The sequence below is a fragment of the Paractinoplanes tereljensis genome, from assembly GCF_016862435.1.
Classification (GTDB): Bacteria; Actinomycetota; Actinomycetes; order Mycobacteriales; family Micromonosporaceae; genus Actinoplanes; species Actinoplanes tereljensis.
This window is the reverse complement of sequence record NZ_BOMY01000031.1, coordinates 56,420-112,258: the sequence shown is the minus strand read 5'-3', so window position 1 is coordinate 112,258 and position 55,839 is coordinate 56,420. Positions and strand designations below refer to the sequence as shown.

Genomic DNA, 55,839 nt, shown 5'->3' with positions numbered 1-55,839 from the left:
GGTCAAAATCAGCGGGACGAGGTACGCGGCGGTGGCCGGCGCGATGTAGGCGAGCAGGATCCAGCGCGGGAAGTGAAGTGCCGCCCAGGCGTACAGCAACACCAGGAACGGCCCGGTGCCGGCCGCGATCCCACCGAACGACCAGGTCGACAGCCCGAGCACGGCAAACCCGAGCAGCCCGAGCACGGCCGGCGAGTTCCGCCGGGCCCGTTCCCACGGCACCACCAGCGCGAGCAGCGCCAGCGCGAAGTCGCAGAACGCCACCACCAGCAGCCGCTCGGCGTTACCCGGGTCGTTGGCGATGCCGGCAAACCCGAGCAGCCCGGCCAGTAAGAAGAGCGCACCGGCCTGCCGGGCCGCCGCCCGCGGCCCGGTTCCGAAAAGCCTGAAGAGCCGGTTGCGTCCTACCTTTTCACTATATAGATCGCACTTAAGCTGGTCAGCGTGCTGCCATGGAACCAAGAACTCGCCGGGAAGCTTCACCAGGAAACGATCGAGTCGGCGCTGCTACGCGGCAATCCGCTCGGCGACCCGCACGTGCGGCCGCTGTGGGTCTACACCCCGCCCGGCTACGACTCGTCGGACGAGCGGTATCCCGCCATCTACGTGATCCAGGGTTACGCCGGGCACGTCGGTATGTGGGCGAACCGGTCGGCGTTCAAGCAGCCGTTCATCGAGACCGCCGACGCGGTGTTCGCCGGCGGGGACGCACCCGGGTGCATCCTGGTCTACGTCGACGCGTGGACTGCCTACGGGGGCTCGCAGTTCGTGGACTCTGCGGGAACCGGGCGCTACCACTCGTACCTCTGCGAGGAAGTTGTTCCCTGGGTCGACGGGCGCTTCCGGACGATCGCCGCGCCCGGATCGCGCGCGATCAGCGGGAAGTCGTCCGGCGGCTTCGGCGCGATGGTCACCCCGATGCTGCGGCCGGACCTGTTCGGCGCGCTCGCCACGCACGCCGGCGACGCTCTGTACGAGTACTGCTACCTCAACGAGTTCGCCAAGACCGCGCGGGCGCTGCGCGACTACGACCACGACATCCTGAAGTGGTGGGCGGACTTCGGTGGCCGCACCCCGTTCACGAAGGAGTACGACCAGCTCCTCGTACTCGTCCTGGGTTGTGCCGCAGCCTTCTCCGCCGACCCGGACGGCACGCCGCGGTTGCCCTTCGACCCGCGCAGCGGGGAGATCATCCCGGCGCTGTGGGAACGCTGGCTGGCCTGGGACCCGATCCGGATGATCGACCGGTACGCCGACGCGTTGCGCTCGCAGCGGGCCATCTGGATCGACGCCGGCACCCGCGACGAGTGGTTCCTGGACCTGGGGGCCGAGGCGTTCCGGGCGGGCCTGTCCCGGATCGGCGTCGAGGACCACCGGGTGCACTTCGAGCTGTTCCCGGCCGCGCACGGTGGCATCGACTACCGATACCCGCAGGCGGTGACCTGGTTGGCCCACCGCCTGGAACGCTGAGCTTCCATTGTCCGCCACCGCCGGGCGAGATGTGGCAAAAGCGCGGTTCGCCGGATGCGTCGCGGCCTTTCGTGGTGGCCTGGTCAAGTCCCATGTCATGAATAGGAAGGACGCGACATGCGCACTACGACAAAGCTGTCGATGCTGCTCGGCGCCGGAATCATGACCGCGGTAATCGGCGCGGCCCCAGCGCAGGCAAGTCCGGCGCCGCCGCCCGGGCACGACGGCGACGTGGTCGCCTACTTCGACAACCGGTCCGACTGCCTGTGGGTGGCCCGGGTCGGCCAGCGCCGCTGGGAAGACCCGGAGTGCAACCTGGTCCGCTTCGGCCCGTACCGGGGCCAGTGGGCCCTGACCTCCGGCGACGACAACGACGACTGGCAGGACCAGGGCCAGGGCCAGAACTGGCCACACCCGCACTGACCAGCCTGATCAAAGCAAGTGCTGATGGAGGCCCTCGGGCCTCCATCAGCCGTTTATCCGGCCAGGCAGGCGTCCGGGAGCAGGAACCAGCGGAGCTTTTCGAAGCTTGCGGGCAGGCCGGGAGCCGTGCCGTCGACCGGGTCGGGGCGGGACTCCATCAGGTGGCGGGCCTCGGCCAGGTGGGTGGGCAGGACGTCCTCGCCGAGCGGGTCCGGGGCCGGGGTGGGGTCGGCGTCCAGGCGCAGGTCGGTCAGGTGGACGCGCGGGCCGGGGTGGGCGGTGTGGGTCCAGCGGGCGGTGTGCGGGTCGAAACGGTAGTCCGGCAGCATGCGTTCGCCGTGTTCGGCGATCAGGGCCACCGCCTCGGCCAGGTAGTCGGCCACCGCATCGGAGATGAAGTAGCCCAGGTTCAGCCGGGACCAACCCGGCTTGATGCCCTCCCAGCCCCTCGCGATCTCGTCGCGGAACTCGCGGGAGTGGGCGTCGTCGATGCCCAGCAGCCGGTGGCCGTACGGGCCGGCGCACGAGCAACCGCCGCGCATCTGGATGCCGAACAGGTCGTTGAGCAGCGCCACCACGAAGTTGTGGTGCAGGTAGCGGGAGCCGGCCCGGATCTGGAACGAGACGATCGGCAGCCGGTCGGCGGTCAGGTCGCCGAGGATCTCGATCCGCGGGCACGACGCCCAGCGGGTCAGCAGGCGCTGCCACAGCGCGTGTTCGCGGGCGCCGATCAGGTCGGTGCCCACCTCGTCCTTGACCTGGAAGACCAGCCCGGCCCGGATGGACTCGACGATGGCCGGGGTGCCGCCCTCCTCCCGGGCCACCGGGTCGTCCAGGTACTTGTGCCCGACCGGGTCGACGAACGCGACAGTGCCGCCGCCGGGCACCACCGGCACCCGGTTGGCCATCAGCTTCCGGCGCAGCACCAGCACGCCGGGGGTCTGCGGGCCGCCGGCGAACTTGTGCGGGGACAGGAACACCGCGTCCTTGTCGGCCATCGTGATCGGGATGTACGGGCCGGCCGCCGCGTAGTCCCACACCGCCAGCGCGCCGTGCGAGCGCAGCAGCGCGGACACCGCGGTCACGTCGGTGAGGATGCCGGTGACGTTGGAGGCGGCCGAGAAACTGCCGATCCGCAACGGCCGGGAGGCGTACTCCCGGAGTCGTTCTTCAAGCTCAAAAAGGTCGACATGTCCGGTTGAATCGGCGCCGATCGGCACCACCTCGGCGATCGACTCGCGCCACGGCAGCTCGTTGGAGTGGTGCTCGTAGGGGCCGATGAAGACCACCGGGCGATCCGCCACCGGGATGTGCGCCGACAGGTCGTACCGGTCGTCGAGGGTCTCCGGGATGCGCAGGCCGAGCAGGGCGACCAGTTTGTTGACCGCGGCGGTCGCGCCGGAGCCGCAGAACAGCACGACGTCGTCGCGGCCGGCCCCGACGCTGCGGTGCACCAGGGCCCGGGCCTCCTCACGCAGCAGGCCGGTCTGCGCGCCGGTCGCCGACGCCTCGGTGTGCGTGTTGGCGTAGCCGGGCAGCACCCGGGTGCGGATGAAGTCCTCGATGAAGTCCAGAGCCTGACCGGAGGCCGTGTAGTCGGCGTGGGTGATCCGCCGGGGACCGTACGGGCCGTCGAGGACCGCGCCGGCGCCGATCAGGCCCCGGCGGATCCGTTCCAGAATGGGGGTGTCCATGGTCCCGACTCTGACCTAGTCGGGCCCGGAAAACCAGTGGTCAGTAGCGGTAGCGACGCCGGGCCGGGCGGCGCCGGCCACCGATCATCCGCCAGGTCAGGAACCCGCCGGCGGCCACCACGGCGGCCAGCACGGCCAAGATCACGTTTCGGTTGCCGCCCAGCGGCGAGGTTTCGGCGACCGAGTTGAGCGCGGCGGACGTGGCCGGGGCACTTGTCGCGGCGGCCGGGGCCGGAGCGGTCGGCAACGCCTGGTAATCGACGATGCCACTGCTCTCCAGCAGCGTCAGGTGCGTCATGACGAACTGGTTGGCCTGCTGGGCAAGCTTGCGTACGGTGTCATTGCGGGTTGAAGTCCGGATTGTGGCGATCGCCGGGAAGATCTTGCCGTGCGCCGCGCGGAGCCGGTCGATGTAGATCTGGTCGAACTCCTCGCCCTGCGCGTCGCGCATCTCGGCGAGCCAGCCCTGCTGGTCCTTGTTCGGCTGGCTGGGGATCTTGATCTTCAGCTTGGCCGCCGCCGCCCGGTCGAGCTTGTCCAGCACGACGTGCTGACCGGCGATGGTCTTGCCGATGTTCTTGATCTGCGCGTTGTTGGACTGCTTCTGGGCCATCTCACCGGCCGGGATCTCCCACAGGCCGGCCAGCCGCACCTTGATCACGAAGTCGATGTCGGCGTCGGAGACGTCGCCCTCGTTGGTGTCCTGCAGCAGCTCACCCGGGGGCACCGGAACGCCCGGCTCGGCCGCCATGGCATGTCCCGAGTCGATCAGCACCAGCGCCAATGCCGCGATCGCCGGACCCCACACACGACGCCACCCGAACATCAGTGCCTCCTCGGCGATCGACATACGCGCTGTTGGGAGTCAGTACGCACCCGGCGCACAGATGGATCACAGCAATCGTGAAAAAAGCAAGAGGTCTAAAGTCCCGTTCCATCCAGGAGAAGGGCAGGCGCAGGCCAGATGCAGGCCGGCGCGGGGTAAAAATGTCGGCGTGACCTCACCGGACCGGCACACCCGAATCATGAAGGCGGCCGCGGCCACCTTCGCCCGGCTCGGCTATCGGCGCACCTCGATGGATTCGATCGCCCGGGCCGCCGAGATGTCCCGGCCCGCGCTGTACCAGTACTTCGCCAACAAGGAAGCGATCTTCCGGGAGATGACCCGGTGGCTGCTGGATCGCAACGTGGCGGCGGCCGAGACCGCCGCCACCGAAGCCGCCCGGCCGATCGACGCCCTGCTCGACGCGGTCCTGGCCCTGCACACCCCCGGCCCGCACGGCGCCGAGCACTTCTTCGAGCTGATCGACGAGGTCCAGCAGCGCGCCGGCGACCTGTGGGCCCAGCACGAGAAGCGCTTCCTGGACGCGATCCAGGCCGCCACCGGGCACGACGAGAAAACCGCCATTGTCCTGTTTTACGGAGCAAAAGGCATAAGCCTCGCACCGTACGGGCTGGAAGAGCGCCGGGCCCACCTGCGCCATCTCGCCAACCTGACACTTTCCACTTAAGTTGTCAGGATGGATGCCCGAGCCCGGTTCGCGGAGTTGCGTAAGCAGGACGGCCGGATCCCCACCGGCGACCTCGACGAGATCTGGGCCGCGCTCGAGCCGGTCCGCGCCGAGGACATCCTCGGCGAGTGGCGCGGCAGCGAGTTCGACACCGGCCACCCGCTCAACGGCCAGCTGGAGAAGGCCGGCTGGCACGGCAAGACGTTCCTGAGCGTGTCCGACGCGAAACCGCTGATCTGCCGCGGCCCGGACGGCGAGCTGTACTCCAACACCGAGCTCGGCAAGGGCGAGGCCAGCCTCTGGAACGTCGAGTTCCGCGGCGAGGTCACCGCGACCATGGTCTACGACGGCCAGCCGGTGTTCGACCACTTCAAGCGGGTCGACGACGACACCCTGATGGGCATCATGAACGTCAAGCGGAACGCCGGCCAGTTCTACTACTTCATCCTCGAACGGTGACTCGAGCGGTGAAGCGGATCCGCGCCGCGGTCACCGAGACCACCGGCGGCCCGTTCGTCGTCCAGGACCTCGACCTCGAAGCCCCGCGGCCGCACGAGGTCCTGGTGAAGATCACCGCGGCCGGCCTCTGCCACACCGACCTCACCATGCAGGCGGTCTGGCCGCGCACCCCGATGGTCTTCGGCCACGAGGGCGCCGGCGTCATCGAGGCGGTCGGCGCCGAGGTGACCGGCCTGTCCCCCGGCGACCACGTCTGCCTGACCTTCCACAGCTGCGGCACCTGCGAACAGTGCACGACCGGCCGCCCCGCCTACTGCCGGTCCGCGCGGGCCCTCAACACGTCCGGCGGCCGCGCCGACGGCAGCACCCCGCTGTCCCGGAACGGCTCGCCGGTGCACGGCGGTTTCTTCGGCCAGTCCAGCTTCGCCACCTACGCGCTCGCCCACCAGCGCAACACGATCAGGGTGCCGGCCGACCTGCCGGCCACCGTCGCCGCCCCGCTCGGCTGCAGCGTGCAGACCGGCGCCGGCACGGTCCTCAACCGGCTAGGCCCCGAGCCGGGCGAGTCACTACTGGTCATCGGCTGCGGCGGGGTCGGCCTCAGCGCCGTGCTGGCCGGCGTCGCGGCCGGCTGCGAGGTCACCGCGGTCGACCCGATCGCCGCCCGGACCGCCCTCGCCCTGGAGCTGGGCGCGAAGGCCACCGAGCTGACCGGCCGGTTCCACCATATCGTCGACACCACCAGCCGGCCCGAGATGCTGACCCGGGCCCTCGCCGCGCTGCGCCCGCTGGGCAACCTGGCCATCGTCGGCATCGGCCACGAGGTCACGTTCGACATCATGAAGGTGATGAACTCCGGCGCCCGCATCCACGGCGTCCTCGAGGGTGACTCCGACCCGCACACCTTCATCCCGCAGCTGATCGACCTCCACCAGCGCGGCGTCCTGCCGATCGACCGGCTGATCAGCACGTTCGCCTTCGCGGACATCGCCGGCGCGGTGGCCGGCATGCGGGCCGGCACCGCCATCAAGCCGGTTCTGACCTTCGACTGACCGGCAACCGGGCTGCTCCCCCGCCGGGCCCGGTCCGCACCCGGCGGAAACCAGGCTCTCCGGGGTGACTACGCGACCCGAGCATCCGTTCCGAGCCCGAGCCCGACGTCTCACCGCCGCTGCGATCCTCGCGACCGCCGGCCTGACCCTGCCGTTCGCCGGCCCGGCCGACGCGGCCGTACCGGTCGCCGCCAACTCCTGGTCGACGCTGATGTACCGCAGTCTCACCGTGGACGCGCAGATCGCGCAGCTGCGCACGACCCTCGCCGCCCAGCAGACCACCTTCAACACCCGGGTCGGCGAGGTGACCGAGGCCAAGATCGCCAACGGTGCCGCGCAGGCCCGGCTGGCCGCCGCGACCAGCGCCGAGACGACCGCCACCGCCCAGCTCACCACGGCCGTGGCGGCGGCGACCGCGGCGAAGCAGAACCTGGCCAAGGCCAGCAAGGCCAAGCCCCGCAACGCCGCCGCCGTCACCTCGGCGACCGGTGCGGTCACCGCCGCGGTCAAGACCGTGAACCTGCGCAAGGCGGCGGTCGAGCGGGCTTCCGGCGTACTCAAGCAGGCCCGGACCGGCGCGCAGAGCGCGACCACCGCGTTGAACGCGGCACTGGCCGCCTGGAAGACGGTGTCCGGCGCGATCACGGTGACCCAGCAGCGAATCACCGCCGTCCCGGCGGCCGCCGACCTGGCCGGACAGGCCGCCAAGCTCAGCAAGGACGTCGTCAACCAGGTCCGGCCCGCGTTCACCACGGCCGACACCGCCCAGGTGTACGGGGTGACGGTGCACAAGAGCGTCGCGTACGCGTTCAAGCGGATGGTCGACGACGCGAAGGCGGACGGGATCGCCATCTCCGGCGGCGGTTTCCGCACCAAGCAGCGGCAGATCGAGCTGCGCACGATCAACGGCTGCCCCGACGTGTGGACCGCGCCGGCTTCCTCGTGCCGGGTGCCGACCGCCATTCCGGGCCGGTCACTGCACGAGATCGGCATGGCCATCGACATCACGTCCGACGGCAAGACCCTGACCCCCAAAAGTACGGCCTTCGCCTGGCTGAAGGTACACGCCGCCCAGTACGGATTCGTGAACCTGCCTGCCGAGGCGTGGCATTGGTCGATCACCGGCGGGTGACATAAATAGTCGGGCATCCACACCCGACGTTCATACTTGCTGAAGGTCAAGGATCATTATCGCCGGGCGCGCCACCTCGATGGACGCGCCCGGCGATCTTTTTCGTAATTGACCATGAAACATCAATTGCAAGATCTTGGACACCGAAAACGGCCATTCATCTCCTCATTCATTCACGAGACTCCCGTTGACGCTTAACGAGCGCTCGGCAAGACTTGCGTCATTACAGCTGTATTGCCGACGGCTGATGACACTGATTAGTGGCCCAGCGCGCGGGACATGATATCGGCGTCCGAATTGATCGTCGTTGTTTCGCCCTCCTCCGAGCTCCACCCAAAACCGGGAGTGAATCCAATGATCCGTAAAACTGCTGCCGCGCTGGCTGTCGCCGCCGGTTTCGCCGCTGTCATCGGTATCGCCGGCCCGGCCTTCGCCGGTACCCCCGGCAACGGCACCCTGGACAACGACGAGATCGGCCTGTGGCGTGACTCGGGCTTCGTCGGCAACGTCCTCTACGACGCCCCGGCCGGCAGCCAGACCACCCCGTGGAACTACACCGGAACGTTCCGCAACGACGCCAGCACGCCGATCAACAACAACGTCAGCAGCATCGCGAACTACACCAGCCACTACGGCGTGGCGTGGACCGGCGCCGGCGCCACCGGTGCGTCGCTGATCCTCGCGCCCTACAACACGGCGCCCGGCGGGACCTCCTGGGCCTACTCGTCCCTGGGCACCTACAACGACGACTTCAGCTCGCACTACATCGTCTGATCACCGCGAACGTGACCCAGTAAGCGCAGCCCGGCCCGGCATCGCGGGGCCGGGCTGCACCGGCCAAGGAGTCACCTCAATGATCAATGCGAAACGTGTTCTCGCCGGCTTCGGTCTCGCCCTGGTCATCGCCGGCACCGGCGCCTGCACCGCCGGCCGAGCCGCGGCGCCACCGGCGGAACCGGAGCTCGGCCCCATTCCGGTCGTGCGCTCCGGCGCCGATATCCGGCTGCCGCTCGACGCCTATGTGCTGACCATGAAACAGGCCCGCACGTACACCGCGGCGGTGAACATCCTCGGCCGCGACTGCATGAAGCAGTTCGGTCTCACCTGGCCCGCGAGTGCGCCCGCCCCGAGCACCGAAATTTCACCGAACGCGCGCCGATACTCGGTCATCGATCCGGTGGAAGCAAAGACTTTCGGATACCACAACCCCGCCGCGCTGAGCGGTGCGGCCGAATCGACGGAAAAGGTCACCGCGGAAGCAATGAACGTATGGTCCGGTGGCGGCGAGCAGACATTCGACGGGAAACCTGTTCCGCCCGGCGGGTGCTCCGGGGAAGCGGCCCGGCAGCTCAACAAAGGCGTGCCCGACGTCGACCCCGGCATCGGACCGAAACTTCAGTTCGCATCGTTCAACCGGCTCAAGACCGACAGCCGGGTGAAGCGGGCATACGCCGAGTGGAGCAGCTGCATGCGGACCAAGGGATTCGATTATCCCGACCCGTACACCGCCGTGAACGACCGGCGCTGGGCGACCGCGAAGCCCACCCCGACCGAGATCGACACGGCCGGCGCGGACGTGGCCTGCAAAACTCAGACCAATACGGCCGGAGTGATGCTGGCGGTGGAGACCGCCTACCAGAAAAGGGACATCGAGGCGCGCTCCCCCGAGATGGCGTCAATCAAGTCCTACCTGGACATTCAGACCGCGAACGGGGCACAGATCCTCGCCGCTCGTTGACAATTGTTGAGCGTCTTGCCAAATCTTTAAAGCCGATCATTTCCTGTTGATCTCCCCGCAGTCGCCCGGCCGACATTGTCATTGACCGGCACTGATTCCTATGTAGACTGGCTCCCGCAGCTGCGATTTGGCTGATGATCCATGGTGGCGCCGCGCCGAACCCAGCGTACGGGGAAGTAGGCAACGCAGCACCAATGATCATCGGCAACTGAGGTGCCTCTGCACGGTTCGGCAATTCGAAACCGAGCACCACAGAAAACGGGGAGCAAGAAGAATGATCCGAAAGACAGGCGTCGCGCTGGCCATTACGGCAGGCGTTCTCGGCGTCGCCGCCATCTCCGCCCCGGCCTTCGCGGCCTCGGGCAACGGTGTCATCGAGACGGGCGAATTCGTTCTCTGGAAGAACTCCAGCTACGGTGCCCAGCTTCGGGACGAGTACAGCGCCGTCAGCAATTACAACGACGGTCGCTACTTCGTCAACTCGACGACGAAGCTCAACGACAACGCCAGCAGTATCGCCAACTACGACAACAGCCTCGGGGTGCGGACCTACACCGACTCGGGCTACTCCGGGTCGTACATCTCGGTCCTGGCCTACGGCCAAGCCTCCGGCAGCATCAGCTGGGCCTACTCCAGCCTGGGCGGCTTCAACGACGAGTTGAGCTCGCACAAGTTCGTGTGATCCGGCCGCTGATGTGACAACAGCAGCCCGTCCGGCATCGCGAGCCGGGCGGGCTGCTCCGGGGCAGGGAGTCGTAGTGACGATCAGAAAATTACTCGCGTACGGCGGTGCCGCGCTGACCATTTCGCTGGCTGCCGCGTGCACCTCCGGCGAGGCCGCGGCGCAATCATCCGAACCGGCAATCGGCGCTGTTCCGACGGTCGATTCGGGTGCCGACATAGTTCTTCCGCTCGACGCTTATCTACAAACCGCGGAACAACAACGCACCATCACGGCGGCGGTGAACATCATCGGCCGGGACTGCATGAAGAAGTTCGGACTGACCTGGCCGGCCAGCCGGCCGGGCTCCGCCGCCGACCAGGATCCCAACGCCCGCCGCTATTGGGTCATCGATCTGGAAAAGGCGAAGGCCGAGGGCTATCACGCGCTCGACATCGAAAAGCAGAACAAAGACCTCAAGGCCCGGCAGGCCGATGCCGAGAAACCGACCGACGACGCGATGAACGTCTGGGCCGGCCGAGGTGAACAGACGTTCAACGGTCAGACCGTTCCGGCCGGTGGCTGCGCCGGGGAGGCCATCCGGCAGCTCACCAAAGGCGCGCCCAAGGCCGACCCCGACATCGCCCAGCAACTGCAACTCGACACGTTCGCCCGCACCAAGGCGGACAGCCGGGTGGTGCGTGTCTTCGGCGAGTGGAGCACCTGCATGAAGGCGCAGGGGATCGATTACCCCGATCCCTCGGTCGCGATCAACGATCAGCGCTGGCAGACCGGCACGATCAGCAAGCGCGAGATCACGGTGGCGACCGCCGACGTCACCTGCAAGACCGAGACCAAGCTGGCCGGCACCATGCTGGCCGTCGAGACGGCGTACCAGCAACGGGCGCTCGAGGAGCACGCCACCGAGCTGGCCGCGATCAAGTCCCTGCTGGAGGCGGAGATCGTCAACGCCGGCCAGGTGGCCGCCGGGAGTGGCCGATGAACGATCCGTCAGGGGGCGAGTCGCCGCTGTCCCGGCGGCGAACCGCCCTGCTGTGGATCGCCTGCGGCACGGCCGTGCTCTCGCTGGCCGGCCTGGTGCTGTCCACCATGATCAAGTCACCGGCCCAGCTGGCCGCCGAGACCAGCGCACCCGAACGCACCGACCTCACCGCCACCGTCGAGGAGCGGGTGCTGCGCGAGACGGTGGTGCTGCGCGGCACGGTCGTGCAGGCGCAGGCCCTGGAGTCCACCCCGACGTCGGTCTTCGAGGCGGACAAGCTGGTGGTCACCGGCGCGCGGGCGAAACCCGGCGACTGGGTCAAGGAGGGCCAGGTGGTGGGCGAGGTGTCCGGCCGGCCGGTGATCCTGCTGCGCGGCGCCTTCCCGGCCTACCGCGACATCCGCCCCGGCTCCACCGGCAAGGACGTCACCCAACTGCAGAAGGCACTGCGCAGCCTGGGCTACACCGTCGACGACGAGTCCACGATGGGCGGGTCCACCAAGGCGGCGCTGCGCAAGCTCTACAACTCGCTGGGTTACCCGGTGCCGGACACCGGCGCGGCCGACAACGAGGCGGTCGCCCAGGCGCGGGCCCGGGTCAAGGACGCCAAGCGGATCCTGGCCCAGGCCCGGGGGGCCACCCCGCCCGCGCCGGCCGCGATCACGGCCGCCGCCGAGGGCGTCGACCAGGCCGAGGACGCCCTCGAGGAACTGGTCGCCAAGACCGGCACGATGCTGCCGCTCGGCGAGGTGATCTTCGTAGCGAGCTTCCCGGCGCGGGTGTCCCAGATCAACCGGACCGTCGGCCGCGAGGTGCAGGCCCCCTACCTCCGGCTGGCCGTCGGCAAGGTCATCGTCTCCGGCGAGGTGACCGGCGCCGACCCGCGCGGCATCGAGGCCGGCCAGCCGGCCGAGCTGACGATCGGCACCGAGAGCTTCCCCAGCAAGGTCACCGCGGTCGCCGAGAAGGCCCCCGCCCAGGCCACCGAGGAGGGCACGTCCGGCGACCTGGGCACCCCCGGTTTCACCGTCACGGTCACCCCCGACAAGGCCCTGCAGACCGAGCTGATCGGCGAGGACGCCCGGATGACGGTGGTGGTCCGGAACTCCCAGGACCCGGTGCTTGTGGTGCCGGTGGCGGCGGTCTCGGCCGGCGCCGACTCGGCGACCCACGTCACCGTCGTCGGCGCCGATGGACAACAGCGCATCGTCGCGGTCACGGTCGACGATTCCGGCGACGGGTACGTCGCGGTCAGCTCCGACGAGCTCCACGCCGGCGACGCCGTCCTGGTCGGCGTCCCATGACCGCGGTGATCGAACTGGACGCGGTGAGCCGCGTCTACCCCGGTCCTCCGCCGGTCGCCGCACTGCACCCGGCCGACCTGACCGTCGAGCCCGGGCAGTACGTGGCGGTGGTCGGCCCGTCCGGTTCCGGCAAGAGCACGTTCCTCAACCTGATCGGCCTGCTCGACGTCCCCAGCACCGGCCACTACCGCCTGGACGGCATCGACGTGGGCGACCTGACCGAGAACCACCGCGCCGCGCTGCGCGGCCGCCGGATCGGCTTCGTCTTCCAGGCGTTCCACCTGCTGCCGCACCGCACCGCGCTGGAGAACGTCATGCTGGGCATGCTCTACCAGGGCGTACCCCGGCCGGAACGGCAGCAGCGGGCGCTGAACGCGCTGACCGAGGTGCGCCTGGATCACCGCCTGCAGGCGCTCCCGTCGCAGATGTCCGGCGGCGAGCGCCAGCGGGTGGCGATCGCCCGAGCGCTGGTGAACGAGCCGAGCCTGCTGCTGTGCGACGAGCCGACCGGCAACCTGGACACGGCCACCGCCGAGACGGTGCTGGAGCTGTTCCACGGCCTGCACGCCCGGGGCATGACGCTGCTGATGGTGACCCACAACGACGACGTGGCCGGCCGGGCCGACCGCGTGGTGACCATCCGCGACGGCCTCCTCGAGGAACAGCGATGAAGTCCCCGGTGGCCCCGTCCAAGCTGACCCTGCGCGACCTCGCGTCGGAGGCCCTGGCCGGCGTGCTGCAGCGCCCCGGGCGGGCCGCGCTGACGGCGCTGGGCACGGTGGTCGGGGTGGCCACCTTCGTGATCGTGCTGGGCCTGACCGCCACGGTGGGCGGCCAGATCAGCAGCCGTTTCACCGTGCTGGGCGCGACCGAGGTGCAGGTCGAGGACACCTCGGCGGACCCCGGCCTGGACGGCCCGGCCTTCCCCGAGGACGCCGCCGGCCGGGTCCGCGCGATCCACGGAGTGGTGCAGGCCGGCGTCTACTGGTCGGCCGGCGAACGCACGGTCAACAGCCGCCCGCTGGCCGACACCGCCGGCACCGACGCGTACCCGGTGGTGGCGGCCAGCCCCGGCGCGGTGACCGCCATGCACCCCGCGGTGGCCACCGGCCGACTCTTCGACGACTTCCACAACCGCTCGGCCGAGCCGGTCGCACTGCTGGGCGAGGCGATGGCGAAACGTCTGGGCATCACCCGCCTGGACAGCCATCCCGCGGTCTTCGTGGCCGGCGTTCCGCTGACCGTGATCGGCATCCTGGGCGACGCGCAACGGCACGGCGACCTGCTGCTGTCGGTGGTGGTCCCGGAGCGCACGGTGGAACGCCTGTGGGGCCCGCCCGCCCAGGGCGAGCCCAGCAAAATGATCGTGGAGACCCAGATCGGCGCCGCCCAGGTGGTGGCGTCGCAGGTAGCGGTGGCGCTGCGCCCGGACGCCCCCGACCGTCTCAAGGTGACCGCCCCGCCCGACCCCAGGTCGCTGCGCGACAGCGTGGCCACCGACCTGAACTCGCTGTTCCTGGCGCTGGCCCTGACCTGCCTGGGGGTCGGCATGGTGGGCATCGCCAACACCACGTTCGTGGCGGTCCTGGAGCGCACCGGCGAGATCGGCCTGCGCCGCTCGTTCGGCGCGCGGGGCAGCCACATAGCCGCCCAGTTCCTGCTGGAGAGCGCCATCCTGGGCACGATGGGCGGCCTGATCGGCACCTGCGTCGGCACCCTGTCGGTGGTAGCGATAGCCGCGACCAGGCACTGGACGGCCGTCGTAGAGCCGTGGACGGTGCTGCCCGCTCCGCTGCTGGGCACCGTCACCGGCATCCTCGCCGGCCTGTACCCCGCGATGCGCGCGGCCCGAATCCAGCCAGTCCAGGCACTACAACGCTAGGAGAGCTTCGTTGACCGCAAAGCGCATCGCCGTCGCCCTGACCATGATCGCCGTAGCCGCCACGCTGGCCGGCTGTCCGGCCGGCAGCGACGACAAGGTGACCCCCACCCCGACGGTGAAGCCGGTCCCCGCCGACGACTCCCACCAGCCCCCGCCCCTGGGCAGCAGCTAGGACAGGCCCTAGGCCGGGACACGGCCCGGCACCCTGGCCAACAGTTCCCGGAGTGCCCGCACCGCGTTCCCGGCCGACTCGGCCGGCAGCCCGCCCCGCGGCTGCACCGACAGCACGAGCGGCCGGGCGGCCGGCAGGTCGTCCCGCGCGACAAGCCCGTCGAACTCCTGCTCGAGCCCGGCCATCAGGGCCACGCCCAGCCCGGCCCGCACGGCCGCCTGCACCCCGGCCAGGTGGGCGGCCTCGCAGCCGACCTCGGCCGGCAGTCCGTGCTCGGCCAGCGTCTCCAGGGCGCGGCTGCGCAGCGCACACGGCGCGTCGAAGGCGACAAGCGGCACCGGCCCGGCCGGCGGCCGCCACTGCGGCGCGGAATACCAGGTCAGCGGCAGCGAACCCACCGCGTTGCCGCCCGAGTCGGTGCCGATCAGCAGCGCCAGATCGATCCGGCCCTCGGCGAGCGCGGCCCGCAGCTGAGCGCCCCGGTCGATCCGGAACCGGACCCGGCGGCCCGGAAACGCCCCGGCCAGGGCCGGCAGCAGCAGCGCGGCCGCGTGCTCGGTGGCGCCGATGGTGAGAGCCGGCTCCTCCGAGACGTCGAACACCCGCAGGGTCTCGTCGTGCGCGGCCAGGATGCGCCGGGCCTGGCCGAGTAGCGTCTCCCCGGCCGCGGTGAAGCGCGACCCGCGCCCGTCCCGCTCGACCAGGGCGCGGCCGAGGGTGGACTCCAGGCGGCGGACATGCTGGCTCACCGCCCCCTGGGTGAGGTGCAGAGACGTAGCCGCACGCTGGAAGCCGCCGCAGTCCGCCACCGCGACGAAGCTGCGCAGCGGCCCGATGTCCAGAAACCGACTCATGCCTATCAGACTACTAGGAATTGATGAGGCAGCGTAATGGCTGGTATCACGTTCTCTCCTTGGACACGATGCCCGCGCGACGCCGAGACTCAGGAACATGGCAGCTCGCAAACAACTCGTGCTCGGCGCCGTGTTCTACGGCGTGGGCGGACCCGGACAGCACCACACGTGGCTCAGCCCGGAGATCCCCGGTGACGCGAGCGTCGACATCCGCTGGTACATCGCGCGGGCCCAGCAGGCCGAGGCGGCGAAGTTCGACCACATCTTCATCGTCGACAGCCAGTTCATCACCCCGGACTCGCCGAACCACTACCTGAACCGACTCGAGCCGCTCACCCTGCTGTCGGCGGTCGCCGTGCACACCACGAACATCGGGCTGGTCGGCACGCTGACGACGTCGTACAACGACCCGTTCAACCTGGCCCGGCGGCTCGCCTCGCTCGACCTGATCAGCGGCGGCCGGGCCGGCTGGAACGTGGTGGCGACCGGCGACGGCGGCACGGCCGGCAACTACGGCCGCAAGGAGCACTACGACTACGCCGCCCGGTACGGCCGTGCCCTCGAGTCGGTCAAGGTGGTGCAGGGCCTCTGGGACTCGTACGAGGACGACGCCTTCCCCCGGGACAAGGAGCGGGGCGTCTTCTTCGACAAGAGCAAGCAGCACCCGCTCCACCACGTCGGCGAGCACTTCCAGGTGGTGGGGCCGCTGAACATCGAGCGCTCGCCGCAGGGCCAGCCGGTCATCTTCCAGGCCGGCGACTCGGACGAGGGCCGCGACCTGGGCGCCTCGATCGCGGAGGCGATCTTCACGCACGCCGCGACGGTCGAGCAAGCGGTCGCGTTCCGCACCGACCTGCGCGCGCGGGCCGCCGCCAAGGGCCGCGACCCCGACCACGTGCTGATCGTGCCGGGCTTCAACCCGATCATCGCGGACACCGACGAGGAGGCCCGCGCGATCGAGGCCGAGCGGGTCGGCGGCAAGGACTTCGACCGGGCGCTGAAGGAGCTGGGCCGCCCGTTCGGCTGGCACGACTTCACCCAGTACGACCTGGACGCGCCCTTCCCCGAGTTGGGTGACGCCGGTGCCCGCAGCTTCAAGACCCAGGCCGAGGGGATCAAGAAGCTGGCCCGGGAGCACAACCTCACGCTGCGCCAGGTCGTGCAGCGCAGCATCGATTCGCAGCGCTCGCCGTTCGTCGGGTCGCCGCTGACCGTGGCCAACGAGATCCAGCGGTGGTTCGAGGCGGGCGCGTTCGACGGGCTCAACATCGGGGTGGCGGTGCCGAGCGAATTCGCCCGGTTCACCGACCAGGTGCTGCCGATCCTGCGCGAGCGGGGCATCGCCCGCACCGAGTACGCCTCGACCACGCTGCGCGGCAACTACGGCCTGCCGGTCCCGGCGAATGTGAACGCGCGATGAGACTCGGCTTCCTGACCCACGTGCAGGGCGAGAACGCGTACCGCAATGCCCAGGAGCTGTTCGTGACGGCCGACGAGCTCGGCTTCGACGTCGGCTGGGTGGCCCAGCACCACGAACCGCTGCAGGGCGGCGGCCTGTCGTCACCCTGGACGTTCCTGGCCTACGCGGCCGCCAGAACACGAAGAATCCGGCTGTCCACGGCCATCACCATCGTGCCGCTGGAACACCCGATCCGACTGGCCGAGGATGTGTCCGTCGTCGACACGCTGAGCGGCGGCCGGGTCGAGATCGGCGTCGGCAGCGGCTCCGGCCCGGCCGAGTACAAGGTGTTCGGCAAGGACTTCGAGCAGAAGCGGGAACTGACCACGTCCGGTCTGCACATCTTGCGCGCCGCCCTCAATGGCGAAGAGGTAGGCCAGGGCTTCAAGATCCAGCCACCGCCGGTAAGCGATTTCACCGACCGCATCTGGCAGGGGATCTTCAGCGAGGCCGGCGCCCGCTACACCGCGCAGGAGGGCTCGAACCTTCTCCTCAACCGGGCCACCTACGGCTACGAGGAGGACACCGACGTCATCCAGCGGGTGTGGGCGGACGCCTTCCTGGAGACGTGGGCTCATGAACGTACGCCCCGGATTGGTTTGTCCCGGTTTGTCTTTCCGGCGAAGGACCGTAAGGAAGCCCTCCGGCAGATCGAGGACGGCCTGAACAACGCCACGGCCGGCTTCGTGCAACGCGGAACCTTCCCGGCCGGGCAGAGCACCGAGGAGTACCTGCGCCGGTTCCACGCCTTCTACGGGCACCCCGACGAGATCATCGAGGCGCTGCAGAAGGAGAAGGTGCTGCCGGTGGCCACCGACCTGATTACCCAGTTCAATCCGGGTATTCCGGATTTCGACGCGGCCGTCAACGCACTCCGGTTGATCGCCACCGAGATCGCGCCGGCCCTCGGCTGGAAAGCGCAATAATCCGGAAACAGATCAGGCGTCTACTCCAGGTCATCGAGGTCGATCGAGGCCGGAGGCAGAGTCATGACAGCAACGGTGGAAACAACAGAGGCTGAGGTACGGGAAGGCAGTTACGGAGCCCGTGTCACCGCGGTGGAACCCGGTGGCGCGGGCTTCATCCCGGTCGAGGAACGGCACGGCCGGCCACTGAATCTGTTCTGGACGTGGATGTCGCCGAACCTCGAGTTCGCGACCATCTTCGTGGGCGTCATCTCGGTGCTGTACTTCCAGCAGACGTTCGGCCAGGCGGTGGCCGCGATCGTGCTGGGCACCGCCCTCGGCTCGGCCACCCACGGCATCCTGTCGGCGCGGGGCCCGTCGATGGGCGTACCGCAGATGGTGTTGTCCCGGATTGGTTTCGGCTATCGCGGCAACATCCTGCCGGCCGGCCTCAACGCGATCGTGGCCGGCATCGGCTGGTTCGCGGTCAACAGCGTCAGCGGCGCCCTCGCCCTGGCCACCCTCACCGACCTGCCGAACGTGCTCTGCCTGGTGATCGTGGTGGTCCTGCAGGTGGCGGTCGCGTTCTTCGGGCACAACCTGGTGCAGGCATTCGAGCGCTACGCGTTCCCGATCCTCGCGGTGATCTTCCTGATCACCTCGATCATCACGCTGAGCAAGGCCTCGCCGTCGGCGGTCGCGGGCGGCACCGGCGGCCTGGGCGGCTTCCTGCTCACGGTCGGCGCCTCCTTCGGGTACGCGGCGGGCTGGAACCCTTACGCCACTGACTACACCCGCTATCTCTCCCCGTCGACCAGCAAGGTGTCGACCGGAGTCTTCGCCGGCCTCGGCGTCTTCGTGTCCTGCACGTTCCTAGAGATCGTCGGCGCGGCGTCGGCGACCATCGCGGCGCCCGGCATCGAGAACCCGACCGAGGCGTTCACCAGCCACCTGCCGTCGGTGGTGGCCAACCTGACGCTGCTGGCCATCGCGCTCGGCGCGATCAGCGCGAACGCCATCAACATCTACTCCGGCTCGATGTCGTTCCTGGCACTCGGCTTCACCGTGCCGCTGGGCCTGCGCCGGGCCATCGTCTCCGGCGTCTTCGGGGTGGCCGGCTTCCTGCTGGCCTGGTCCGGCCTGAGCGACGCCGGGCACAAGTACGAGAACTTCCTGCTGGTCATCGCGTACTGGATCGGTCCCTGGCTGGCGGTCTACCTGACCGACTGGTTCCTGCGCCGGGGCAAGCGGGTGGACGGCTTCCTCTACGACAAGGCGCACAACCCGTGGGGCGGCGCGGTCGCGATGGCGATCGGCATGGTCGTGTCGATCTGGCTCTTCTCCAACCAGAGCGAGTACGTCGGCCCGGTCCCGTCGCACTGGCCGTCGTTCGGTGACTTCACCTTCGAGGTCGGCTTCGTGGTGTCGGCGGTTCTCTACGCGATCTTCTTCCGCTTCCAGAAGCAGGCCGTCACCGAAAGTCAATTGACTGTGTGACGCCGTCCCAGGTGACGGTGGTGCTGGCCGGCTCGGTCTCCGCGACGACCCGGCCGGCCCGCATCACCAGGTACCGAGGGCGCTGCAACCGCAGGGCCTCGGCCTCGCTCGTCGCATCGAAAACCACAAGATCAGCTTCAGAACCAAGGTCCAACCCATAGTTATGTACGCCGAGAGCGGCCGCAGGCGCCACCGTGATCATGTCGATCAGGGTGCGCAGCTCGTCGGCGCCGCTCATGTGCCCGAGGTGCGCCAGCACGAACGCGGCCTGCAGCGGGTCGCCGAACCCGAGCGGGTACCACGGGTCCATCACCGAGTCGTGCCCGATCGCCACGTTGACCCCGGCTGCCAGCAGCTCCTTGACCCGGGTGTGGCCGCGCCGGATCGGCCCGGTGTCGAACCGGCCCTGCAGCACCGCGTTGTCCAGCGGGTTGGTCACCATGTGCAGGCCGGCCCGCGCGATGTTGTTGATCAGCCGGTAGGCGTACGCGGCGTTGTAGGAGTGCATCGCCGTGGTGTGGCTGGCGGTGACCCGGCCGCTCATCCCGCGCCGGATCGTCTCGGCCACCATCGTCTCGAGGAACCGGGAGTGCTCGTCATCGGTCTCGTCGCAGTGGATGTCGACCCGCAGGCCTTTCTCCTCGGCCAGGGCCATCGCGAACTTCACCGACTCGACCCCGTCCTCGCGGGTGAGCTCGTAATGCGGGATCGCCCCGATCACGTCGGCCCCGACCGCGACCGCCTCGCGCATCAGCTCCCGTCCGCCGTCGAAGGAGAGGATCCCCTGCTGCGGGAACGCGACAAGCTGCAGATCGACCAGGCCGCGGGCCTCCTCGCGCACCTCGACCAGCGCACGCAACGCCTTGAGCGAGGGGTCGCAGACGTCGACGTGGCTGCGCACGTGCTGCACCCCGCAGGCCAGCTGCCAGCGCAGCACCTTGCGGACCCGCTCCTTGACGTCCTCGACGGTCAGATCCTGGACCCGCTCGGCCCAGATCGCGATCCCCTCGAACAGCGACCCGGACACGTTCGGCCGCGGCTGCCCCTCGGTGAGCACCGCGTCGAGGTGGATGTGCGGCTCGACCAGCGGCGGCGTGACCAGCCGCCCGCCGAGATCACGGGTCTCCGCGGCCGGCCCGGCCGGCACGATGCGACCGCCGGAGATGCCGATGTCGCCACGGGAGGTGTTGGTGAGCAACAGGTCGATCATGACCTCATTCTGCGCGCCGCACGTTACGACCTGAGGCGATGCTGAGAGAGGGTGGTTTTGGGTCCACGGCCGGAACGCGAGAGGATCGACGCTGTGGGGGAAAGCGGGGGGCTGCGGATAACGCTGCTCGGCACGTTCGAGGTGCGCCGGGGCGAGACCGTCGTGCCCGTGGTCGGCGCCCGGCTGCGCGGCCTGCTCACCCGCCTCGCCCTGGCCGGCGGCCGCCCGGTCGACCCGGGCACGCTTGTCGACGCGCTGTGGCCGGAGGACCGCCCGGCCGAGCCGGCCAACGCCCTGCAGTCCCTGGTCTCCCGCCTGCGCCGGATTCTGGGCGGGCACATCGAGGGCGGCTACCGCCTCGCCGTGACCGACGACGACGTCGATGCCCTGCGCTTCGAACGGCTGGCCGCAGCCGGCCGCGACCGCCTGCGCACCGGCGACCCCCGGGCCGCCGCCGAGCTGCTCGGCGAGGCCCACGCGCTCTGGGCCTCGCCGGCCGCCGTTGCCGCGGTGGCGCCGGCCGTCGCGGTCCGGCTGACCCGTGCCGCGGCCGAGACCACCGCCGACCTCGCCGCCGCCGAGCTGGCGCTGGGCCTGGCCACCGCGGCCGAGGCCCGGCTGACCGGGCTGCTGGCGGAGCACCCGCTGAACGAGCGGGTGGCCGCCCTGCTGATCGACGCGCTCACCGCCCAGGGCCGGCAGGCCGAGGCGCTGGCCTGCTACGAACAGGCCCGGGAGGCGATCGCCGACGCTCTCGGCACCGACCCGGGCGCGGCCCTCCGCGAACGCCACCAGCAGCTGCTCCACCAACCCGAAGTTCCGGAAATGTCCCGATCAGGACCGGAACCGGACCTGGGGGCGCCGGCGCCGAGCAACCTGCCCGCGTCGCTGACCAGCTTTATCGGGCGGGATGACGACCTGGCCCGGATCGACACGCTGCTCGCCGGTGGGCGGCTGGTCACCGTGCTCGGGCCGGGCGGGGCCGGGAAGACCCGGATCGCGCTCGAGGCCGGCCGCCGGCACCGGCACGAGTACCGGGACGGCACCTGGCTGGTCGACCTGGCCTCGGTCACCGAGCCGGCCAAGGTCGGGGCCGCGTTGCTGGCCGCTACCGGACTACGCGCGGTCGCCTTCTTCGAGGGCAAGGGGCCGGTGCCGGCCGACGAGCTCGAGGCCCTCACCGAACAGCTCGGCGGCCGCGAGGTCCTGCTCGTGGTCGACAACTGCGAGCACCTGATCGACGCGGTCGCGCAGCTGATCGCGGCGCTGCTGCCGCACTGCCCGGGCCTGCGGGTGCTGGCCACCAGCCGGGAGCCGCTCGCGGTGGACGGCGAGGCGCTGGTCCCGCTCGGCCCGCTCACCCTCCCCGACCCGGCCGACGACGTCGTGACCGCCCGCCGGACGGCGTCGGTGCGGCTGTTCACCGACCGGGCCGCGGCCGTGCGCCCGGGCTTCGACGTGAACGAGACCAGCCTGGCCGACATCGTCCGGGTGGTCCGCGGCCTGGACGGCATGCCCCTGGCGCTGGAGCTGGCCGCGGCCCGGCTGCGCACGATGTCGCTGGCCGAGCTGGCGGCCGGGTTGTCCGACCGGTTCCGGCTGCTCACCACCGGCAGCCGCACCGCGCTCCCCCGGCACCGGACCCTGCGCGCGGTCATCGCCTGGAGCTGGGACCTGCTCGGCGACGACGAGCGCACCCTGGCCGACCGGGTCGCGGTGCTGCCCGGCGGCGTCACCGAGGCCTCGGCCCGCGCGGTCTGCCCGGAGATCTCGGGCATCGCCGACCTGCTGGCCGCCCTCGTCGACAAGTCGCTGCTGCAACTCGCGCCCGAGCCCGGCCGGTACCGGATGCTGGAGACGCTCCGCGAGTACGGCATCGAGCGGCTGGCCGGACAGAGCGCCCTGGAACCCGCCCGCGAGCACGCCGCCCGCTACCTGGCCGAGGTCGTGGCCCGGCACGACCCGGAGCTGCGCGGCCCCGGGCAGCTGGTCTCGCTACGGGCCATCCACGCCGAGTACGACAACATCCTCGCCGCCCTGCGCCACCTGTGCGACTCCGGCGACAGCGCGAGCGCGGTCACCCTCACGCTCAACCTGTCCTGGTACTGGCAGATGCTCGGCCGGCACGCCGACGCGAGCTACTGGCTCGGCGAGGCCCTGGCGGTGCCGGCCGAGCCCGGCCTGGACCGCGACTGCGCCCAGGCGATCCTGCTGCTCAGCGAGATCAACGACCGGTCCGCGATGCTCACCGAGGCCGCCGGGGACAGCAAGTCCGAGCTGCGGGCGCTCGCCGACCGGCTGCTCACCTACCCGGAGGTGCCCGGCCTGGCCGGCGCGCTGGTCGCGGTGACGCTGTTCTTCGTGGAGGAGACCGAGCAGGCGCTCACCATCATGCGGCGGTTCGCCGACGGGCCGGACGTGTGGCTGGCCGGCCTGGCTCGGATGTTCCAGGCCCAGTTCGCCGAGAACGCGGGCGACCTGGAGACCGTGCGGACCGAGATTCCGCTCGCGCTGGACTGTTTCCGGCGGGCCGGCGACCGCTGGGGTCAGGCCACCGCGCTGCCGATGCGCGCGCTGCTGCGGCAGTACGACGGCGACCTCGACGGCGCCCAGGCCGACCTGCGCGAGGCGCGCACGCTGGCCCGCGAGTTCGGTTCGCTCAGCCTCAGCGACGAGGTCTTCATCGACCTGCGCTGGATCGATCTGAGCACCCGCAGCGGCGACGCCGACGCGGCCATCGCGATGATCGACGACGTCCGGGAGCGGGTGCAGCGGCTGGGCTCGGCCGAGCTGGTGATCCTGATCGACGCCCTGGCGGCCGGTCTCTGGGTGCGACTCGGCGACCTGGATCAGGCCCGCGAACTGGTCGAGCGCGCCGAGGCGGGGATGGGCACCGAGCTCACCTTCGCCGTCGACCACGGCCTCGCCCTGGTCGGCGCGGTGCGGGCGTCCCTCGCCATCGAGACCGGCGACGGCCCGGCGGCCGAGGCGGCGCTGGCCCGGGCGTACGCGGCCGGGCTGGAGACCAAGGACATGCCGATCCTGGCGGTGGTCGCGGTGACCGCGGCCGCCCTGGCCTACTTCTACGAGCGGTACCACGAGGCGGCCGTCATCCTCGGCGCCGCGGCCCGGCTGCGCGGCACTCACGACCGCACCGATCCGGAGACTCGGCGGCTGAGCCGGCGACTCGTCGGTCCGCTGGGCGAGGAGGGCTTCGCCGAGGCGTACGAAATCGGTTGGAAGCTTGACGGAACGACGGCGCGCAAGCAGGTCGACCCGGCTCGGCTGCGCCGCGAGGCGCTGCCGGCCGGGGACCAGGACCGATCCATTCAGGCCCGGCGGGCGTAAGCCCGCAGCGCCAGCGGCACGAAGACCACCAGCAGGCCGGCCATCCAGGCCAGGGTCTGCCACAGCGGGCCGGCCACCGGACCGCCGACGAGCAGCCCGCGGATCGTGTTGACCAGCGGCGTGATCGGGTTGACGTGCACGAACGCCTGCAGCCAGCCGGGCAGCGTGTTGCTCTGCACGAACACGGGGCTGCCGAACGAGAGCGGGAAGATCAGCAGGAACATCACGCCCTGCACGGCGCCCGAGGTGCGCACCAGCATGCCGACCCAGACCGAGATCCAGCAGAAGCTCAGGCCGAACCCGATGGCCAGGGCGACCGCCGCGACCGCGGGGAGGAACCCGGTCTCCACCCGGAAGCCCATGATCGTGCCGAAGCCCAGCATGACCACGCAGACGGTCAGGTAGCGGACGACGTCCGCGGCCACCGCACCGACCAGAGGTGCCGACCGGGCCACCGGCAGCGAGCGGAACCGGTCGAAGACGCCCTTCTCGATGTCGGCGTTGAGGTTCTGGCCGAGCGCGATGCCACCCATCGCGAGCGACTGGGCCAGCAGGCCGGGCAGCAGATATTGCAGGTAGCTGTGCCGGTCGCCGCCGGACAGGGCGCCGCCGAAGATGTAGGTGAACAGCAGCAGGAAGATCACCGGCTGCAGGGTCACGTCGATCAGGGCTTCCGGCGTACGAATCGTTTTGATCAAACTTCGCCGCGCGAGTGCCACGCTGTGCCGGACCTGCGCGGCGAACGCGCCGCCGCGCGGCCGGTCGATGTCGAGGTCGGAAGTGGTGGTGGGGTCGATCGTCAGGGTGGTCATACGAGCTCAGCCTCCAGCGGCGCGTCTTCGGTCAGGGCGTGGAACACCTCGTCGAGGCTGGGCAGGTGCAGGCCGAGGTCGTTGACCTCGATGCCGGCCTGGCGCAGCGCCGGAACGACGATGTCGAGGGCGGTGTCGTCGACGACCGGCACGCTCACCGCGCCCGGCCGGGCACCGGCGGCGGTGTCGGTGCTCGCCGTGTTGCCGGGCGAGGCCACCAGGTCGAGCACCCGCAGCGCGTCCGACACCCGGGCCGGGTCGGCCGGTCGCACCCGCAGGGTCAGGCCGCCGACGCGGCGCTTGAGGCCGTCCGGGGTGTCGTGCGCGATCACCCGGCCCTTGTTGATCACCACGATCTCGTCGGCGAGGGCATCCGCCTCCTCGAGATATTGCGTGGTCAGCAGCACGCTGGAGCCCTGGGTGATCTGGCTGCGCACGACGCCCCACATGTCCTCGCGCTTGGCCGGGTCGAGGCCGGTGGTCGGCTCGTCCAGGAAGATCACCTCGGGCCGGCCGACCAGGCTCGCGGCCAGGTCGAGCCGGCGGCGCATGCCACCGGAGTAGGTCTTGGCCGGGCGCCCGGCCGCCTCGCTCAGGTCGAACCACTCGAGCAGCTCGGCGGCGCGCTTCTTGGCGTCGCGGGTGGTCAGGTCGAGCAGCTGGCCGATCAGCACCAGGTTCTGGGTGCCGGTGAGGTCCTCGTCGACGCTGGCGTACTGGCCGGTCAGGCCGATCCGCCGGCGCACCCGCTGCGGGTGTTTGAGCACGTCGATGCCGGCCACCTCGGCATACCCGGCGTCCGGGCGCAGCAGGGTGGCGAGCACCCGTACCGCGGTGGTCTTACCGGCACCGTTGGGCCCGAGCACGCCGAGCACCGTGCCGCGGCGCATCGCGAGGTCGACCCCGTCGAGCGCTTGCGTCTTTCCGTACCGTTTGCGGAGCCCTTCGGCCCGCACCACAAGGTCTGTCATGCCGAGAAGACTGCGCCGGGCCGCTGACATGGCCCGCACACGCCGCTGACACGCGCCTGGCTGCGCGATTTCCCCGTGCCAGCGCTACGGCAGCAAGGCCCGCAGGCCGGCCGCGAACCCGACCGGATCCGCGACGTGCGGGAAGGCCGGCCCGGTGCCGCGACCGGCAGCATGACCTGCGCTGACAGGCCAATTGGCGTACGCCGTGAGCAGTCCCCGCCCATGCCGCGGCTCGGCGTAGAACTGGAGATGCTCGGGCACCTCGCCGCCCGATTCCTCGATCGTCTGCACGTGGTGTGTGGCGTACGTCTCGGCGAACGCGGTGGCCAGCGGGGCCGCGCCGGCGTGCGCGACGACCACCGGGGCCCGGTGCAGGTCGAGCCGGCGCACCAGCCCGGCCAGGTCCCGGGCGAGATCCGCGAGCCTGATCTCACCCCGTTCCGGACTGTCACCGTGCCCCGGCAGGTCCGGCGCGACCACCGTGCAGACCCGGGCCAGCTCGGCCCCGAGCGGCCACCACATGGTGCGATCGAACAGCAGCCCGTGCAGCAGCAGGACCGGCCGGCCGTATTTCCCCCACCGGTCGTAGACCAGCGCGTTTCGCGGTCCGCCGGCGATGTGTGTGCTACGGAGCGGTGGTTGGGGATGCATGCTGCGTCAACCTCCGGGCATGCCGTTCGGTGACCGCCGGATGCCCGTCGGTGGCCACGGTCACACTTGAAACGTGACTGCCGACGTTCTTCTCGTGTTCGGCCGCGGCGTGCGCTTCCGCCACGGCGGGTGGGAGCTGACCCCGGCCGGCGCCGCGCGGGTCCGGGCCGCCCGGGACTACGTGCTCGCCCACGCACCGCACCGCCCCCGGGTCATCTTCAGCGGCGGCTGGCCGGAGGCCGGCACCGGCGCCGCGCCGCCGCCGGACGGCTTCCGCGAGGGTGATCTGATGCGGCAGGCCGCCGGCCTGGAGGCGCATGCCGACGTGTACGCCGAGACCCGCTCGCGGAGCACCCTGGAGAACTTCCTGCGCACCGCGGAAGATCAACTACTGCACGGGTACGCGTTCGGCCCGTCCCGCCCGCTCGGCCTGGTCACCCACGACTGGCACCTGCCGCGGGTGCGGTTCCTGGCCGGCAAGGTGCTCGGCCTGCGCGGCGACGCGCTGCTCGACGTGCCGGCCACCGGCGGCGAGGTGCACGACGACCGGCCCGCGCTGCTGGCGGCCCGGTTCGGTCTCCTGGGCGCCCGGCGCGGCGATGTACTCCTCCGGAGGGAACGCCTCCTGGTTGCCCTATTGAGACGGTCCGCCAGTGGGTAACCGCAAGCCATGCTCGTCTTGCTCCCGGTGTACCGGCCCGGCCCCCAGCTGCTGACCCTGGTGGCGGACCTGCGCCGCGCGGAGGCGACGGTGGTGATCGTGGACGACGGCAGCGGACCGGCGGCGGCGCCGGTGCTCGACGCGGCCGCCGCGCTCGGCTGCCCGGTGCTGCGCTGTTTCACCAACCGCGGCAAGGGCGAGGCCCTCAAGACCGGCTTCCGCTACTGCGCCCAGAAGTTCCCGGAACACGACGTGGTGACGGCGGACGGCGACGGCCAGCACCGGGTCGCCGACGTGCGGGCGGTGGCCGACCGGGCCGGGCGCGGGGAGCTCGTGCTCGGGGTGCGTCCGCTGGATCAGATGCCGCTGCGCAGCCGGGTCGGCAACGTGGTCATCGCGCGACTGTTCCGGGCGGTGACCGGCCAGTCGGTCTCGGACACCCAGACCGGGCTCCGGGCGTACCCCTATGGGCTTTTGAAACGTCTTGTGGACGTGCCGGGCGAGCGCTTCGAGTACGAGATGAACGCGCTGCTCGCGCTGGCCGGCGCGGGGTGCCGCATCCGCGAGGTGCCGATTCCCGCAACCTACCTGGACGGCAACGCCGCCTCGCACTTCGGCGGCGTCACCGACTCGGTCCGGGTGGTCGGCTCGCTGATGCGGCACGCCGCCGGTCAGTTCACGACGTAGAGCAGCCGGTTGGGAGTTCCGGTGCCGGCGTTGGTCACCACGTTCGGGGTGGCGTTGGTGGTCAGGTACGAGGCGACCTGGGCCGGGGTGTAGGTGGGGTTGGCCTGCAGCACGAGCGCGGCCACGCCGACCACGTGCGGGGTGGCCATCGACGTACCGCTGATGGTGTTGGTGGCGCTGGTGCTCGAGTACCAGGCGGAGGTGATGCTGACGCCCGGCGCGAGGATGTCGACGCAGGTGCCGTAGTTGGAGAAGCTCGCCGCCGCGTCGGTCCGCTGGGTGGCGCCGACCGTGATGGCCGTGGTCACCCGGGCCGGTGAGTAGTTGCAGGCGTTCTGCCGCACGCCGAGGGCGTTGCCGTTGCCGGCGGCCACGCCGTAGGTGACGCCCGAGGTGATCGACGACCGCACCGCGTTGTCGATGGTGGTGCTGGCGCCGCCGCCGAGGCTCATGTTCGCCACCGCCGGCTTGATCGGCGTTGCTGGTCACCCAGTTGATGCCGGAGACGACGCCGGCCGTGGTGCCGCTGCCCGAGCAGTTGAGCACCCGCACGCCGATCAGGGTCACGTCCTTGGCCACGCCGTACGTCGAACCGCCGACCGTGCCGGCCACGTGGGTGCCGTGCCCGTTGCAGTCGGTGGCGTTGGAGTCGTTGTCGACGAAGTCGTAACCGCTGCTGGCCCGCCCGCCGAACTGGGTGTGGGTGGTCAGGATGCCGGTGCCCGCACCCCGGTCCCGGTGCGCGGATAGGTGTAGGTGGTGCTGAGCGGCAGCGCACGCTGGTCGATCCGGTCCAGGCCCCAGGTGGCGTTGGTCTGCGTGGCGGCGACCGTCCACACCTGGTCCTGCTCGACGTAGGCGACGGCCGGGTCGGCGGCGAGCCGCTTGGCGGCCGACTCGCTCATCTTGGCGGCGAAACCGTTGAGCGCGGCGCCGTACCGCTCGGTGACGGTGACGCCGGACAGGCCGGCCTTGGCCACCGTGCTGCTGCCCTTCAGGACGACCAGGTAGCTGCCCGCGATAGCGGTGGGGCTACCGGCGTAGCGGATCTCGCCGGTCGGTGCGGCCGACACCGGGGTGCCGGCCAAGGTGGTCACGAGTGCTGCGAACAGGCCGACGGCGACGATCCGCCGGACGGGGAGTCGTAGGGTCATCTTCGCTCTCCTCCTATGCATCGTCCCCTGATTAGACAGTCATCTATGTCTTGGCGCTACCCGCGTACACCTGGCGTTCATTTGGTGTTTCCCAGCTGGCTTTGAGGTCGCATAGATAGACACTCCTGATGCGCCTGCCCTTCCGCCGCCGTGTTGATCCCGTGACTTCGGATGTCGTCGGGCATGCGCTGCGGGCGCCGAGCCGGCTGCACTCGTTCAACCGGTACGAGATCAAGTACCTGCTGCCGAGCGAGCAGGTTCCGGAGCTGCGGGCCGAACTGGCCGCCCGGCTGGACGCCGACAGCTACTCCACCGACGGCGGCTACGGCGTGTGGAGCACCTATTACGACACCCGGGACCTGCGCTTCTACTGGGAGAAGATCGAGGGCCTGCGGTTCCGGCGCAAGCTGCGGATCCGGCACTACGGCGACCGGTTCAGCGTCGGTGACGACACCACCGTGCACGTCGAGATCAAGCAGCGGGTCAACCGGGTCACCCAGAAACGGCGGGTCGCGCTGCCCTACGCGCAGGCCCGCGAACTGTGCGACCGGCGGGTCCTGGTCGAGGCCGAACCGTTCCTCGAAGAGGTCCTCGAACTGATCACCCGGCTCGACCTGCGGCCGGTCACGATGACCGGTTACCAGCGCGAGGCGTACGTCGGCCGGGACGCCGACCTGGGCCTGCGGGTCACCATGGACCACCGGATCCGCGGCCGGGACCGGGACTTCGACTTCGCCGCCGACGCGGACAACCGGCTGGTCGTGCCGGCCCGGCTGTCGGTGGTCGAGTTCAAGGCCAACGACCGGGTGCCGTACTGGCTCACCGACCTGGCCGCCCGGATGAACATGTCGGTGGTCCGGGTCTCCAAGTACTGCCAGAGCGTCGAGGCGTTCGGCCGCGCCCCGCGCTCGATCTTCCACCTTCCGGATACCGACTTCAGCGAGGTCTGAGCAGCATGCCTTTCGACGTACAGGACCTCTCCGGCACGTTCAGCGTCGCCGACATCGCGATCGCGCTGTCGCTGTCGTTCGTGCTCAGCGCGATGATCGCCTGGGTCTACCGGTTCACCCACCGCAACGTGTCCTACAGCCAGTCCTACGTGCAGACGCTTGTCATCCTGGGCATGCTGATCTCGCTGATCATGCTGGTCGTCGGGTCCAACATCGCCCGCGCCTTCGCCCTGGTCGGCGCGCTGTCCGTGGTCCGCTTCCGGAACGCGATCAAGGAGACCCGCGACGTCGGGTTCATCTTCCTGGTGATGGGCGTCGGGATGGCCACCGGCACCCGGTTCTACACCCTCGCGATCGTCGCGGCCGTCGTGATCAGCCTGGTCATCGTGGTGATGTTCCGGTTCAACTGGTTCGCCGCGAGCGTGCAGCGGCAGGTGGTCAAGGTGCAGATCCCGCCGGACGGCAACTACACCGAGAACGTCCAGGACGTGCTCATCGCGCACACCAGTGAGTTCGAGCTGGTCAGCATGGAATCCATCCGCGGCGGCGCGCTCACCGAACTCACCTACACCGTCCGGCTCAAGAAGGGCACCGAGCCCGGCACGCTGATCGCGGCGCTGGGTGAGCGCACCGGCGGGCAGCGGGTCACCGTCCTGACCGGCTACGACCAGGCCGACCTATGACCGCACTCAAGCACCGCATCCCGGTGCGGGTCCGGCACTACTGGAAGCTGCTGGCCACCTGCGCCGCGGTGCTGCTCGCGCTGGCCGTCCTGTTCAGCACCGTCCGGGTCACGCCGCTGGTCACCAGTTCCGGCAACCGGGGCGGCGACGAGGTGACGGTCAACCTGGCCGGCACCACCGACCTGTTCGACGCGACCCGCGCGCACAGCATCCGGCTGACCTTCCGCGACGCCGACTACGAGCGCCTGCTGGACTCGTTCTGGAAGGACGGCGAGAAGGACTTCCTGGAAGCCGACCTGACCGTCGACGGGACCACGGTGCCCAGCGTCGGCATCCGCCTGAAGGGCAACTCAACCCTGCAGGGCATCACCCGCAACGGCCAGTCCCGCCAAAGCGGTTTCGGAGGAGGCCGTGGCGGCTTTGGCGGCGGCCGCTCTTCACTCAAGGCTGAGGAGCCGGAGAAGCTGCCCTGGCTGATCCGGTTCGACGAGTTCGTCGAGGGCCGCCGCTACCAGGGCCACCGCGAGATCGCGGTGCGGGTCGGTGGCATGGGCGGCGGGGCGAGCGTCCTGAACGAGGCGGTCACCCTCAACGTGCTGGCCGCGGCGGGCGAGCCGATCCAGCGGTACGCGTACAGCAGCTTCACCGTCAACGACCGCCCGGCCACCGCCCGGCTGATCGTCGAGCACCCCGACGAGAACTTCGCCGACTCGATGGACGGCGACGGCGTGCTCTACAAGAGCATGGCCACCAGCCAGTTCACCGACCAGGGCGACGACCCCACCGACTACGCCGACGACTTCAAACAGATCAACCTGAAGGGCAGCCAGGACCTCCAGCCGGTGATCGACCTGATCAAATGGGTCAACGGCAGCAGCGACGCCGACTTCGACAAGCACCTGGCCGACCACGTCGACGTCGCGTCCTTCGCCCGCTACGTGGCGACCCAGAACCTGCTTGTCAACTTCGACGACATGGCCGGCCCCGGCCGCAACTACTACCTCTGGTACGACCTGCGCACCCGCAAGTTCGCGGTGATCGGCTGGGACTACAACCTCGCCCTCTCCGGCGACGCCACCCAGGACCCGAACACCACCGCAAGCATGGGCGGCGGCGGATTCCCGGGCGGCGGCGGATTCCCGGGCGGCGCGGAGGGCGGCCAGCCCGGCGGCATGCAGCTGCCGGAGGGAATGCAGCCACCCCGGGACGCCGGAAACCAGGCCGGCGGAGGCTTCCGCGGGATGGGCGGCAACAAGCTCAAGGAACGCTTCCTCGCCTCCGCGGCCTTCAAACAGGCATACGACGACGCCTACCGCGAGCTGTACCGCAAGATCTACGCCGGCGCCGCCGCCCTGAACGCCGTCGACACCATCACCAAGGTGATCACCACCGTGGACGGTGCCGACCCCGCAGCAGTCGCCGCCGAGGCCGACACCTTGCGCACGTTCCTCCGCGAACGCACCCAGTTCCTGGCCACCAACGAGGTCATCACCACCGGCCGATGACGGCCGGTCGGTCAGCTCTTCGGGCGGTCGTAACAGTCCACCGCGTTCAGGTCAGCGGCATACCCGCCGTGGTTCCGGTAGTAGGTGAGCACGTTCTTGAAGTCGGTGCAGCGGGCCGTCTTGGTGGCGTCGCTGGCTCCGGAACCGTTGACCACCTTGGTCACCTTGCCCATCTGAAGCCGGTCGGCCGGCGTGTTGAGATCGTGCGTCACCGTCCAGTACCAGCGCGCGATGTCGGCGCTGTAGGCGGCCGATCGAGCGTCATCGGGGCGGCTGAGGAAGTCGTGCTGCAGGTAGGTGCCGACCGCCCGATAGTTGTAGTCCCAGGTCAGCTGGATGTAGCCGCGGCCGCAGTACGGGTAGTACTTCATCTTCGGGCCGCAGCCGATCTCGAGCCGGCCGTACTGGACGCCACTCTCCACCTTGAGCGTGGCGAGGAACGCCGCTACCCGGGCCGGGCTGTTGATGTTGCCGCGGCGCATCGCGGCGTTCAGCGACGGCAGGCCGTCGGTGACGGCGGCCGTCGGGCTGATCCCGAGCGCCTCCTTGAGCAGCGCGGGCGTGACCGCGGCGTCGGCGGGCAGGGTGCTGCCGACATCGCCGGAGTAGGTGACCCGCCCGGCGTAGGTGGCCGAACCGAACGCGAACAGCCCACCGTCGCCGGCGATCATCAGGTAGCCGTCGTTGCGGATCGCGGCCATCCCCAGCACCGGCCTGGCCAGGCGCTGCCCGCCCATCGAGCCGAAGAACTTGGCATCCCCGTACGCGAAGATCCCGCCGTCGGCGGCCACCAGCCGGTAGCCCTGACCGCTCGGCGTACCGGTGATCGCCACGACCGGGGCGTTGAGCGCCTTGCCGCCCATCGACCCGAAGAACTTGGCGTCCCCGTACGCGAAAACGCCGCCGTCCGCGGCGACCAGCCAATAACCCAGGCCGGTCGGGGTGGCGGCGATCCCGGCCACCGGGGCGTTGAGCGGCTTACCGCCCATCGAGCCGAAGAACTTGGCGTCGCCGAACGCGAAGATTCCGCCGTCGCCGGCGACGAGCCAGTAGCCCTGGCCGCTCGGCGTCGCGGCGATGCCGCGGACCGGCGCGTTGAGCGGCTTACCACCCATCGAGCCCTTGGCCGCGGCATCACCGAACGCGAACACGCCTCCGTCGGTGGCGGTGAGCCAGTAGCCCTGGCCGGATGGCGTGGCCGCGATGGCGGTCACCGGCGCGTTGAGCGACTTGCCGCCCATCGAGCCGAAGAACTTGGCGTCGCCGAAGGTGAAGACACCGCCGTCCGCGGCGGCGATCCAGTAGCCGAGGCCGGATCTGGTGGCGGCGACGCCGACCGGTGGTTTGTGGGTGGTGACGTCGGCGGCGGCCGCCGGCGACATCGACAGCGGGACGGCCCCGGCCGAGCCGGCGACCAGCGCCAGACCCAGCACTGTGGCCCGAATGCGAAACATGTTGCTCCTCGGGAGGGGATGGAATGGTTTACCGAGAGCAACCAAAGCAAAGCGACGGGCCTACCGAAATGGCTAAAACGGACTTAGGACCGCGTGGCCCGCATTTCCGGACAGTCCGCCGATCCCATCGGGGTTCGGTCGCTTCGACACGACCCCCACCCGTACGGCTCACGTGTTGTACCGTGCTGGACACGTTGAGGCATTTACGGGGGGCTTTACGTGGAGGTCGACCTACCGGGACTGGTCACCGTGGGCGGGGCTGTCACGGCGGCGTCCGACGGTTTTCGCACGGCGTACACCGCAAGTGAATCGGATCTGCCGCCGGCGGCCGGATCGGACGGCTGGGCTACCGATGCCGCGCTGCGGCAGGCCGCAGCGGCCTGGCAGGTCTTCACCGGCAACCTCGCGGGACAGGTCCGCACGTTCGGCGATGGGCTGACCGCGTCGGCACGGGCGTTGCAGGGCAGTGACCAGGCCGCGGCCGATCGGCTTGGCGGCGTGCGGCAACCGCCGCGATGAGCGTGGTCACGCTGCGGATGCTCTTCGATGTCGACACCGCGGCGATCGGCCGCCGGGCCGACGGGTGGCTGCGGATGGCCAACGGCATCGACGATGCCTGCGAGCAGCTCATCCGGGTCAGCCGCGACCTCGAGCACGTGTGGCCGGACGGGCCGGCGGCCGAGGCTGCGGCGGCGCGCAGTCACGCTCTGCGTTCGGAGGCCAGTAACGCGTACCCTCCGTGCCGGCGCATCGGTGACGCCCTGCGGTTGCATGCCGACACCCTGCGCGGCCTGCAAGGCCGCCTGCAGGGCCTCGCCGCGGAGGCGTCCGGGCGCGGATTCTCGGTCGATGTCACTACCGGTACGGTCACCGCGCCCGCCCGCATGTTCACCGAGCCGCAGATCGTCGCGCAGCAGATCTCGGCCTACGTGAACGAATTCCAGGCGATCCTGGCGCAGGCCGCCGAGTCGGACGCGAGCACGGCCAACGCGATAAGCGTCAACCTGCCGGACGCGACGACCGGCTTCGGCACGCTGGGTCTTCCGCCGGTCACCGAGGCGACGCTGCGTGACCAGCAGGGGCGTACGCCGAAAGAGGTCAACGGCTGGTGGCGCACGCTCACGCCGGAGCAGCAGGAGCAGGCCATCCGGGATTTCCCGGAGCTGGTCGGGTGGCTCGACGGGGTGCCGTCGAGCGACCGGGACACGGCCAACCGCCTGGTGCTGACCACGCGGATGAACGCGTTGCGGGGCGAGGCCGACGCGCATGCCCGCCGCCTGGCCGACCTGCTGATCAACGATCCGCGCAACCAGCTCGAGATCCAGCGCGAGACCCAGGCGATGAACGCCGCCCAGTCCCAGCTGGACAAGCTGGCCGAGGTGGACAAGGCGTTGTCGGGGCTCGGCGCGAAGGGGCTGCTGCTCGGGGTGGACGGCTCGGGCGACGGGCGGGTGGTGATCGCGGTGGGTGACCCGGACACCGCGCGGCACACCGGCGTGTGGGTGCCGGGGCTGGGCACCACGATGGCCGGTAACACGGTCGACAACGTCAAGCGGATGGTCACCGTCAACAACGCCGCCGACCAGCTCACCCTGGCGGACGGCGACATCTCCACGGTGTACTGGCTGGGCTACGACGCCCCAGACCTGAACAACTTCTCGGTGGCCGGCGAGGGCCGGTCCGAGCAGGGCGGGCCGTCCTACCTGAACTTCATGGAGGGCGTCCGGGCCACCCACGACAGCGGGCCGTCGCACCTGGTCGCGATGGGCCACTCGTACGGTTCGACGGTGGTCGCCGAGGCGGCCCTGACCGGGCGTCTGCCGGTGGACGACATCATGGTGCAGGGCAGTCCGGGCATGCACACCGACAGCGCGAGTCACCTGATGGCCGACCCGCGGCACGTGTGGGCCGGGTCGGCCGGCAACGACCCGGTGTCGGAGACCAGCAACGTCACGAAGTACACGCAGTTCGTGCCGATCGTCGGGCCGTTCATCGGCAACGCTTACGACGACGGGCACGACATCAGCCCGCACGAGCCGGAGTTCGGCGCCAATCAGTACACCGTCGACACCTCCGGACACACCCACTACTGGGAGCCCAACAGTGAGAGCGTCAAGAACCAGGGCAGGATCCTGGCCGGCCAGTACAGCCGGGCCTCGACCGTGCACGGCTCGCCGCCGCCGGACGTCGTTCCGTGACGGGCTTGCGCTACTGCTGGTAGCGGCGTTGACGGTGGCCGGGTGTGACGGAGGGAAGGACGACGTGGAGACCAAGAGCATCGACGACGCCAAGGCGGTGGTGCAGGCCAAGGCCGAGGGCATCGCCGGCCAGATCGGCGGGGCCCTGACCAACCCGGCCCTGAACGACGCGCCCTGCACCGGCAAGCGCGGCGAGAGCGGCGGCGACGAGGTCTACTTCATCCAGGGTGGATACCAGATCGCGCTGCCGGCGGCCGAGCACGTCGCGACCGCGGCCAAGCTGCGCGACCAGTGGAAGGCGGCCGGCTGGACGATCACCGACGACCGCACCGTCGGCTCGGCCGCGATCCTGGCCGCCACCACTCCGGACGAGTTCCGGGTCGACCTGGAGAGCACCGTGCCGCCGAGCGCCCTCGCCCTGCTGGTCTACTCCCCCTGTTACGGCCGCCCCGCCTAGGACTCCTCGTCCTCGTCGATCCAGTTGTGCCGGTACCACGGGATGGCCGCCCAGAACAGCAGGAAAACCGCCGCCATCACCCCGCCGAGCAGGAACGCCATGCTCCGGCTGAGCAGGAAGTCGATGATCAGGAAGACGCTGGAGACCATCGAGATCAGCAGGAAGGCCAGCCCGCCGGTGAGCATCCGGTGCGCGTACCGGACCAGTTCCGGCTTGCGGCCCTGGCGGAACAGCGCCCGGTGGAACGCGACCGGCGAGATGACCATCGCGGTGGAGACGGCCGCGGCCAGGAGCGCCACGATGTAGACGTCTTTCTGGAACGCTGTGGTGCGCGGAAAACCGCTGCTGAACGGCAGAGTCAGCAGGAACGCGAAGAGAATCTGGATGCCGGTCTGGGTGACCCGCAGCTCCTGAAGCAGATCGGCGAAGTTCCGGTCCCAGCGGTGTTTCTCGTTCTCGTGGTCCAGGTGTTGCTTCTCAGGGGCCATGGCGTTTCATGTTTTCCGGATCGAGGGCTGCTGAAACAGCCATCAAAACAGCTTGCGGCGTACGACGAGCAGCGCTACGTCGTCGGTCGGCTCGTCCAGCCCGACCGTGCCCATGATCTTCGCGCAGAGTTCGTCCGGCGGATCGATGCACACCGCGTCGGTGAGCCGGCCGAGGCCGAGGTCGATGAGCTCACCGCGCCGCTCGATCAGACCGTCGGTGTAAAACGTCAGCACCGCACCCGGCAGGAGCTCGATGGTCGTGGTGTGCCGCCCCCGCCGGTTGTCGCCGACACCCAGCGGCGGGTCGGCGGGCAGCACGGTCACCACTGCGGCCCCGCCCGGCACGGCCAGCACCGGGGGCGGGTGACCGGCGGTGGAGATGCGCACGACCGAGCGGTCGGGCGAGATCATCGCGTACTGCGCGGTGGTGAGGTTGCCGGCCTCGAAATGCCGGACCTTGCGGTCCAGCAGCGTCAGTGCCTCGGCCGGATCGTCGGTGATCAGGGCGTACGCCCGTAGCGCGCTGCGGATGCGCCCCATCACCACCGCCGACGCCAGGCCGTGCCCGGAGACGTCGCCGATCACCACTCCCACCCAGCCGGTCGGCAGGGTGAACACGTCGTACCAGTCGCCGCCGACGTCGAACGCGTGCCCGGGAACGTAGCGGGCGGCCAGCTCGATGCCGGGCACCTCGGGCAGGACGCTCGGCAGCAGGCTGCGCTGCAGCGCCAGGGCGGTGGCCAGCTCCAGTTTCTGGTTGCGGATCTGCCCGGCCAGCCCGGCCCGGTCGGCGGCCAGCTCCAGCAGCCGCACGTCGTCGGTGGTGAAGGTGCGTGGCCGCAGCGAGCCGACGTGCAGCACCCCGAGCACCTCGCCGGCCGCCAGGATCGGCACCCCGAGCAGCGACCGGAGGCCCATCTCGACGAGGATCGGGTTGACCACGTCGTCGGCGGTGAAGTCGGTGAGGATCAGCGGGCTGCCGGTCTCGGCCACCCGCCCGGCGAAGCCCCGGCCGACCGCGACCCGGACGCCCCGCCGCACCTCCTCCTCGAGCCCCTTGGCCGCGGTCGCGACCAGCTGCCGCGAATGCGGGTCGAGCAGCAGGATCGCGGCGGTGTCGGCGGCCAGCAGATCGCGCACCCGGTCGAGGAGTTCGTCGAGCAGATCGGAGGCGTCCAGGCGGGACAGGGTGGCGTCGGTGACCGCCTCGAGGCGGCGCAGTCGCTCGTCGTTGTGGATGCTGTCGACGCCCATGCGCTCAACCTACTCAAGCATCGTCATGATTCGGCCGTCGGAGATTGTGCACATCCTCCTCGGTTCCGGCGCAATCCCCCGCGTGGCGGACGCCCGATGTCATGGCAGGCGCCGGAGAAACAGGTCGACGCGGGCCTGGGCGATCTCCGCCCGGGCCACCGCGCCGGCGTGCCGGAGATCGCCGGCGATCCGGAGGGTGGTGACGAGCCGGACGGTGAACAACCCGTCGCCGTGCCACATGTCCAGGTCGTCGCAGGTCTGCCGGGCCAGCCACAGGCCCAGGCCGGTCCGGGTGGCCGAGTCGTACGGCCGGTAGCCGGCGGTGGGATCGTCGTGGCCGGGCCCGTGGTCGGTGATCCGGCATTCGATCCGGTCGGCGCCGGCCCACAGCACGAGCCGCAGCGGCGGCCGGCCGTGCAGATACGCGTTGGTGAGCACCTCGTTGACGGCGGCGACGAAGTCGGTGCGGACCAGCGTCGGCACCTCGGCGAGGTGCTCGGTGACCTGCCGCCGGATCGGGCCGAGATCCTCGATCCGGGTGGAGTCGGCCACGGTCAGGCCCGGTGCGGCCGCCGGCGGCGGGACGGGGGTGATCGCTTCCAGCCGGCGGAGCGTCGTCGCCGGTTCGGTGTAGCCGGGGTTGACCGCCACTCCGTCCGGGGTGACCAGGTGCGGATGCGTCGCTATTACGGCTGTTCGGAGCGGCTCGGGGGCGTCGGCCCGATAGAGACAGACGAGGTCGCCCGGAGTGTCGCTCAGGTTGGCCGCCGCCTCGTGCCGGGCCGCGCGCAGCCAGTCGGCCGGCCCGGAACCGGTCTCGGGCTCGGTGATGACGACCGCATCCGGGTACCGGGCGGCGAGCCGGTCATGGACGGCGAGCGCTGCGGCCGGGCGCCGGTGAATGTCGACGCGGGGTGAGAGAGCCAGCGCCCGGTCGCCGAGCGCGGCGGCCCGGCCGGTTCCACAGACGAGCACGGCCGGCCGGGAGCCGAGCAGGACAACGATCCGGTCGAGCAGGTCCCGATCGTCACGGTAGAACAGAGCCAGGTGCCGGCTCACGGCCCGGGCAACCACGACGTGACGTGCGGCAGGTCGACCAGGCTCATGATCTGCTGGGCGACGCTGCCGGCCGGGGCGTAGAGCCGCAGGCCGGGCATCCGGTGCAGGACCGCCACCGCGACACTGGCCAGGTGGGTCACCCCGGTGAGGTCGACCTCCAGCTCGTGGGTGCCGCCCAGGGTGATCAGGTTGAGCTCGCCGTCAAGGTGCTGGGCGCTGGTGCCGTCCAGCGGGCCGTGGATCGCGACGCGGCTGCCGTCCACATGCGGCTGGTCGACGATCACCATCAGCTCGGGCCGCTCGGCCGGGGCCGGGGCCGGGGTCAGACCGTGGGTGATCTGCTCACTGGTCAGCAGGGCGGCCGGCCGGGTGAGCCGGTGCCGGACGGTCGCGGTGGTGCCGTGCTCGCCGGATTCGATCTCCACGTGGTCGGCCAGCCGGGTGGCCATGGCGAGCCCGAGGCCGCGGTCGTGCCGGAACCCGTCGCCGGGCCGGTCCCGGTGCCGCCAGTGCCCGTCGTCGACGACCCGGATCAGCACCTCGCCGCACTCCCCCAGTTCGGCGGTGACGGTGACCGTGCCGTCGGCGTCGTCCGGATGGCTGTGCTCGGCCGCGTTGGTGACCAGCTCGACGACGGCGTGTGCGAGCGCGATCATGTCGTCCGGGCCGGCTCCGGCATCCCGCAGCCACCGGACCAGCGCGTCCCGGGCGGCCTGGACCAGGGCGGTGTCGCCCGGCAGCCGCATCCACAGCGGGGACGGCGGCGTACTGCGCTGGGCGGCGAGCAGGGTGATGTCGTCGGTGTGCCCGGTCTGGCGCACCAGCAGTTCCAGGGTGTGCGTACAGGCGCGCTCGGCGGCCGGCCGCCCGGCCGGGTCCAGGCCACGACCGGCGACGACGTCGGCGACCACCTGGGACAGTTCCACGGTGGCCTCGGCCGGGGGCCGTCCGGGCCGCTCGATGATGCCGTCGCTGTAGAGGAGAACCACCTCGCCGAGCGCGAGCCGGTCGGTGGCCACCGCGTAGTCGGCGCCGGTGCCGAGCGGGCCCGTCCCGGAGGGTGCGAGGTACCGCGCCTGTTCGGGACCGGCGACCAGCGGCGGCGGATGCCCGGCCGAACAGTAGGTCAGGGTGCCGTCGGCCGGGTCGACCACGACGACGCACACGGTAGCGGCGTGCGCGCCGGGCACCCGCCGGGTCATCCGGTCGGCCGCGCGGATCGCGGTCACCACGTCGCCGGTCTCGTCCAGCCGATCCTGCAGGACGGCTCGCAGCTGCCCCATCGCGGCCGAGGCGGCCACGCCGTGGCCCACCACGTCGCCGACCACCAGCGCGACCCGGCCGCCGGCCAGCGGCACCGCGTCGAACCAGTCGCCGCCGGCCGCGTGCTCGTCGTCGGCGAGCAGATAGCTGCCGGCGATCCGCACCGACGGCAGTACCGGAAGACCGGGCGGCAGCAACCGGCGTTGCAGCGCGATGATCACGTCCCGGGCCTGTTCGTAGCGGAGGACCGCCTCGGTGCTCTCCCGGCGCGCCTGCTGCTGCTCGGTCACCCGCTCGGTGGCGTCCACGCCGACGAAGTTCAGGCCGGTGACGGTGCCGTCCGGGCCGAGCCGGGGCGCGACGGTGAAGTCGACGTAGACGTCGTCGAGCCGGCCGGATCCCGGCTCCCGTTCGATCTGGACACGCCAGCCCTGAGCCGTCTGCGACGTGCCGCTCCGGTAGACCCGGTCCGCGATCTCGTACAGCTGCTGGCCGATCATCTCGGGGAAGACCTCGAGCAGGGTCTGTCCCGCGAAGTCGTCGCGGCCCAGCACCGTGCGGCAGGCCGCGTTCACCGCGTCGATGCGGTGCTCCGGCCCGGTCAGGCCGACCAGCATCACCGGCATCGACTCGAAAATGCCCCGGACGACATCGGGCTCACCCACGCGCCGGTCCGACGCGTTCGCGGCGGGGTCCGGCATCCGTCCTCCGTTTGCTCTCCAGAACACACTTGGCGCGGCGGGTACCCCTCGATCACCGACCTATACATCGGGCTCACCGGTAATTTCTGTCGCGCACGAGTGACACATGGCGCTTTTTGTTCGCGGTCCTGCGTGCATGGCGGCAGGCCGTGAACGAAAATGCAGTGGGCTCACGAGGAAAGGGGCGCCATGCTCGTGCCGCTCGAGGATCTCGACCGCGCCGCCGACGACTACGCGCGCGCCTGCGTGGAGGCCGACGACGGGGCGAAGGAGCGGCTCCGCGCCGAGTTCGTCGGACTGGCGCTGCCGTTCGCCCGCCGGCTGTCCCGGCGTTACCGCGGCCGGGGCGAGTCGGCCGACGACCTGGAGCAGGTGGCGCGGCTGGGGCTGGTGAAGTCGGTGAACCGCTTCGATCCCGAGCGGGGCTCCTTCACGGCGTACGCCATAGTCACCATCACCGGCGAGATCAAACGGCATTTCCGCAACCACGGCTGGGGTGTGCATGTCCCCCGCCGGATGCAAAACCTCAGTCTGATCGTGGGGCAGGCCCGCGCGGCCCTCACCGCCGAGCTGTCCCGCCGGCCCACCGACGCCGAGATCGCCGCGCATCTCGGCCTCGAGGTGGCCGAGGTGACCGACGCCCAGCTGTCCGGTGCGGCCTATGCGCCCGGCTCGCTGAACGCCGAGGCCGACGGCTACGACGGGGTCGAGGTCGGCGAGTTGATCGGCGTCCTCGACCCGGACATCGACCTGGTCGAGGACCGGGCCAGCGCGGAACGGCTGATCGCCCGGCTGCCGGAACGCGAGCGCCGCCTCCTCGGCCTGCGCTTCTTCGGCGATCTCAGCCAGGTGGAGATCGCCAAGGAGATGGGTGTCTCGCAGATGCACGTCTCCCGGCTGATGGCCCGGGCACTGACCTGGTTGCGGCAGGCGATGCTGAGCGACACCCCGCTGCCGTGGACCGGGCTGGACGACACCGACCACCGGCTCGCGCTGGCCACGACCTACCGCGGTGACGTGATCCAATGCCGGGTGATCGGCGAGCTCGACCGGGACAACGCGGGCCATCTGCGGGACGAGCTGCTGGACACGCTCCGCGACGGCGGCCGGATGGGCCGGTTGGAGCTCGACCTGTCCGGGGTCCCGCTGCTCGACGCGGCCGGCATCGGGGTCCTGGTCACCCTGCATGAGACGGCCCGGATCCGGAAGATAGAGGTACGAGTGACCGGCCTCCAGCCGTACGTCGCTCAGATCGTCGCCGCCTCCGGCCTCAAGGCCCTGATCACGGCGTGACCGCCAGCGCGGCCCAGACCACCTTGCCGTCCCGGGTCGGCAGCCAGCCCCACTGCAGAGCGATCTTGCTCACCAGCATCAGCCCGCGACCAGGCATGGCCTCGGCCCCCGGGTCACGGGGAATCGGCTCGCCCGTCGAACCGTCCCGCACCATGACGTGCAGGTGCCGGGTGCGACGCTTGAACTCCACGGTGATCGTGGTTCCGGCGTGCTCGACCGCGTTCGACACGAGTTCGCTGGTCACCAGGGCGGCCGGGCCGACCAGCTCGGGCAGGTTCCACCGCAGGCACGCCTCGGTGGCCATATTGCGGGCGTGTCGCACGGCACCGGCGATCGGGAGCAGTTGATCGCTGATCGAGGGCACGACCACCCGGCCGTCGGCCACCGCGCTACGCCCCTCGGCGACGCTCGCGTAGACCGGCATCCGGCCGTACCGCCCGCGACCCAGCATCGCCGCGATCTCCGGCGCCGGGGCGCAGATCAGCAGCGGGGTTCCCGGCCAGCGCGCGGCCTGCCGGGTGACCGCCGTGAACAGGGAGAAGACCGTGTCGTCGGCGAACTCGGCGGCGGACAGCTCGACCAGCAACGCGTCCGGCTGCTCCGCCAGGCATTTCAACAGGGCGGTGCGCAGGCGGGGCGAACCGGCGAGGTCAAGGTGCCCACGCACCGTGACCACGGCATGGCCGTCGTCCTCCTGCACCGTCCAGTTCAGCGGATCCGTCATGACATCTCCACCCTCGTCCGCTATTGCGGTTGAACCGGCGGATGCCCCGGCTGGCCCGGGGCAAACTCCCCGGCTTCCATGGCGATGATGGCGCCGGCCGGTTCGTCCGAGCCCATCAGTGGACTGCAGGCGACCCGCACCGTGATCGGCCGGCCGCGCCGGTTGACCGCCTCGAGCAGCAGTTCGTCGGTGTTCGGGTCGCCGCCGAGGGTCTGCCGGACCAGCGGGCGCAGCCGGTCGACGGGCAGGCCGATGTCAAGGTTGAGCAGGTGGCGGCCGACCGCCTCGGCCGAGCGCAGCCCCCACAGATTTTCCGCCTCCTGGTTCCAGACCAGGACCCGCAGGTCGCGATCGACCACGGCCACGCCGGACCGCAGCCCGGCCAGCACCGCGTCCAGGAAGGCGTTGGCCTCGTCCAGCTCGGTGCCGCTGCGGTGCAGTTGTTCGTTTATCGTCTGCAGCTCGTCGTTGGTGGACTGGAGTTCCTCGTTCATCGTCTCCAGTTCCTCGTTCGTCGACTGGAGTTCCTCGTTGGTGGTCTCCAGCTCCTCGACCGTGGACTGGAGCTCCTCGTTCGTCGTCTCGAGTTCCTCGTTCGTCGACTGCAGTTCCTCGTACGCCGCTTCCAGGTCGCGGTTGGCGAGTTCCAGGTCGGCCCGCAGCTGCCGGGACGCGGTCACGTCGTGGAAGATCAGCGCGACGCCGAGCAGGCCGTCGTCGGCGTCGAACAGCGGGTTGACCTGGACGTCGAGGTAGAGCGTCTCGCCGCCGCCCTTGTACTCGACGTCGGAGATCCGCCGGGCGGCCCGTTCGGCCTGTGCCTGCTCGATGTGTTTGCGCAGCTCGATCGGCCGGTAGGAGACGTCCAGGTCCTGGAACGGGCGGCCCACGTCGAGGGCGGCCAGGCCGAACAGCTCGTTCGCCTTCCCGTTGGTGAAGGCGACCAGGCCGCCGGCGGTGATCACGATCTGCGCCACCGGGCTACCCAGCAGGGCGGCGTTGCGCAGCTGGTCGAGGCTGGTGAGCTGACCGCGGAAGGGGACCGACGGCGGTTCGACGAGGGCCGATCCGGTCGGCGCCGTCAGCCGGGGCACCTTGCGGAAGACCCGCCGCTTCAGGTCCTCGGGCAGGAACAGGTTGGAGTGGCTGAGCAGCATCTCGGCCTTGCCGAGGAAGAACGCACCGCCGTCGAGCAGGGCGAAATGGAACCGGCCGACCATCCGCGCCTGCGTCTCGGCGTTGAAGTACATCAACGTGTTGCGGCAGGTCAGCACGTCGACCCGGGAAATCGGGGCGTCCTGCACGAGGTCGTTACGACCGAATATCAGCGAGCGCCGGAGGTCCTTGCGAAACACATACCGATTGCCGGACTGCTCGAAGTAGCGCTCCAGCAACTCGGGCGGCAGAACGCTGATCGACCGTTGCCCGTAGGCGCCGTGCCGGGCCTCGGCCAGCTGTTCCTCGTCGACGTCGGTGGCATAGATCTTCACCCGTTCGCGGAACGCCTCCGGTCCGATGATCTCGCAGATCAGGATGGCCAGGGTGTAGGCCTCCTCGCCGGACGCACACCCGGCACTCCACACCCGGATCGGTGCGCCCGGGGCCTTGGCCTCGATCATCGGCACCAGCACCTCGGCCCGCAGGTATTCCCAGGCCTCGGGGTCGCGGAAGAACGCGGTGACGTTGATCAGGACGGTGTTGAACAGCGCGGTGAACTCGTCCGGGTGCATCTCCAGGAAATCCTGGTATTCCCCGTAATCGGTGATGCCGACCTGACTCATCCGCCGGTCGACCCGGCGCATCAGGCTCGACCTCTTGTAGCCGGTGAAGTCGAAGCCGCGAAGCTCCTTGACGTGCAGGAGAAGGGCCTCGAACTGGCTGTCCACCCGGTCCATCCCGTCACGCTACAACGCTCACACCTCCGGCTCGGTGGTGGAACCACCGATGCGCGCGAGCAGATCACGAATCAGGCCGGCGCCGGCCTCGGCGTCGTCCGCCATCCGCGCGAACCGGCCGCCACTGCCGGCCCGTTCCCGGTCGGCGAGCCGCCGGCTGAGGGCGGTCTTCTCCTCCAGGGCGCGCAACGCCGTCCACAGTGCACCCTCGGTGGTCGTCGCCTGCTCCTCGAGCAGGCTCTCCGGCGACCAGGCGTGGCCGATCCGGCACCGGTAGGCGGGCTGCGGCCAGATCTCCAACTCGAACAGGCCGCCACCGCACGACGGGCAGCCGTACACCGCGGGCGGGTCGATGATCTTGTCGATGTCGAGCAGCGGGTGGTCCAGCACGGCCGGCTGGTCCGGAACGGTCACCGCGGTCAGCCGCACGAGCAGGGCACCGAGATCGGCCGCGCCGACCAGGTGATCGGGGTCGAGGCGGTTCAGGACGGCCCGCGGCATCGAGTCGTTGAGCGCGTCGCCGGGCTCCTGGACCACCACCACACCGCCGGCCACCGCCACCGCCTCCGCGCCCACCGCGCCGTCGTCGCGGTTGCCGGAGAGCACCACCGCGATCACCCGCGTCCCGGCGGCCCGGGCGGCCGAGCGGAACAGCGGGTCGATCGCCGGCCGGTGCCCGTTCTCGGACGGCCCGCTGTTGATCCGGACCCGGTCGCCGAGCACCAGCATGTGCCGGTCCGGCGGCGCCACGTAGATCCGGCCCGGCACCAGCGGTTCCCCGTCGAACGCCGTCCGGACCGGCAGCGGGCCGGCGCGGTCGAGAATGCGGGTCAGGGCGCTCGGGGTCTCGCGCGGGACGTGCAGCACGATCAGCACCGACGCCGGAAGATCGGCGGGCAGCCCGCCGACCATCGCGCGCAGCGCCTCGACCCCACCAGCCGAGGCACCGACGACGATCACGTCCCGATGCGCCATCCTGGAAGCCTAGGCCCGGTTACCCCGTCGCGGGATGGCGCGAACCAGCTCGACCACGGTGACCACCACAATGAGACCCATCAGCCAGTACCAGAGGCTGCCGCGCTGGGCGGACAGTTCCCGGTCGACCGGATTGGGCGGCCAGGCCGAGTCGAGCGGCAGGTCGAGGTCGCCGCTCAGCACCGGTGACCAGGGCGAGCTCACCTGCCCGGACAGTTCGAGGCTGGTGAAGCCGTTGACCGTGTAGAGCGGCCGGATGTTGCGCGGCCCGGCGTCCCAGTGCGCGGTCACCGGGACGATCGCGGTAGCGCCCGGTGGCAGGTCGATCGAACCGGCCGGGACGCTGACCCGCACCTCCGGGTTGTCGCTGCTGACGGTGAGCCCGGACAGGGTCAGCGGCAGGTAGTTCATCGGCGACTTCACCTGCACGTTGGTGACCGAGGTGCCCTGGTTGATGCCGACCTTGGGCCAGACGATCCGGACCCGCCGCTTGACCTCGCGGGACAGGACGCCGCGGGCCTTCGCCGCCCGGGACCCGTCCATCGGCTGGGCCAGCACCGTGCCCAGGTCGCCGTTCAGAACCGTGCCCTGCCGCCAGACCTTGGTCAGCAGGGCGGCGTCGGGACCGGCGAGGACCGGGATCGCGTACGCCTCGACCCGCTGCTTCAGCTTGCGCGCCGCTTTCGCCACCTTGCGCAGGTCGCCGGCGGTTCCGCGACCGGCGGTCAGCAGGACGACGGTGGCCGGGTCCGGCCGGCCGGCGAGGGTCTCCACCGCCTCGGCCAGCGCCACCCCGACGTCGGCCCGGGCCCCGCCGGTCCGGGCCGGCAGCGTGGCCAGCAACTCCTCGGGGGTCTGCTCGACCGGGTGGGTCGTCGCGGTCGCGGTCGCGGCGAACGGGATGAGGGTCACCCGGTCGACCGGCGCCAGGCTCGCGAAGAAGCCGGTCAGGCCCTCCCGCACCCGGGCGTAGGCGGCGGCGTTCATCGAGGCCGAGACGTCGACCAGGAACACGAAGTCGGCCGGGATCAGGTCGGCGCCGACCGCCGCGTAGACCTCGTCGGGCGAGGTGGTGATGCCGGGAAGGGCCGCGGCCGGGCTCCCGCCGAGCAGAACCACCGCGACGGCGGCCACCGCGGCCGCCATCCGCGCGATGCGCATCTTCCCGCTCCCACGTGATCGACAGGACAGACCCTAACCATGCCGGGCGCGAGCTTAGCGGCGCGATGTGAAGATCAGATGCCTCGGGATCGCCCGAAGCGCGAACCGGCGGCGACCGTTTCACCCAAGATTAGGCGGGTACGTACGTGGCGGCTCTTGGAAGGAACACCTCATGCCTCAGGTGAAACTCGCGGTCATCTACTACTCGTCGACCGGCACCCTGCACGCGATGGCCCAGCGGATCACGCAGGCCGGCGAGAAGGCCGGCGCCGAGGTGCGCCTGCGGCAGGTGGCCGAGCTGGCCCCGGCCGAGGCGATCGCCTCCAACGCGGCCTGGAGCCAGCACTTCGACGCGACCAAGAACGAGCCGAAGGCCACCGGCGACGACGTGGTCTGGGCCGACGCGGTGCTGTTCGGCTCGCCGACCCGCTACGGCAACGTGTCCAGCCAGCTGAAGCAGTTCCTGGACACGCTCGGCCCGCAGTGGTCCCAGGGCCTGCTGGCCAACAAGGTCTACGCCGGCTTCACCGCGTCGATGACCGCGCACGGCGGACAGGAGTCGACGCTGCTGGCGCTGTACAACACGATCTACCACTTCGGCGGCATCGTGGTCGCCCCCGGTTACACCGACCCGCTGAAGTTCTCCGACGGCAACCCGTACGGCGTCTCGCACGTCACCGGCGGCACCAACGACGCCCCGCTGGGCGACGCCGAGTTCGCCGCCCTCGACCACCTGGCCGAACGAGCGGTCTCGATCGCCGGGAAACTCACCGCCTGAGGCGGCGTAAATAAGGCGCCTATAGTCTCTGATCATGGAGTTCCGGGTGCTCGCCGCGATCTCCGCGGGCGGTGTCCTCGGTGCGCTCGCCCGCTACGGCGTGGCCGAGGCGTGGCCGCACCCGGCCGGTGGTTTCCCCTGGTCGACCCTGGTGATCAACGTGTCCGGGTGCCTGCTCATCGGCGTCCTGATGGTCTTCGTGACGAAGGTGGCGACCGACCGGCCGCTGCTGCGGCCGTTCCTCGGGGTCGGCTTCCTGGGCGGCTACACCACGTTCTCCACCTACATCGTCGACATCTACCAGACGACCTCGCCCTGGGCGGCGCTCGCCTATCTGGGACTGACCCTGATCGGCGCGATGGCCGCGGTCTGGACCGGCTGGGAGATCACGATCCGGCTGGTACGGCGATGACGCTTCTGCTGGTGGCGCTCGGCGCTGCGATCGGGGCGCCGCTGCGCTACCTCACCGACCGGGCGATCCAGGCCCGGCACGACTCGCCGTTCCCCTGGGGCACGATGACCGTCAACGTGGCCGGCTCGTTCGTGCTCGGCCTGCTCATGGCATTACCGGCGGGCACCGCGACGGCCGCCCTCGTCGGCACCGGCTTCTGCGGCGCCCTCACCACGTACTCCACCTTCAGCTACGAGACGCTGCGGCTCGTGCAGGACGGCAAGCGCTTCTACGCGGCCGCCAACATCGTGGTGTCGATCGTCGCCGGGCTCGGGGCCGCGGCGGTCGGAATCATCCTGGGAGAAGCCGTCAGCTGAACAAAAGGTAAACGCCACAGGCTGAGAACAGCTGGTTCACAGAAGTCGCGGGCGTAATTGCCCGGTGAGTCACTTACTGGCCGTACTGATCGATGTCGCCGCCATCGCCCTGCTGACCTTCGGCATCTACTTCCCCCGGCATCACCGGCGCGACCTCGTCACGGCCTTCCTCGGGGTCAACATCGGGGTCCTGGCGACCGCGATGATCCTGGGCTCGTCCACGGTCGGCGCCGGCGTCGGACTCGGCCTGTTCGGCGTGCTGTCGATCATCCGGTTGCGGTCCAGCGAGATCGCCCAGCACGAGGTGGCCTACTACTTCGCCGCGCTCGCGCTCGGCCTGCTGGCCGGCCTGGAGAGCGACGTGAGCTGGCTCGTCTCCGGGCTGATGGTGCTGGTCATCGCCGCGCTCTACGTCGGCGATCACCCGCGGCTGTTCCGGCAGTACCAGCAGCGGACGGTCACCCTCGATGCCGCCTACACCGACGACGACGCGCTGCGCGGTCACCTCGAGGTGCTGCTCAAGGGCCGGATCGTCAACCTCTCGGTGCGCAGCGTCGACCTGGTCAACGACACCACCATGGTGGACGTCCGCTACGTCCGGGCAGTCGCCGCGTGATCGCCGAACTCGCCCCGATCGGGCTGGACGAACTCGTCGAACGCGCCGGGCTGCTGACCCGGATCGACCGCAAATACCTGCTGCCGGCGTCGGCCCTGCCGATGATCCTGGCCGGGCTGCCGAGCGACGCCCGCATCCTCGAGATCGAGGGCAAACGGCACTTCGCCTACCGGTCGGGCTACTTCGACACGCCCGGGCTGGACAGCTATCTGACCACCGCGCAGCGGCGCAGGCGCCGCTTCAAGCTGCGTATCCGCAGCTATCTGGACACCGATCTCCATCTTTTGGAGATCAAGACGCGGGGCGCGCGCGGCGTGACGGTCAAGCAACGATTTCCGTACGCCGGGGACGGCGTGACCCTTTCGCCGGAGATGCAGGCGTACGCCGTACGGTCGCTGGAAGCCGAACGGGTCACCATGCGTGACCCTCGTTTCGAAGCCGTCATCACCACCCGGTTCGAGCGCATCACCCTGCTTCTGCCGTCGACCGGCAGCCGGGCGACCATCGACCGCGATCTGACCTGGACGCTTCCCGGCGGCGCCACCATGCACCTGCCCGATCGCATGATCGTCGAGACGAAGTCGGCCCGCGGGGCCTCGCCGCTGGACCGGGTGCTCTGGTCGCAGTCGCACCGGCCGTGCCCGATCTCCAAGTACGCGACCGGGATGGCCGCCCTGCATCCCGAACTGCCGGACAACCGGTGGCACCGCATCCTGCGCCAGCACTTCAGCATCTCGGAGGCGAGTTGACCATGAAGAAGGCCATCTTCTCAGTAGCTCTGGCGGCGGCGGTCCTGGCCGGCTGCTCCTCCGGTTCCTCGTCCTCTACATCGGCTGCCACCTCGGCCGCGGTCGTCTCCGTGCAGAACGCCAAGGAAGTCCTCGCCGCTGACAAATCGGTCCATTCCGCTGCTACTTCTTCTTCTAGCAGCGTCGCGATCACGCTGTCCGGCACCTCCGCCTCGGCGACCGGCGACGGCGTCAAGATCGACGGCTCGACCGTGACGATCACTGCCGCCGGCACCTACCGGATCTCCGGGACGCTGACCAACGGACAGATCGTGGTGGACGCCAAGGACGCCACCGTCGTGCTGATCCTCGACGGCGCCACCATCACCAGCTCCACCACCGCCGCGATCGCCGCCACTTCGGTCGATCAACTCGACGTGGTGCTGGCCGACGGCAGCACCAACGCGCTCACCGACACCACCACCTACGCGTCGGACGCCGAGGTGAACGCGGCCCTGTTCAGCGCGGGCGACCTCACCATCAGCGGGACCGGCGCCCTCACCGTCAACGGCCGCGGCAACGACGCGATCACCTCCAAGGACGGCCTGCTGGTCACGGCGGGCACGGTCACCGTGGTGGCCAAGGACGACGGCCTGCGCGGCAAGGACTACCTGGTGATCACCGGTGGCACCCTGGACGTCTCGGCCGGTGGCGACGGGCTCAAGGCCGACAACGAGGACGACGCCGACTCCGGCTACATCGCGGTCTCCGGCGGCACGGTGACGGTGACCGCCGGCGGGGACGGCGCCGACGCCGCCACCGACCTGGTGATCACCGGCGGGAAACTCGACGTCACCGCGGGCGGCGGCAGCGCCAACTCCCCCACCGACGACACCTCGACCAAGGGCCTCAAGTCCGGGGTGATCACCGTCCTCGAGGGTGGCACGGCCACCGTCGACGCGGCCGACGACGCGGTGCACAGCAACGGCGTGGTCCGGGTGAACGGGATCGCGCTGACCGCGGCGAGCGGCGACGACGGCGTGCACGCCGACCAGACCCTGCAGATCGACGACGGCACGCTCACCGTGACCAAGTCGAACGAGGGCATCGAGTCGGCCGACATCGTGGTCAACGGCGGGGTCACCACAGTTACCTCCAGCGACGACGGCCTGAACGCGGCCGGCGGTTCGTCGTCCGATCAGCAGCAGCAGGGCCCCGGTGGGGGCGGCGGCGAGGAGGCCGGCGACTTCACGGCCACGGTCACCGGCGGGACGCTGATCATCAACGCCGAGGGCGACGGCCTCGACTCCAACGGCACCGCCACGATCAGCGGCGGCACCGTGGTGGTGAACGGGCCCACCCAGGGTGGCAACGGCGCGCTCGACGTCAACGGCAGCTTCACCATCACCGGCGGGGTGCTTGTCGCGGCCGGTTCCGCCGGCATGGCGGTCGCCCCCGGCACCGACTCGGCGCAGGGCTGGCTGTCGGCCACCTTCGACTCGACCGTCCCGGCGGGCACCACGCTGCAGGTCACCGATGCCTCGGGCAAGGTCCTGGCCACCTTCGTGACCAGCAAGGACATCCAGAACATCGTCTACTCCTCGGCGTCGATCACCAAGGGCACGGCGTACACGGTCTACTCCGGCGGCACCGCCTCCGGCAGCAGCACCGGCGGCCTGGCCGCGTCGGGCAAGCTCGGCTCGGCGACGAAGCTGACCACGGTGACGGCCGGTGCGGCCCCGGCCGGTGGCGGCGGGTTCGGGGGCCGGCCGGGACGTTAGGCCCTACTGGCGAGTTACCCCCGGGGCGTGGAATTGAGGTAGCCCGGCAACGGGCCGGGGCTACCTCGAGGAGGGGTCATGGAACGCGTCGAGCAGGTCATCAACCCTCAGGTGCACACCCACGGCGAGGTTCCGTCGGACGCCGCCGACTATGCCGTGGGAAAACTGACCGCCGCGCTCCACCACGCGCCCGCGCCGATATTGCGCGCGGAGCTGACCCTCGATTCGCATGCCCCCGGCGACCGCGTGGACGCACACGTCGATGTGAACGGCGCCGGCGTTCACGTCCACGCGGTCGGCGAAACGTTCCAGGAAGCGACCGACCTGATGCAGGACAGGCTTCGGTCGCGGCTGCGCCGCATTCGTCGCCACCCCTCACGGCGATGATCGCGCGCAAGGCGGTGACGGCCGGGGTGCTCACGTTCCTCGGCCTCACCGCCGTCGGCGGCGGGGTGGCGATCCTGGTGGGCGCCACCCCACCGTCGGGGTGGCTCGAAAACGTGCCGCTGATCCATGGCTGGACGATTCCCGGCCTGGTCCTGACGGCCGGCTTCGGCGCCGGCTCACTGCTGACCGCCGCGGCGGTGCTGCGCGAACACCCCTGGTCGCGCGCCGCCACCGGCCTGGACGGCCTGGGCCTGGTCGCGTGGATAGCGCTCGAGTTCGCGTACCTACCGGATATCTCCTGGCTGCAATGGCTGTACGCGGCAGTCGGGATCGCCCTGCTGCTCCTGGCAGCCCTCAATTAGGAGATAGCCATGCCGTCGATGAGTGTCTTCGACCTGCTGGCCGTGCACGACTTCGTCGCCGATCTGCCGGGCGACTGGCTGCATCGCCTGGCCGGCACCGGCCACCCGGTCTACTACGGCACCGGCCACCGCCTGATGCGCGAGGACGGCACCGCCGACCGGTTCTGGCTGCTGCACAACGGCTCGGTGGCGATCGACTTCTACGTGCCCGGCCGCGGCGACATCGTCATCGAGCGGGTCGGCCCGAGCACGCTGATCGGCTGGTCCTGGCTGACCGTCCCCTACCGCTGGCAGTTCGGCGCGGTAGTGGCCGAAGACATCCGAGCGGTCGAGTTCGACGCCGCCGCGGTGCGCAACCTGATAGCCGAGGACCCCGAGTTCGGCCGCGAGCTGACCACCCGCATCCTCCGGGTGACCGCCGACCGCCTGCAGGCCTCCCGGCACCGCCTGATCGAACTATATGCGTATCCGGCGGTCGCCTGACCCGCTAACCTTGCGCCCATGTGTCGAAGTATCGCCGTGCTGAAGCCGTGGTCCCGCCGCTGACGGCGGCGAGCTCACCCTGATTTCAGCAGCTCTGTTCCGCCGTCCTGGCGTTCTCGCCGGGCGGTGTCCTGACGCTGCCCGGCTCCACGACGAGCCGAGAGCAGAACCATGCCCCACGCACACATCCGCGCGGAAAACATCCGCGTAGTCCTGGGCGCCCAGGAAGTCCTGTCCGACGTGACCGTGACCGTCTCCACCGGTTCCCGCCTGGCGATAGTCGGCGAGAACGGCCGCGGTAAAACCACCCTGCTGCACGTGCTGGCCGGCCTGCTGACCCCAGACGCCGGCACCGTGCAGCGCACCGGCACGATCGGCGTGGTCCGGCAAGAGTTGGAGTCTCAAGCCGGCGAAACGGTAGGCACCCTGATCGCCCAGGCGATCGGCCCCTCGCTGGCCGCCCTCGAAGCGCTGGACGAGGCCACCGCCGCGATCGCGGCGACCGCGACCGGCACCACCGCGTCACAGGTAGACAGAGCAGGCGACGCGGCCGCTGCGGCCGCTGCGGCCGCAGCTGAGGCGGCCTACTCAGCTGCGCTGGAGGTTGCGACCCGGCTGGACGCCTGGGACGCCGAACGGCGGGTCGACATTGCGCTGGCCGGGCTGAACGCCTGCACCGACCGGAGCCGGCCGCTGGCCACACTGTCGGTGGGACAGCGTTATCGCGTACGCCTCGCCTGTGTTCTTGGGGCCAACGCCGACCTCCTGCTGCTGGACGAGCCCACCAACCACCTGGACGCCGACGGCCTGGCCTTCCTCACCGCCCGGCTGCGGCAGCAGGCCGGCGGTTTCGCGGTGGTCACCCACGACCGGGCCCTGCTGCGCGACGTGGCCGCCGAGTTCCTGGACCTCGATCCGGCCGAGGACGGCCGGCCGCGGCTGTTCGCCGGCGGCTACGCCGGCTGGCAGGAGGGTCGCGCCAAGCTGTGGGAGAGATGGCTTCAGGCGTACGCGACACAGCAGGCCGAACACGATCGCCTGCGAGTGGCAGTCGGCGAGGCGCGCGACCGCTTGAGCACCGGTTGGCGCCCCGACAAGGGCACCGGCCGGCACCAGCGGCAGAGCCGGGCTCCCGGCGTGGTCCAGGCCCTGCGCCGCCGCCAGGACGACCTGGACGAACACCGGATCACCGTCCCCGTACCACCACGGCCGTTCCACTATGCCGATCCCGGCACGCGTCCGGCCGTACCCCTCCTGAATTGCCAAGACGTAACCGTGACCGGCCGTCTGAGCCGGCCGGTAACCCTGGCGTTCGGCGGCGGAAGCCGCCTGCTGGTAACCGGCCCGAACGGCGCCGGAAAGTCAACGCTGCTGGCCACCTTGGCCCGAGCCCTGAACCCGGACACGGGCGAGGTGCGCCACCTGTCCGAGGCCCGAATCGCCTACCTGGCCCAGGAAACCCCCGCCGGCGACCGCATGTCCCCCGGCCAGCGACGCCGCCGCCACCTGACCGCGTTGCTGGCCACCCACCCGAACGTCCTGATCCTCGACGAGCCCACCAACCACCTGTCCGCCCCGCTGGTAGACGACCTGACAAAGGCCCTGCTCACCACAACCGCAGCGGTGGTGATAGCCACCCACGACCGCCAGATGCTCACCGACCTCTCCGACTGGCCGACATACGACCTAACCCCGTAAACCGAACCGGCCTCAGCGCGCCCCACCCGCGCTGAGGCCGGCCACAGACGCACCCGTGGCTTCGGCGAACTTCGCTGGGATTCGGGTGCCCCTCGCGGTGGCCGGGGTTCTGCGATACTCCCGCCGTGATCTTCCGCCACCCCGCCCTACGCATCCTGGTCCCCATCGCCACGGTCGTTGTCGCCGTCGCGTACGTCCTGGTCGAGGCGTTGAGTGGGTCGGATGCGTCGCGGCGGCTGACGTTTACCTATCACCAGCACAACGGGTCCGGGATGATGGATCAGACATTGGAGATCTTCAACCCCGCCCTGTCGGCTGTGGTCCCGACGCTGGAGATCGTGCCGGTCGACAGCTCCGGCGCGGTGGTGGCAGGTGTCCGGGTGAGCACGGCCTACGGCAGCGACAAGGGCCGGCTGCTCGCTCCGGGCCGGGCGTACTCCTTGGACGTTCTCGCCTTCGCCGGTGACGACGTGTCGAGAGTGGCGGATGTTCGGGTTACCGTCCGGGCCTCGGCCAAGGCGGAGTTTCCGGTCACGCCGCTGGACGTGGAAGTGCAGACGTTCGACGTCGCCGGGGAGCAGACGTCGAAGGTCGGGCCGTTCTGGTCGGTCGAGCTCACCAACCCCAACCCGGAGAAGGTTGCGGTCGGGGTGGTCTGCATCCTCTGGGATCAGCCGCTGTCTTCCCAGCCGCAACAGGCCCTCGCGGTCCTCCCGGTCGGTGTCGCCGCGATCGCCGGGGAAGGTTCCACGACGATGCGGGCCGACGGCGAGGCGGCGGACGGCTGCGGAAGCCTCAAGGCCTATTTCATCCCACTCGACCAGGTGTGACGCCGGGCAGTTCGCGGGTGTTGCGCAGCGGGGACGCCAGGAGCGGCAGCAACGGGAGCACCCCGGCCGCGGCGACGATCCACAGTGTCGGCCGGGCGCCGATCGCCTGGCCGAGCACGCCGCCGGCGAAGGCGCCGATCGGCATAGTGCCCCAGACCAGGAAGCGCATCGTGGCGTTCATCCGGCCCAGCAGGAGCGGCGGCGTCAGGCCCTGCCGGAAGCTGACCTGGGTGATGTTGTAGATCGACGAGGCCGCCCAGATCACCAGGTAGGCGCAGGCCGCCGCCCAGAGCAGCCAACCCGGCTGAGCCAGCGGGATGACCAGTTGCGCGGGCACGCAGGCCGCGATCGGGATCCAGATCGCCGGACCCTGCCCGATCCGGGCCGCGATCCGGCGGGCCACCAGCGCGCCGACCAGGCCGCCTATCGCGGCGACCGAGTAGAAGACGCCGATGATGCCGGGCCGCAGACCCAGGTCCCGGGCGAGAAGTACGACAAGCATCGCCGTCTGCGCCGCCGACAGCAGGTTGTGGGTGGAGGTGCACAGGGCGATCGCCCGCAGCAGCGGATTGCCGAAGACGAACCGCAGGCCCTCGAGGATCTCCCGGCCGAGATGCCGGTCCGGGCGGCGTTCCGGG

Annotated in this window: 55 protein-coding genes and 2 pseudogenes (2 of these 57 only partly in view); 38 read left to right on the top strand and 19 right to left on the bottom strand. The window is 70.4% G+C overall.

The features are described from left to right. Positions 1 to 483: the beginning of a sensor histidine kinase gene (locus Ate02nite_RS22135; RefSeq protein WP_239147590.1), read on the bottom strand. 768 nt of this gene lie to the left of the window's left edge; only the first 483 of its 1,251 coding nucleotides appear in the window; its start codon is at positions 481 to 483; its stop codon lies beyond the left edge, outside the window. Between Ate02nite_RS22135 and Ate02nite_RS22130 the strand changes: the two genes are divergently transcribed. Then, the gene (locus Ate02nite_RS22130) at positions 445 to 1,470 is read left to right on the top strand and encodes an alpha/beta hydrolase (protein WP_239147589.1); all 1,026 of its coding nucleotides are present in this window, start codon (positions 445 to 447) and stop codon (positions 1,468 to 1,470) included. The two genes, Ate02nite_RS22135 and Ate02nite_RS22130, sit on opposite strands and share 39 nt — an antisense overlap. 117 nt (positions 1,471 to 1,587) lie before the next feature. Next, positions 1,588 to 1,893: a hypothetical protein gene (locus Ate02nite_RS22125; protein WP_203808524.1), complete on the top strand. Its 306-nt coding sequence runs from the start codon at positions 1,588 to 1,590 to the stop codon at positions 1,891 to 1,893. A 53-nt stretch (positions 1,894 to 1,946) separates the two neighbouring features. On the opposite strand, the gene Ate02nite_RS22120 is transcribed toward Ate02nite_RS22125, so the two are convergent. Together Ate02nite_RS22120 and Ate02nite_RS22115 are read right to left on the bottom strand one after the other, a co-directional pair. Further along, positions 1,947 to 3,587: an aminotransferase class V-fold PLP-dependent enzyme gene (locus Ate02nite_RS22120; RefSeq protein ID WP_203808522.1), complete on the bottom strand. Its 1,641-nt coding sequence runs from the start codon at positions 3,585 to 3,587 to the stop codon at positions 1,947 to 1,949. Positions 3,588 to 3,627: 40 nt separating this feature from the next. Then, a complete protein-coding gene (locus tag Ate02nite_RS22115; RefSeq protein ID WP_239147588.1) occupies positions 3,628 to 4,437 on the bottom strand; it encodes a DUF4142 domain-containing protein in 810 nt (269 codons plus the stop codon). Positions 4,438 to 4,582: 145 nt separating this feature from the next. On the opposite strand from Ate02nite_RS22115, the gene Ate02nite_RS22110 reads away from it, so the two are divergent. The 12 genes from Ate02nite_RS22110 (at position 4,583) to Ate02nite_RS22055 (ending at position 14,501) form a co-directional block, all read left to right on the top strand. Next, positions 4,583 to 5,098 carry a TetR/AcrR family transcriptional regulator gene (locus Ate02nite_RS22110; protein ID WP_203808520.1) on the top strand — a complete coding sequence of 172 codons (516 nt, stop codon included), beginning with the start codon at positions 4,583 to 4,585 and terminating at the stop codon, positions 5,096 to 5,098. A gap of 9 nt (positions 5,099 to 5,107) precedes the next feature. Continuing rightward, positions 5,108 to 5,557, top strand: a complete 450-nt coding sequence (locus tag Ate02nite_RS22105; RefSeq protein WP_203808518.1) for a DUF4334 domain-containing protein — start codon at positions 5,108 to 5,110, stop codon at positions 5,555 to 5,557. Further along, positions 5,554 to 6,609, top strand: a complete 1,056-nt coding sequence (locus Ate02nite_RS22100; RefSeq protein WP_203808516.1) for an NAD(P)-dependent alcohol dehydrogenase — start codon at positions 5,554 to 5,556, stop codon at positions 6,607 to 6,609. The genes Ate02nite_RS22105 and Ate02nite_RS22100 overlap by 4 nt, the downstream gene beginning before the upstream one ends. 64 nt (positions 6,610 to 6,673) lie before the next feature. Further along, positions 6,674 to 7,741, top strand: coding sequence for a M15 family metallopeptidase (locus Ate02nite_RS22095; protein WP_239147587.1), 1,068 nt, complete (start codon positions 6,674 to 6,676; stop codon positions 7,739 to 7,741). Between the two features lie 354 nt (positions 7,742 to 8,095). Further along, positions 8,096 to 8,515 (top strand): hypothetical protein, encoded by a 420-nt coding sequence (locus tag Ate02nite_RS22090; RefSeq protein WP_203808514.1) that lies wholly within the window; start codon positions 8,096 to 8,098, stop codon positions 8,513 to 8,515. Positions 8,516 to 8,720: 205 nt separating this feature from the next. Further along, entirely contained in the window at positions 8,721 to 9,479 is a 759-nt protein-coding gene (locus Ate02nite_RS22085; RefSeq protein ID WP_203808512.1) for a hypothetical protein, read from the top strand. 274 nt (positions 9,480 to 9,753) lie between these two features. Continuing rightward, on the top strand, positions 9,754 to 10,161 hold the full coding sequence (locus Ate02nite_RS22080) for a hypothetical protein (RefSeq protein ID WP_203808510.1): 408 nt from the start codon (positions 9,754 to 9,756) through the stop codon (positions 10,159 to 10,161). A 76-nt stretch (positions 10,162 to 10,237) separates the two neighbouring features. Beyond that, positions 10,238 to 11,143: a hypothetical protein gene (locus tag Ate02nite_RS22075; protein WP_203808508.1), complete on the top strand. Its 906-nt coding sequence runs from the start codon at positions 10,238 to 10,240 to the stop codon at positions 11,141 to 11,143. Further along, complete coding sequence (locus Ate02nite_RS22070; RefSeq protein ID WP_203808507.1) at positions 11,140 to 12,447, top strand: hypothetical protein; 1,308 nt, start codon at positions 11,140 to 11,142, stop codon at positions 12,445 to 12,447. Before Ate02nite_RS22075 ends, Ate02nite_RS22070 begins: the two co-directional genes overlap by 4 nt. After that, a complete protein-coding gene (locus Ate02nite_RS22065) occupies positions 12,444 to 13,118 on the top strand; it encodes an ABC transporter ATP-binding protein (protein WP_203808505.1) in 675 nt (224 codons plus the stop codon). The genes Ate02nite_RS22070 and Ate02nite_RS22065 overlap by 4 nt, the downstream gene beginning before the upstream one ends. Beyond that, positions 13,115 to 14,329 carry an ABC transporter permease gene (locus Ate02nite_RS22060; protein WP_203808503.1) on the top strand — a complete coding sequence of 405 codons (1,215 nt, stop codon included), beginning with the start codon at positions 13,115 to 13,117 and terminating at the stop codon, positions 14,327 to 14,329. The genes Ate02nite_RS22065 and Ate02nite_RS22060 overlap by 4 nt, the downstream gene beginning before the upstream one ends. Before the next feature lie 10 nt (positions 14,330 to 14,339). Beyond that, positions 14,340 to 14,501 carry a hypothetical protein gene (locus Ate02nite_RS22055; RefSeq protein WP_203808501.1) on the top strand — a complete coding sequence of 54 codons (162 nt, stop codon included), beginning with the start codon at positions 14,340 to 14,342 and terminating at the stop codon, positions 14,499 to 14,501. Between the two features lie 8 nt (positions 14,502 to 14,509). Here the strand turns inward: Ate02nite_RS22055 and Ate02nite_RS22050 are convergent, their stop codons facing one another. Beyond that, entirely contained in the window at positions 14,510 to 15,355 is an 846-nt protein-coding gene (locus Ate02nite_RS22050) for a LysR family transcriptional regulator (protein WP_203808499.1), read from the bottom strand. 97 nt (positions 15,356 to 15,452) lie between these two features. On the opposite strand from Ate02nite_RS22050, the gene Ate02nite_RS22045 reads away from it, so the two are divergent. The 3 genes from Ate02nite_RS22045 (at position 15,453) to Ate02nite_RS22035 (ending at position 19,216) form a co-directional block, all read left to right on the top strand. Continuing rightward, positions 15,453 to 16,775, top strand: a complete 1,323-nt coding sequence (locus Ate02nite_RS22045) for an LLM class flavin-dependent oxidoreductase (RefSeq protein ID WP_203808497.1) — start codon at positions 15,453 to 15,455, stop codon at positions 16,773 to 16,775. Then, positions 16,772 to 17,740: an LLM class flavin-dependent oxidoreductase gene (locus Ate02nite_RS22040; RefSeq protein WP_203808495.1), complete on the top strand. Its 969-nt coding sequence runs from the start codon at positions 16,772 to 16,774 to the stop codon at positions 17,738 to 17,740. The genes Ate02nite_RS22045 and Ate02nite_RS22040 overlap by 4 nt, the downstream gene beginning before the upstream one ends. A 63-nt stretch (positions 17,741 to 17,803) precedes the next feature. Next, complete coding sequence (locus Ate02nite_RS22035) at positions 17,804 to 19,216, top strand: purine-cytosine permease family protein (protein ID WP_203808493.1); 1,413 nt, start codon at positions 17,804 to 17,806, stop codon at positions 19,214 to 19,216. On the opposite strand, the gene codA is transcribed toward Ate02nite_RS22035, so the two are convergent. Further along, positions 19,191 to 20,426 (bottom strand): cytosine deaminase, encoded by a 1,236-nt coding sequence (codA, locus tag Ate02nite_RS22030; RefSeq protein WP_203808491.1) that lies wholly within the window; start codon positions 20,424 to 20,426, stop codon positions 19,191 to 19,193. The genes Ate02nite_RS22035 and codA overlap by 26 nt on opposite strands. Positions 20,427 to 20,519: 93 nt before the next feature. On the opposite strand from codA, the gene Ate02nite_RS22025 reads away from it, so the two are divergent. After that, positions 20,520 to 23,774, top strand: coding sequence for an AfsR/SARP family transcriptional regulator (locus Ate02nite_RS22025; RefSeq protein WP_239147586.1), 3,255 nt, complete (start codon positions 20,520 to 20,522; stop codon positions 23,772 to 23,774). Here the strand turns inward: Ate02nite_RS22025 and Ate02nite_RS22020 are convergent. The 3 genes from Ate02nite_RS22020 to Ate02nite_RS22010 form a co-directional block, all read right to left on the bottom strand. Continuing rightward, the gene (locus Ate02nite_RS22020) at positions 23,756 to 24,586 is read right to left on the bottom strand and encodes an ABC transporter permease (protein ID WP_203808489.1); all 831 of its coding nucleotides are present in this window, start codon (positions 24,584 to 24,586) and stop codon (positions 23,756 to 23,758) included. The genes Ate02nite_RS22025 and Ate02nite_RS22020 overlap by 19 nt on opposite strands. Continuing rightward, the gene (locus Ate02nite_RS22015; RefSeq protein ID WP_203808486.1) at positions 24,583 to 25,557 is read right to left on the bottom strand and encodes an ATP-binding cassette domain-containing protein; all 975 of its coding nucleotides are present in this window, start codon (positions 25,555 to 25,557) and stop codon (positions 24,583 to 24,585) included. Before Ate02nite_RS22015 ends, Ate02nite_RS22020 begins: the two co-directional genes overlap by 4 nt. 84 nt (positions 25,558 to 25,641) lie before the next feature. Next, positions 25,642 to 26,208: an alpha/beta fold hydrolase gene (locus Ate02nite_RS22010; protein ID WP_203808484.1), complete on the bottom strand. Its 567-nt coding sequence runs from the start codon at positions 26,206 to 26,208 to the stop codon at positions 25,642 to 25,644. A 73-nt stretch (positions 26,209 to 26,281) separates the two neighbouring features. Between Ate02nite_RS22010 and Ate02nite_RS22005 the strand changes: the two genes are divergently transcribed. Together Ate02nite_RS22005 and Ate02nite_RS22000 are read left to right on the top strand one after the other, a co-directional pair. Further along, positions 26,282 to 26,869, top strand: coding sequence for an ElyC/SanA/YdcF family protein (locus Ate02nite_RS22005; RefSeq protein WP_203808482.1), 588 nt, complete (start codon positions 26,282 to 26,284; stop codon positions 26,867 to 26,869). Between the two features lie 9 nt (positions 26,870 to 26,878). Then, on the top strand, positions 26,879 to 27,556 hold the full coding sequence (locus Ate02nite_RS22000) for a glycosyltransferase family 2 protein (protein ID WP_203808480.1): 678 nt from the start codon (positions 26,879 to 26,881) through the stop codon (positions 27,554 to 27,556). Here Ate02nite_RS22000 and Ate02nite_RS49480 read toward each other — a convergent pair. Next, positions 27,541 to 28,710, bottom strand: a pseudogene (locus Ate02nite_RS49480) (S8 family peptidase). The gene Ate02nite_RS22000 and the pseudogene Ate02nite_RS49480 overlap by 16 nt on opposite strands. Positions 28,711 to 28,871: 161 nt before the next feature. Here Ate02nite_RS49480 and Ate02nite_RS21990 point away from each other — a divergent pair. Genes Ate02nite_RS21990 through Ate02nite_RS21980 form a run of 3 tightly spaced genes read left to right on the top strand, consistent with a single transcriptional unit; the run spans position 28,872 to position 31,848 of the window. After that, positions 28,872 to 29,660: a polyphosphate polymerase domain-containing protein gene (locus tag Ate02nite_RS21990; protein WP_239147584.1), complete on the top strand. Its 789-nt coding sequence runs from the start codon at positions 28,872 to 28,874 to the stop codon at positions 29,658 to 29,660. 5 nt (positions 29,661 to 29,665) lie between these two features. Further along, positions 29,666 to 30,343: a DUF4956 domain-containing protein gene (locus Ate02nite_RS21985; protein WP_203808476.1), complete on the top strand. Its 678-nt coding sequence runs from the start codon at positions 29,666 to 29,668 to the stop codon at positions 30,341 to 30,343. Continuing rightward, on the top strand, positions 30,340 to 31,848 hold the full coding sequence (locus Ate02nite_RS21980; protein ID WP_203808474.1) for a CotH kinase family protein: 1,509 nt from the start codon (positions 30,340 to 30,342) through the stop codon (positions 31,846 to 31,848). Before Ate02nite_RS21985 ends, Ate02nite_RS21980 begins: the two co-directional genes overlap by 4 nt. 11 nt (positions 31,849 to 31,859) lie before the next feature. On the opposite strand, the gene Ate02nite_RS21975 is transcribed toward Ate02nite_RS21980, so the two are convergent. Continuing rightward, complete coding sequence (locus Ate02nite_RS21975; protein WP_203808472.1) at positions 31,860 to 33,302, bottom strand: glycoside hydrolase family 19 protein; 1,443 nt, start codon at positions 33,300 to 33,302, stop codon at positions 31,860 to 31,862. A gap of 219 nt (positions 33,303 to 33,521) precedes the next feature. On the opposite strand from Ate02nite_RS21975, the gene Ate02nite_RS21970 reads away from it, so the two are divergent. From Ate02nite_RS21970 to Ate02nite_RS21960, 3 genes are all read left to right on the top strand, one after another. Further along, complete coding sequence (locus tag Ate02nite_RS21970) at positions 33,522 to 33,821, top strand: hypothetical protein (RefSeq protein ID WP_203808470.1); 300 nt, start codon at positions 33,522 to 33,524, stop codon at positions 33,819 to 33,821. Next, on the top strand, positions 33,818 to 35,500 hold the full coding sequence (locus tag Ate02nite_RS48870) for an alpha/beta hydrolase (protein ID WP_239147583.1): 1,683 nt from the start codon (positions 33,818 to 33,820) through the stop codon (positions 35,498 to 35,500). Before Ate02nite_RS21970 ends, Ate02nite_RS48870 begins: the two co-directional genes overlap by 4 nt. Before the next feature lie 64 nt (positions 35,501 to 35,564). Next, positions 35,565 to 35,957, top strand: coding sequence for a hypothetical protein (locus Ate02nite_RS21960; RefSeq protein ID WP_203808468.1), 393 nt, complete (start codon positions 35,565 to 35,567; stop codon positions 35,955 to 35,957). Here the strand turns inward: Ate02nite_RS21960 and Ate02nite_RS21955 are convergent. The 4 genes from Ate02nite_RS21955 to Ate02nite_RS21940 all read right to left on the bottom strand — a co-directional run bounded on the left by Ate02nite_RS21955 (position 35,954) and on the right by Ate02nite_RS21940 (position 40,722). Next, a complete protein-coding gene (locus Ate02nite_RS21955) occupies positions 35,954 to 36,445 on the bottom strand; it encodes a DUF6328 family protein (RefSeq protein WP_203808466.1) in 492 nt (163 codons plus the stop codon). The genes Ate02nite_RS21960 and Ate02nite_RS21955 overlap by 4 nt on opposite strands. Before the next feature lie 42 nt (positions 36,446 to 36,487). Further along, the gene (locus Ate02nite_RS21950) at positions 36,488 to 37,699 is read right to left on the bottom strand and encodes a PP2C family protein-serine/threonine phosphatase (RefSeq protein ID WP_203808464.1); all 1,212 of its coding nucleotides are present in this window, start codon (positions 37,697 to 37,699) and stop codon (positions 36,488 to 36,490) included. Positions 37,700 to 37,798: 99 nt separating this feature from the next. Beyond that, entirely contained in the window at positions 37,799 to 38,758 is a 960-nt protein-coding gene (locus Ate02nite_RS21945; RefSeq protein WP_203808462.1) for an ATP-binding protein, read from the bottom strand. After that, positions 38,755 to 40,722, bottom strand: coding sequence for a SpoIIE family protein phosphatase (locus Ate02nite_RS21940; RefSeq protein ID WP_203808460.1), 1,968 nt, complete (start codon positions 40,720 to 40,722; stop codon positions 38,755 to 38,757). The genes Ate02nite_RS21945 and Ate02nite_RS21940 overlap by 4 nt, the downstream gene beginning before the upstream one ends. 189 nt (positions 40,723 to 40,911) lie before the next feature. Here Ate02nite_RS21940 and Ate02nite_RS21935 point away from each other — a divergent pair, with 189 nt between their 5' ends. Continuing rightward, positions 40,912 to 42,015, top strand: coding sequence for a sigma-70 family RNA polymerase sigma factor (locus Ate02nite_RS21935; RefSeq protein ID WP_203808458.1), 1,104 nt, complete (start codon positions 40,912 to 40,914; stop codon positions 42,013 to 42,015). Here the strand turns inward: Ate02nite_RS21935 and Ate02nite_RS21930 are convergent. The 4 genes from Ate02nite_RS21930 to Ate02nite_RS21915 are packed head-to-tail and all read right to left on the bottom strand — an operon-like array spanning position 42,005 to position 46,770. Continuing rightward, complete coding sequence (locus Ate02nite_RS21930) at positions 42,005 to 42,739, bottom strand: STAS domain-containing protein (RefSeq protein WP_203808456.1); 735 nt, start codon at positions 42,737 to 42,739, stop codon at positions 42,005 to 42,007. The genes Ate02nite_RS21935 and Ate02nite_RS21930 overlap by 11 nt on opposite strands. Positions 42,740 to 42,759: 20 nt before the next feature. Beyond that, positions 42,760 to 44,634, bottom strand: a complete 1,875-nt coding sequence (locus Ate02nite_RS21925; RefSeq protein ID WP_203808454.1) for a CheR family methyltransferase — start codon at positions 44,632 to 44,634, stop codon at positions 42,760 to 42,762. 18 nt (positions 44,635 to 44,652) lie between these two features. After that, positions 44,653 to 45,609, bottom strand: a complete 957-nt coding sequence (locus Ate02nite_RS21920) for a chemotaxis protein CheB (protein ID WP_203808451.1) — start codon at positions 45,607 to 45,609, stop codon at positions 44,653 to 44,655. 9 nt (positions 45,610 to 45,618) lie between these two features. Next, complete coding sequence (locus tag Ate02nite_RS21915) at positions 45,619 to 46,770, bottom strand: vWA domain-containing protein (RefSeq protein ID WP_203808449.1); 1,152 nt, start codon at positions 46,768 to 46,770, stop codon at positions 45,619 to 45,621. 172 nt (positions 46,771 to 46,942) lie between these two features. Here Ate02nite_RS21915 and wrbA point away from each other — a divergent pair, with 172 nt between their 5' ends. From wrbA to Ate02nite_RS21860, 11 genes and pseudogenes are all read left to right on the top strand, one after another. Next, a complete protein-coding gene (wrbA, locus tag Ate02nite_RS21910; protein WP_203808447.1) occupies positions 46,943 to 47,548 on the top strand; it encodes an NAD(P)H:quinone oxidoreductase in 606 nt (201 codons plus the stop codon). A 46-nt stretch (positions 47,549 to 47,594) separates the two neighbouring features. Continuing rightward, positions 47,595 to 47,960: pseudogene (locus tag Ate02nite_RS21905) on the top strand (fluoride efflux transporter FluC); the annotation flags it as partial. Beyond that, complete coding sequence (gene crcB / locus Ate02nite_RS21900; protein WP_203808443.1) at positions 47,957 to 48,316, top strand: fluoride efflux transporter CrcB; 360 nt, start codon at positions 47,957 to 47,959, stop codon at positions 48,314 to 48,316. The pseudogene Ate02nite_RS21905 and the gene crcB, both read left to right, overlap by 4 nt. Positions 48,317 to 48,380: 64 nt before the next feature. Then, complete coding sequence (locus Ate02nite_RS21895) at positions 48,381 to 48,932, top strand: DUF4956 domain-containing protein (protein WP_203808441.1); 552 nt, start codon at positions 48,381 to 48,383, stop codon at positions 48,930 to 48,932. Then, positions 48,929 to 49,681: a polyphosphate polymerase domain-containing protein gene (locus Ate02nite_RS21890; RefSeq protein WP_239147582.1), complete on the top strand. Its 753-nt coding sequence runs from the start codon at positions 48,929 to 48,931 to the stop codon at positions 49,679 to 49,681. Before Ate02nite_RS21895 ends, Ate02nite_RS21890 begins: the two co-directional genes overlap by 4 nt. Before the next feature lie 2 nt (positions 49,682 to 49,683). After that, on the top strand, positions 49,684 to 51,441 hold the full coding sequence (locus Ate02nite_RS21885) for a carbohydrate-binding domain-containing protein (protein ID WP_203808439.1): 1,758 nt from the start codon (positions 49,684 to 49,686) through the stop codon (positions 51,439 to 51,441). A 78-nt stretch (positions 51,442 to 51,519) separates the two neighbouring features. Beyond that, on the top strand, positions 51,520 to 51,828 hold the full coding sequence (locus Ate02nite_RS21880; RefSeq protein WP_203808437.1) for an HPF/RaiA family ribosome-associated protein: 309 nt from the start codon (positions 51,520 to 51,522) through the stop codon (positions 51,826 to 51,828). Then, positions 51,825 to 52,190, top strand: a complete 366-nt coding sequence (locus Ate02nite_RS21875; RefSeq protein WP_203808435.1) for a hypothetical protein — start codon at positions 51,825 to 51,827, stop codon at positions 52,188 to 52,190. Before Ate02nite_RS21880 ends, Ate02nite_RS21875 begins: the two co-directional genes overlap by 4 nt. A 9-nt stretch (positions 52,191 to 52,199) precedes the next feature. Continuing rightward, the gene (locus Ate02nite_RS21870) at positions 52,200 to 52,673 is read left to right on the top strand and encodes a Crp/Fnr family transcriptional regulator (RefSeq protein ID WP_239147581.1); all 474 of its coding nucleotides are present in this window, start codon (positions 52,200 to 52,202) and stop codon (positions 52,671 to 52,673) included. A 171-nt stretch (positions 52,674 to 52,844) separates the two neighbouring features. After that, positions 52,845 to 54,371 carry an ATP-binding cassette domain-containing protein gene (locus Ate02nite_RS21865; RefSeq protein WP_203808433.1) on the top strand — a complete coding sequence of 509 codons (1,527 nt, stop codon included), beginning with the start codon at positions 52,845 to 52,847 and terminating at the stop codon, positions 54,369 to 54,371. A gap of 125 nt (positions 54,372 to 54,496) precedes the next feature. Further along, positions 54,497 to 55,201: a hypothetical protein gene (locus tag Ate02nite_RS21860; RefSeq protein ID WP_203808431.1), complete on the top strand. Its 705-nt coding sequence runs from the start codon at positions 54,497 to 54,499 to the stop codon at positions 55,199 to 55,201. Here the strand turns inward: Ate02nite_RS21860 and Ate02nite_RS21855 are convergent. Then, positions 55,179 to 55,839, bottom strand: the 3' portion of a protein-coding gene (locus Ate02nite_RS21855) for an MFS transporter (protein WP_239147580.1). The gene runs 578 nt beyond the window's last position; only the last 661 of its 1,239 coding nucleotides appear in the window; its start codon lies off the right edge, out of view; its stop codon occupies positions 55,179 to 55,181. The genes Ate02nite_RS21860 and Ate02nite_RS21855 overlap by 23 nt on opposite strands.

Coding starts and splice junctions, on each gene's coding strand:
- Ate02nite_RS22125 (WP_203808524.1), top strand. CDS start 1,588: ATGCGCACTACGACAAAGCTGTCGATGCTGCTCGGCGCCGGAATCATG.
- Ate02nite_RS22120 (WP_203808522.1), bottom strand. CDS start 3,587: ATGGACACCCCCATTCTGGAACGGATCCGCCGGGGCCTGATCGGCGCC.
- Ate02nite_RS22115 (WP_239147588.1), bottom strand. CDS start 4,437: ATGTCGATCGCCGAGGAGGCACTGATGTTCGGGTGGCGTCGTGTGTGG.
- Ate02nite_RS22105 (WP_203808518.1), top strand. CDS start 5,108: ATGGATGCCCGAGCCCGGTTCGCGGAGTTGCGTAAGCAGGACGGCCGG.
- Ate02nite_RS22090 (WP_203808514.1), top strand. CDS start 8,096: ATGATCCGTAAAACTGCTGCCGCGCTGGCTGTCGCCGCCGGTTTCGCC.
- Ate02nite_RS22080 (WP_203808510.1), top strand. CDS start 9,754: ATGATCCGAAAGACAGGCGTCGCGCTGGCCATTACGGCAGGCGTTCTC.
- Ate02nite_RS22070 (WP_203808507.1), top strand. CDS start 11,140: ATGAACGATCCGTCAGGGGGCGAGTCGCCGCTGTCCCGGCGGCGAACC.
- Ate02nite_RS22065 (WP_203808505.1), top strand. CDS start 12,444: ATGACCGCGGTGATCGAACTGGACGCGGTGAGCCGCGTCTACCCCGGT.
- Ate02nite_RS22060 (WP_203808503.1), top strand. CDS start 13,115: ATGAAGTCCCCGGTGGCCCCGTCCAAGCTGACCCTGCGCGACCTCGCG.
- Ate02nite_RS22050 (WP_203808499.1), bottom strand. CDS start 15,355: ATGAGTCGGTTTCTGGACATCGGGCCGCTGCGCAGCTTCGTCGCGGTG.
- Ate02nite_RS22045 (WP_203808497.1), top strand. CDS start 15,453: ATGGCAGCTCGCAAACAACTCGTGCTCGGCGCCGTGTTCTACGGCGTG.
- Ate02nite_RS22040 (WP_203808495.1), top strand. CDS start 16,772: ATGAGACTCGGCTTCCTGACCCACGTGCAGGGCGAGAACGCGTACCGC.
- Ate02nite_RS22035 (WP_203808493.1), top strand. CDS start 17,804: ATGACAGCAACGGTGGAAACAACAGAGGCTGAGGTACGGGAAGGCAGT.
- codA (WP_203808491.1), bottom strand. CDS start 20,426: ATGATCGACCTGTTGCTCACCAACACCTCCCGTGGCGACATCGGCATC.
- Ate02nite_RS22020 (WP_203808489.1), bottom strand. CDS start 24,586: ATGACCACCCTGACGATCGACCCCACCACCACTTCCGACCTCGACATC.
- Ate02nite_RS22015 (WP_203808486.1), bottom strand. CDS start 25,557: ATGACAGACCTTGTGGTGCGGGCCGAAGGGCTCCGCAAACGGTACGGA.
- Ate02nite_RS22010 (WP_203808484.1), bottom strand. CDS start 26,208: ATGCATCCCCAACCACCGCTCCGTAGCACACACATCGCCGGCGGACCG.
- Ate02nite_RS22000 (WP_203808480.1), top strand. CDS start 26,879: ATGCTCGTCTTGCTCCCGGTGTACCGGCCCGGCCCCCAGCTGCTGACC.
- Ate02nite_RS21985 (WP_203808476.1), top strand. CDS start 29,666: ATGCCTTTCGACGTACAGGACCTCTCCGGCACGTTCAGCGTCGCCGAC.
- Ate02nite_RS21980 (WP_203808474.1), top strand. CDS start 30,340: ATGACCGCACTCAAGCACCGCATCCCGGTGCGGGTCCGGCACTACTGG.
- Ate02nite_RS21975 (WP_203808472.1), bottom strand. CDS start 33,302: ATGTTTCGCATTCGGGCCACAGTGCTGGGTCTGGCGCTGGTCGCCGGC.
- Ate02nite_RS48870 (WP_239147583.1), top strand. CDS start 33,818: ATGAGCGTGGTCACGCTGCGGATGCTCTTCGATGTCGACACCGCGGCG.
- Ate02nite_RS21955 (WP_203808466.1), bottom strand. CDS start 36,445: ATGGCCCCTGAGAAGCAACACCTGGACCACGAGAACGAGAAACACCGC.
- Ate02nite_RS21950 (WP_203808464.1), bottom strand. CDS start 37,699: ATGGGCGTCGACAGCATCCACAACGACGAGCGACTGCGCCGCCTCGAG.
- Ate02nite_RS21940 (WP_203808460.1), bottom strand. CDS start 40,722: ATGCCGGACCCCGCCGCGAACGCGTCGGACCGGCGCGTGGGTGAGCCC.
- Ate02nite_RS21935 (WP_203808458.1), top strand. CDS start 40,912: ATGCTCGTGCCGCTCGAGGATCTCGACCGCGCCGCCGACGACTACGCG.
- Ate02nite_RS21930 (WP_203808456.1), bottom strand. CDS start 42,739: ATGACGGATCCGCTGAACTGGACGGTGCAGGAGGACGACGGCCATGCC.
- Ate02nite_RS21925 (WP_203808454.1), bottom strand. CDS start 44,634: ATGGACCGGGTGGACAGCCAGTTCGAGGCCCTTCTCCTGCACGTCAAG.
- Ate02nite_RS21920 (WP_203808451.1), bottom strand. CDS start 45,609: ATGGCGCATCGGGACGTGATCGTCGTCGGTGCCTCGGCTGGTGGGGTC.
- Ate02nite_RS21915 (WP_203808449.1), bottom strand. CDS start 46,770: ATGCGCATCGCGCGGATGGCGGCCGCGGTGGCCGCCGTCGCGGTGGTT.
- wrbA (WP_203808447.1), top strand. CDS start 46,943: ATGCCTCAGGTGAAACTCGCGGTCATCTACTACTCGTCGACCGGCACC.
- crcB (WP_203808443.1), top strand. CDS start 47,957: ATGACGCTTCTGCTGGTGGCGCTCGGCGCTGCGATCGGGGCGCCGCTG.
- Ate02nite_RS21885 (WP_203808439.1), top strand. CDS start 49,684: ATGAAGAAGGCCATCTTCTCAGTAGCTCTGGCGGCGGCGGTCCTGGCC.
- Ate02nite_RS21880 (WP_203808437.1), top strand. CDS start 51,520: ATGGAACGCGTCGAGCAGGTCATCAACCCTCAGGTGCACACCCACGGC.
- Ate02nite_RS21875 (WP_203808435.1), top strand. CDS start 51,825: ATGATCGCGCGCAAGGCGGTGACGGCCGGGGTGCTCACGTTCCTCGGC.
- Ate02nite_RS21870 (WP_239147581.1), top strand. CDS start 52,200: ATGCCGTCGATGAGTGTCTTCGACCTGCTGGCCGTGCACGACTTCGTC.
- Ate02nite_RS21865 (WP_203808433.1), top strand. CDS start 52,845: ATGCCCCACGCACACATCCGCGCGGAAAACATCCGCGTAGTCCTGGGC.